Annotated in this window: 22 protein-coding genes (1 of these 22 only partly in view); 9 read left to right on the forward strand and 13 right to left on the reverse strand. The window is 70.2% G+C overall.

What is annotated here, in order from left to right; translation table 11 throughout:
• Positions 1-104: 104 nt before the first annotated feature.
• A complete protein-coding gene (locus J7I98_RS30425; RefSeq protein ID WP_214928253.1) occupies positions 105-941 on the forward strand; it encodes a UbiA family prenyltransferase in 837 nt (278 codons plus the stop codon).
• A 167-nt stretch (positions 942-1,108) separates the two neighbouring features.
• Here the strand turns inward: J7I98_RS30425 and J7I98_RS30430 are convergent, their stop codons facing one another.
• The 3 genes from J7I98_RS30430 to J7I98_RS30440 are packed head-to-tail and all read right to left on the reverse strand — an operon-like array spanning position 1,109 to position 3,781.
• A complete protein-coding gene (locus tag J7I98_RS30430; RefSeq protein ID WP_214928254.1) occupies positions 1,109-2,281 on the reverse strand; it encodes a beta-ketoacyl synthase N-terminal-like domain-containing protein in 1,173 nt (390 codons plus the stop codon).
• Positions 2,278-3,504: a beta-ketoacyl synthase gene (locus tag J7I98_RS30435; protein WP_214928255.1), complete on the reverse strand. Its 1,227-nt coding sequence runs from the start codon at positions 3,502-3,504 to the stop codon at positions 2,278-2,280. The genes J7I98_RS30430 and J7I98_RS30435 overlap by 4 nt, the downstream gene beginning before the upstream one ends.
• Positions 3,497-3,781 (reverse strand): acyl carrier protein, encoded by a 285-nt coding sequence (locus J7I98_RS30440; protein ID WP_214928256.1) that lies wholly within the window; start codon positions 3,779-3,781, stop codon positions 3,497-3,499. The genes J7I98_RS30435 and J7I98_RS30440 overlap by 8 nt, the downstream gene beginning before the upstream one ends.
• Positions 3,782-4,082: 301 nt before the next feature.
• On the opposite strand from J7I98_RS30440, the gene J7I98_RS30445 reads away from it, so the two are divergent.
• Genes J7I98_RS30445 through J7I98_RS30460 form a run of 4 tightly spaced genes read left to right on the forward strand, consistent with a single transcriptional unit; the run spans position 4,083 to position 7,357 of the window.
• Positions 4,083-5,027, forward strand: a complete 945-nt coding sequence (locus J7I98_RS30445) for an AfsA-related hotdog domain-containing protein (protein ID WP_214928257.1) — start codon at positions 4,083-4,085, stop codon at positions 5,025-5,027.
• A complete protein-coding gene (locus J7I98_RS30450; protein WP_214928258.1) occupies positions 5,024-5,689 on the forward strand; it encodes an HAD-IA family hydrolase in 666 nt (221 codons plus the stop codon). Before J7I98_RS30445 ends, J7I98_RS30450 begins: the two co-directional genes overlap by 4 nt.
• Complete coding sequence (gene fabG, locus J7I98_RS30455; RefSeq protein ID WP_214928259.1) at positions 5,686-6,390, forward strand: 3-oxoacyl-ACP reductase FabG; 705 nt, start codon at positions 5,686-5,688, stop codon at positions 6,388-6,390. Before J7I98_RS30450 ends, fabG begins: the two co-directional genes overlap by 4 nt.
• Positions 6,391-6,418: 28 nt before the next feature.
• Positions 6,419-7,357, forward strand: coding sequence for an ACP S-malonyltransferase (locus tag J7I98_RS30460; RefSeq protein ID WP_214928260.1), 939 nt, complete (start codon positions 6,419-6,421; stop codon positions 7,355-7,357).
• 93 nt (positions 7,358-7,450) lie between these two features.
• Here the strand turns inward: J7I98_RS30460 and J7I98_RS30465 are convergent, their stop codons facing one another.
• From J7I98_RS30465 to J7I98_RS30480, 4 genes are read right to left on the reverse strand one after another with little or no spacing between them, the layout of a single operon-like run.
• Positions 7,451-8,104 (reverse strand): response regulator transcription factor, encoded by a 654-nt coding sequence (locus J7I98_RS30465; protein ID WP_214928261.1) that lies wholly within the window; start codon positions 8,102-8,104, stop codon positions 7,451-7,453.
• Positions 8,092-9,363 (reverse strand): histidine kinase, encoded by a 1,272-nt coding sequence (locus J7I98_RS30470; RefSeq protein WP_214928262.1) that lies wholly within the window; start codon positions 9,361-9,363, stop codon positions 8,092-8,094. The genes J7I98_RS30465 and J7I98_RS30470 overlap by 13 nt, the downstream gene beginning before the upstream one ends.
• Positions 9,364-9,404: 41 nt before the next feature.
• A complete protein-coding gene (locus tag J7I98_RS30475; protein ID WP_214928263.1) occupies positions 9,405-11,969 on the reverse strand; it encodes an FtsX-like permease family protein in 2,565 nt (854 codons plus the stop codon).
• An 8-nt stretch (positions 11,970-11,977) separates the two neighbouring features.
• Entirely contained in the window at positions 11,978-12,748 is a 771-nt protein-coding gene (locus J7I98_RS30480; protein ID WP_214928264.1) for an ABC transporter ATP-binding protein, read from the reverse strand.
• 244 nt (positions 12,749-12,992) lie between these two features.
• Here J7I98_RS30480 and J7I98_RS30485 point away from each other — a divergent pair, with 244 nt between their 5' ends.
• The 4 genes from J7I98_RS30485 to J7I98_RS30500 all read left to right on the forward strand — a co-directional run bounded on the left by J7I98_RS30485 (position 12,993) and on the right by J7I98_RS30500 (position 52,127).
• Complete coding sequence (locus tag J7I98_RS30485) at positions 12,993-14,423, forward strand: serine hydrolase (RefSeq protein WP_214928265.1); 1,431 nt, start codon at positions 12,993-12,995, stop codon at positions 14,421-14,423.
• An 87-nt stretch (positions 14,424-14,510) separates the two neighbouring features.
• Positions 14,511-33,359 carry a non-ribosomal peptide synthase/polyketide synthase gene (locus J7I98_RS30490; RefSeq protein ID WP_251021453.1) on the forward strand — a complete coding sequence of 6,283 codons (18,849 nt, stop codon included), beginning with the start codon at positions 14,511-14,513 and terminating at the stop codon, positions 33,357-33,359.
• Between the two features lie 270 nt (positions 33,360-33,629).
• Positions 33,630-51,152 carry a non-ribosomal peptide synthase/polyketide synthase gene (locus J7I98_RS30495; protein ID WP_251021454.1) on the forward strand — a complete coding sequence of 5,841 codons (17,523 nt, stop codon included), beginning with the start codon at positions 33,630-33,632 and terminating at the stop codon, positions 51,150-51,152.
• A 381-nt stretch (positions 51,153-51,533) separates the two neighbouring features.
• Entirely contained in the window at positions 51,534-52,127 is a 594-nt protein-coding gene (locus J7I98_RS30500) for an ATP-binding cassette domain-containing protein (RefSeq protein WP_214928268.1), read from the forward strand.
• Between the two features lie 67 nt (positions 52,128-52,194).
• Here J7I98_RS30500 and J7I98_RS30505 read toward each other — a convergent pair whose 3' ends face one another.
• The 6 genes from J7I98_RS30505 to trpD form a co-directional block, all read right to left on the reverse strand.
• Positions 52,195-53,085, reverse strand: coding sequence for a helix-turn-helix transcriptional regulator (locus J7I98_RS30505; protein WP_214928269.1), 891 nt, complete (start codon positions 53,083-53,085; stop codon positions 52,195-52,197).
• A gap of 160 nt (positions 53,086-53,245) precedes the next feature.
• Complete coding sequence (locus tag J7I98_RS30510; protein ID WP_251021437.1) at positions 53,246-54,052, reverse strand: ABC transporter permease; 807 nt, start codon at positions 54,050-54,052, stop codon at positions 53,246-53,248.
• A gap of 20 nt (positions 54,053-54,072) precedes the next feature.
• Positions 54,073-55,038, reverse strand: coding sequence for an ATP-binding cassette domain-containing protein (locus J7I98_RS30515; RefSeq protein WP_214928271.1), 966 nt, complete (start codon positions 55,036-55,038; stop codon positions 54,073-54,075).
• Between the two features lie 128 nt (positions 55,039-55,166).
• A complete protein-coding gene (locus tag J7I98_RS30520; RefSeq protein WP_214928296.1) occupies positions 55,167-56,567 on the reverse strand; it encodes a class II 3-deoxy-7-phosphoheptulonate synthase in 1,401 nt (466 codons plus the stop codon).
• 35 nt (positions 56,568-56,602) lie between these two features.
• Complete coding sequence (gene trpC / locus J7I98_RS30525; protein ID WP_214928272.1) at positions 56,603-57,379, reverse strand: indole-3-glycerol phosphate synthase TrpC; 777 nt, start codon at positions 57,377-57,379, stop codon at positions 56,603-56,605.
• Positions 57,376-57,671, reverse strand: partial view of an anthranilate phosphoribosyltransferase gene (gene trpD / locus J7I98_RS30530; protein WP_214928273.1) — the end only. The gene runs 730 nt beyond the window's last position; 296 of the gene's 1,026 nt are visible here — the last part of the coding sequence; the start codon falls outside the window, past its right edge — the gene reads right to left on this strand; the stop codon is at positions 57,376-57,378. Before trpD ends, trpC begins: the two co-directional genes overlap by 4 nt.

A 57,671-nucleotide genomic window follows, 5' to 3' on the forward strand; every position in this document is an offset into this window, starting at 1 on the left:
GATCTCGGTCCGTAATTCCGTCCACTGGTAATGTCCCCGCCGGTTCTCCCGAAAAGAGCGCACCTCGACTCCTCCTGCTGAGTCTCAAGGAATCGCGTCCAGCAGTGCAGGCAGCGTTTCAGCTGCGTTTTCTGGCGGGGGTCGGGCTTGCGGCTTCCACTGTTTCCTTCAGCGGTACGCAGCTTTTCGGGACGGTCGGTCTCGGCGCACTCGCATGGTTCTGCGCGATCTTCTACACGTATCTCTACAACGGCTGTACGGATTCCCGCGAGGACCGGCTCAACGGTTCGCTCCGGCCCATAGCCGTCGGAGCGCTCCCGGAGCGTACGGCGCTTTTCATCGCCCGTTGTTCATTCGCCGTCGCGCTGCTGGCGGGCGCACTGGTCGGCCAGGGCATGCTGCTGCTCGTCTCCGCGCTGCTGCTGCTCGGACATGCCTATTCCGCGCCGGGCCTCGCCCTGAAGAACCGCACGTCCGCGGCGATGGCCGTGGTGCTCGTCTCCGGCATCCTCACCTATTGCGCGGGCCCGGTGGCGCTCGGCGCCACGGGCCGCCTGACCGACCTGATCGTCCTCAGCGTGGCCATGTCGCTGTGGATGGCGCTCGTCGGCGCGGTCGCCAAGGACCTCTCGGACATCGCCGGCGACGCCGCGGTCGGCCGCCGCACCTGGGCCGTCACGCTGGGCGAGAAGCGCACCCGAGCGCTGATCGCAGCCGGAGCTCTCGCCGTCGGCTGCGGGTTCGCCGCGGCGACCGCGCTGTGGGCACCGGACCTGGCTCCGGCTGCCGTCGTGGTGCTGGTGGGCGGCGCGGGGGTTGCCGTGGTGACGCTCGGGCAGCGGCCGGGCGCCTCGCGTGCGGTACGCCGTCGCCCGTACCGGATGTTCATGGTCACCCAGCACCTCGCCCATGTCTCGCTGCTCGGCCAGACGGCGTTCTGAGCGTCGAGGTTCTGAGCGTCGGGCTTCTGAGTGTCGAGGTCTGAGCGTCGAAGGGAGCCAGTCGGCCGGCCGGTCGCGGGGGAGCTGACCGGCCGGCCTCCTGTTGTGCCCCGGCCCGCGGGGGATTCGGCCGGAGGCACGTCTGTGGGGGCGTCGGCCCGTAGGTCTCAGCCGCCCGCGACGTCGCGGAGCACCAGCGCGCCCGCGTTGCCGTCCTGGCCGACCGAGGTGATCAGAGCGGTACGTACGGATCCGGAAGGCGCCGGATCGCGCTGCCACTGGGCAAGCACCGCCGCGACCTGGAAGGCACCAGCCGCGCTGTACGTCTCCCCGAGCGCCTCGGCGATCCGTACCGCTCCCGGCAGCCCGCCGAGCGCCGATTCCACCGCCAGTTCCTCGACGCGGTCCAGGCCGACGTGATGGGTGGCGCCCAGAGCCACCGTGGTGATCTCCTCCACGGCCACCCGGCTGCGTACCAGCGCACGCTCCACGCACTCGGCGAGGCCGGTGGCGAGGCTGTGGCGCTCGGCCGTCGCACCGTAGAACCCGACCTCGCAGGCGAGCAGTTCGGCGAGCGCGGTGTGCCCGCGCCCCGCCGCACGCTCGGCGTCCTCGACCATGAAGACGGCGCTGCCTTCACCGACGGCGGCCTGCTCCCGCAGTACGCCCGTACGGTGCCAGGCCCAGGCGGCAGGGGCGCTCAGCTCCTCCGTACCGCCGACAAGAAGCCGCTCCGCGCGCCCCTGGGAGAGGGCGACCCTGGCGTGCCGGAAGGCGAAGAGCCCCGAGAGACGGCCGCCGGCGACGGTGGCGTTCAGGCCGCGCAGTCCGTTGCGGATGGCGATCTGGCCCGCGCAGCAGTTCATCACCGTATTGGGAAAGCGGCTGGGGTTGACCATGTACGGCGCATCCTGCACCAGGGTGTCCCTGGCCAGTTCGCTCAGGCTCTGGATCGAACCTGTGCTGGTCGCCATCACCACACCGGTACGCCTGCTGTCCGCATCGGTGACCGCGGCGCCGGATGCGCCTAGGCCGTCCAGTGCCTCCTTGCAGGCCACCAGGCCGAGGCCGGTGAGCCGGTCGAGATGGCGGGTGCCCTTGCGCCCGAGATGGTCTGCGGCCTTGAAACCGGGCACCGTACGCACCGCGCGCGGAGGGTAGTCCGCCGCGTCGTCGCCCTGCGGTCCCGTGTGGCCAGGTCCGCCGGCGGCCAGCAGCTCGCCGAGCGGGCCCAGGCCGAGTCCGGCCGCCGACACCACACCATGGCCGGTGATCACCAGCGGCCGTACGGCGGTGGCCGCCCGCGCGAGTGGTTGCGCCGGTGCCTGCGCTGTCGTCACGAGACCCTCCCCAGGATGGTGATGACGTTGTTGCCGCCGAACGCGAACCCGTGGTTCTGCACGATGTCCACGCGCGCCGGACGGGCCTTCCCCGGTACGGGGTCCAGGCCGGGCCCGAGTGCGGGATCCACCTCGACCACATTGGCGGTCGGCGGCAGGAAGCCCTCCTCGATGGCCTTGCAGCAGATGACCGCGCCGAAGCCGCTGGCCGCGCCCATGGTGTGGCCGATCATCGACTTGATGGAGCTGACGGGCGGCAGCCGGTCCCCGAAGACCTCGCGCACGGCCTGTACCTCGGTCGCGTCGTTGGTCGGGGTGCCGGTGCCGTGCGCGCAGACGTAGTCGATCTGCCCGGGCGTCACACCCGCCGCCTCGTGAGCTGCCCTGATGCACTCGGCGATCGATCCCGAGTCGGGGTGAACCATGTGGTGCGCATCGCAGTTGGCCCACGAACCGAGCACCTCGGCATAGATACGGGCCCCCCGGTCCAGAGCGTCGTCCAGCGGTTCGAGCAGCAGCGCCGCGCCGCCCTCGCCCGCGAGGATGCCCTCCCGGTTGGTGTCGAACGGCCGCGGAGTCTCCTCGGCCATCGCGCCCAGCTGGTAGAAGCCGGCGTGTGTCAGCCGGTTCACGGCGTCGGCGCCGCCCGCGAGCATGACGTCCGCCTCGCCGCTGCGCACCAGGTCGAAGGCGTGGCCCAGCGCGTAGTTGCTCGCCGAACAGGCCGTCGGAATGGTCAACGCGTCACCGGTCAGCAGCAGTTCGCTGTTGACGGCGGCCGCGATGCGGCTCGCGGGCAGCTGCGCCACCAGCGAAGGGTCGAGGCTCTTCAGCCCGTCACCGACCCACTGCTCGCTGAGCTCCTGCAGTACGACGGACTCACCGCTGGTGGTGCCCATGACCGATCCGGCCCGGCTGCGGGCCAGCACGGCCGGGTCGATCCCGGCGTCCTGTACAGCCAGCCGGGACGCGGCGGCGGCCAGCAGACTGCTGCGCCCCCACTGCCCCGGGTCGAGGTTGAGCAGGATGTCCCGGGGCTCGAAGTCGTGGACCTCACCCGCCCGTACGTACGGGAAGCCGGTGGTGTCGAAGGACTGGATGGGACTGATGCCACTCGCGCCGGCCCGGATGGCGGCGGTGAACGCCTCCACCCCGATGCCGACACTGCTCACGGCGCCCAGGCCGGTGATGACGACTCGGCGCCCAGGGCTTCGCTCAGGCATCCTGCAGTGCCTCCGTGAGCTTGGTGTGCACCGCGGCGAGGAGGTCGCCGAGGGTCTTCAGCTCCTCCAGGCCCTCCTTGGGCAGGGCAACGCCCAGCTCCTTCTCGATCCGGGAAACGACGGTGATGAGGGCGAGCGAGTCGCTGTCGTAGTCCTCTATGAAGTCCCCGGAGACGGTCAGGTCGCCGGGCTCCAGCTCCAGCTCCTCGGTGACGATCTCGGAGATCTTCTCCTCGTAGTACGAAGCGTCGTAACCGGCGTTCTGCTGCTGCGTCATTTCCTGAATCCCCTTCTGGTCGCGCCACGTTCGGTGGCCCGGCGTAAACGTAGGCAGGGCTCGCGCCGGGCAACAAGGGGGAATGCACGAAAGGGGTACGCCCCCTTTCCAAAGGCGTATCGGAGCACCACTGACGTGCAATGTTCCTGCTCTTTCCGGCACTTCTGGTGTTTTCATCGCTGGCAGGGTCCGGATCGAAACCCGATTCCGGAAATCAGAACGGGGAGGATGGCTTATGCGGGCAGACGTGGAAGATGTCGCCCTTGAAGAACCCGTAGAACCAGTAGAACTCGCAGACCACGTGGCAAGCACAGAACTCGATTTCGGGCGCACGGTGGAGCGTTCCCTCGTGCACCGCGACGCCGTCTCCGAGGTGTTCCTCACGGACGTACGCCCCCTGGGGCTGAAGCGGGTGCTCGCCGCGGCCCAGTTGCCGCTCTCGCACGCCTACTACAACGACCACACCCACACGCCCGCCCGGCACGACCCGCTTCTGCTGCTCGAAGCGGCACGGCAGGCCGCGATCCACGGCTCCCACACCCATCTGGGCGTGCGGTCCGACACCGCGATGATCGTGGACAACTTCCGTCTGGAGCTGACCGATTCGGCGGCCCTGCTGATCGGGGACCGCCCTGGCGAGCTGGTGATCGACAGCCGCTTCGAGGGGCGTCCCACCCGCACCGGCGTCTGGCGCCGCGGCAGTGTCACCCAGGACTTCCACCTCGGCGGTGAGCACGTCGGCACACACACCATGTACGCGGCCTTCCTCACCCACCACTCCCACGAGGCGCTCCGGCACGCCCAGCGCGGCACCCCCGCGCCGTCCAGCGCCGACTGCGCCGCCACTCCCGACAGCCAGCAGGTCGAACCCGGATCGGTGGGCCGCGTGCACCCGTTGAACGTACTGCTCTCCCAGCCGGTACGAGCCGAGGGCAGCGTCTCCGCCCAGGTCACTCCGCGCTTCGGCAACCGCTCGCTCTTCGACCACGCCTACGACCATCTGCCGGCCATGCTGCTCACCGAGGCCGCGCACCAACTGGCCCTGCTCACCCTGGCGAAGCGCCCCGGGACGACCCGGCTCGTCGGCATCGACGCTTCCTTCCAGCGGTACGCCGAGCTCGACGAGCCACTGACCGCCACCGCGACACTGGTCGACGCACAGATGGTGGACGTCGCCTTCTCGCAGGGCGGTTCACCTGTCGCGCAGATCGCCACCACCCTGCACGCAGCGGAGGAGACCCGATGACCGTACGAGCCGTCTGGACAGACTTCGGCGGCGTGCTCACACCGCCGATCAGCCACACCCTCAGCTCCTTCTGCGCACGCAAGGGCATCGCCGTCGACCGGCTGAGCCACGCCATCGGAAAGGTCACCGCGTCCTTCGGCACCGACGACGTCATGGAGCCCATCGACACCCCGCTGATCACCGAGGCGGAGTGGCTGCGCCGGATCGACGCCGTCCTCACGCAGGAGTACGGCATCGCACTCGGCCTGACCACGCTCGCCGACGACTGGTTCGACGGCCGCGAGACCAACCACGACTGGGTACGGGCCCTTCGCGGCGCACGCCGCCGGGGCGCCTTCGTCGGCCTGATCTCCAACATGGTGCCCACCTGGGACACCCACTGGCGCCGGATGACCGACCCGGACGAACTCTTCGACGACGTACTGCTCTCCTTCGAAGTCGGCCACCGCAAGCCGTCGGCCGCCATGTTCGAACTGGCCGCGGCCCGTGCGGGAGTCCCCGCCGAGCACTGCCTGCTCGTCGACGACATCGAGGTCAACTGCGCCGGTGCCCGGGCCGCCGGCTGGCAGACCATCCACTTCACCGACACGGCCGAGGCGAGCGCACGCCTGGACGCCCTGACCGCACCCCTCTCCACAAGCCCTACAAGGGAGTTCGCATGAGTCGCTCCGTACTGGTCACCGGTGGCAACCGCGGGATCGGCCTCGCCGTCGCCCGCGCCCTCGCCGAGGCCGGCGACAAGGTCGCCGTCACCTACCGCTCCGGCGAGCCGCCCGCAGATCTCTTCGGCGTACGCTGCGACGTCACCGACTCGGCCGCGGTCGCCGCCGCCGTCGAGGAGGTCGCCGTACAGCAGGGCCCGGTCGAGGTGCTGGTGTCCAACGCCGGCATCACCCGGGACGGTCTGCTGCTCTCCATGGCGGAGGAGGACTTCAGCTCCGTCATCGACACCAATCTGCTCGGCGCCGTACGCGTCGCCCAGCAGGTGATCCCCGGGATGCTGAAGGCCCGCTGGGGCCGGCTGATCTTCATTTCCTCCACCACCGGCACTGCGGGAGCGCCGGGCCAGACCAACTACGCGGCCTCCAAGGCCGCTCTGATCGGCCTGGCCCGTTCGCTCGCCAAGGAGCTCGGCCCCCGCAACATCACCGCGAACGCCGTCTCACCCGGAATCATCGCCACCGACATGGCCGAGGGCGTCACCGGCAACCGGATGGACCAGCTCCTCAGCGAGACCTCCCTCAAGCGGGTCGGCACCCCGGAGGAGGTCGCCGCGGTGGTGCGCTTCCTGGCGAGCGACGGGTCGAGCTACGTCACCGGCGCCAACGTCCCGGTGACCGGCGGCGGCGGCGTCGGCTGCTGAGAACAGCGAAGAAAGGAGAAGAGACCAGATGACAAGTCCCCGATTGGCCCTGATGTTCCCGGGACAGGGGAGTCAGCGCCCGGGAATGGGACTGCCCTGGGTGCGCCGCCCGGGGTGGGCGGTCGTGGAACAGACCTCGGAGGCGGCAGGCCGCGACATCGCCACCCTGCTCCTCGACGCCGACGCGGCGACGCTGCGGCGCACCGACAACGCGCAGCTCGCCACGTTCGCCCTCGCGCTGGTGGCGCTCACGGAACTGCGTACCGCATACCCGCTGGCCACGTTCCCCGGCGCTTGCGCCGGACACAGCCTGGGCGAGTACACCGCGCTCGTGGCCGCCGGAATCCTCGACACGGAGGACGCCGTACGCCTGATCGTGGCGCGCGGCGAGGCCATGCAGGCCGCCTGCGTCCGGTCACCGGGAGCCATGGCCGCCGTGCTCGGCCTCGATGCCGGACGCCTGGAGGAACTGGCCGTCGGGCTCCGCGCCGCGGGCGCCCGCGTCTGGGTCGCCAATGCCAACTCGCCGCAGCAGACCGTGATCGCCGGAGAGGAGCAGGGCCTGGAGCGCTGCGCCGAGGCGGCGGAGCGGGCGGGTGCGGCAAGGGTGGTGCGGCTGCCGGTCGGCGGGGCCTTCCACACCCCGCTGATGATCCCGGCGGCCGAACGCTTCGAGGAGGCGCTCGCCTCGGTCCGCTTCATGCCCGGACGTACCCCGGTGGTCTCCAATGTGGATGCCACGGCGCACCGGGGCGGCCCGGAGTGGGCGTCGTTGCTGCGTCGGCAGATCACGGCCCCGGTCCGCTGGTCGGACAGCCTCCGGACGCTCACCGCCGACCTGGCCTGTGATCACCTGCTGGAGATCGGCCCGGGCAAGACCCTGACCGGCCTGGCCAAGGCGACGGTCCCTTCGGTGACGCGTACGACGTTCTCCGACCCGCTGACGGAGATGGCCGCAGCGGCCTGACAGTGCAGCACGCACACAAGAACAGCGCCTGGCCGCTCCCGCGTCATCACGGGGGCGGCCAGGCGCTGTCACCTTCCGGGAAGGTGCGGCGCGTCAGGACTCGTGTTTGCGCAGGTGCGCGAGTACGGCGAGGACCCGTCGGTGTCCGGTGTCGGCGGGCGGCAGATCCAGCTTGTTGAAGATGTTGCGGATGTGCTTGCTGACCGCCGTTTCGGTGATGAAGCACAGCTCCGCGATCGTCCCGTTGCTGTGGCCCTCCGCCATCAGCCCCAGCACTTCCTTCTCCCGGGCGGTGAGGGTCCGCAGTGGGTCGTTCGCCTTGCGCCGTACCAGCAGCTGCGCGATGACCTCCGGGTCCATCGCCGTCCCGCCGTCGGCCACCCGGCGCAGCGCGTCCATGAAGTCCTCGACCTTCCCGACGCGCTCCTTCAGGAGGTAACCGATCGCCCCGCTGCCGTCGGACAGCAGCTCCGACGCGTAACTGTCCTCGACGTACGACGAGATGACGAGGATCGGCAGGTTCTCGTACAGCCTGCGTGCCTCGACCGCCGCGCGCAGCCCCTCGTGCCGGAAGGTGGGGGGCAGCCGGACGTCCATCACCGCAACGTCGGGGCGTACGTCACTGATGGCCGCGAGGAAGTCGTCCGCGTTGTCGACCGCGGCCAGCACCTCGATGCCCTCGGTCTCCAGCAGGAGTACGAGTCCCTGGCGCAGGAGGGCATCGTCCTCGACGATTACGACTCGCATGGCAGCTCCGTGGTGATCGTGGTCGGTCCGCCGACCGGGCTGGACAGGTGGACGCGCCCGTCGAACGCTTCGGCGCGACGCCGGATCCCCATGAGCCCCGTGCCCGCGCCCTCCTCCGCACCGCCCTTGCCGTCGTCGCTGATCTCGATCAGCAGCGAGCCGTTCTCGGTGCGCAGGCGTACGTGGACCTCGTTGGCGGAGCTGTGCTTCGCCGCGTTGGTCAGGGATTCCGCGATGACGAAGTACGCCGCAGCCTCGACCGCGGCCGGGGCCCGCCGGATGTCGTCGACCTGCACGGTGCACGGGATGGGGCAGCGGGCGGCCAGGGCGGACACCGCGCCGTCCAGGCCGCGGTCGTCCAGGATGGGCGGATAGATGCTGCGTACGACCTCACGCAGTTCGGAGATCGAGCTGGTCGCGGAGTCCCTGGCCTGCCGGATCAGCTCCAGGGCACGGGTGGGGTCGCTGTGCATGGAGCGTTCGGCGATGCCCAGCTGCATCACCACGGCGACCATCCGTGCCTGCGTACCGTCGTGCAAGTCCCGCTCAATACGCCGCAGTTCCGCGCCGTGCGCCTCCAGCGCGGCGGCCCTGGTCGCGGTGAGTTCGACGACGCGCTGAGCCAGCCGGGGCGAGGAGAGCGGGGACAGCAGGACCTTTGTCAGCCGGGCCTGCAGACGGGCGAACCACGGCACCGCCGCCACGATGACGGCGGTGACCGCGAGCGTCAGCACGATCGTGGTGATCGCCAGCGGCGCCGAGTCGACCGTGTAGAAGAACGACGAGCTGTAGGGCTCGCCGCCGTCCGTGAACAGCCACTTGACCGACAGGACCACCGACCACAGGGTGCTCCACGGATGACCCGCCGTCAGCATCAGGGTGATGGGCGCGGCGAAGCCGTGAGCGGGGAGCCACGCTATGGTGCGCCGGAATCCCGGGCTGGTGAAGTTCAGCCGGAACCGGTACATCCGTCCGCCGTCGGTGACCGGGTCGAACGCGCCCTGGACCGGCTCACCGAGCAGGTCACCGGCCCGCTCGCGTTCGTGGGTGGTGAGCCGCTGGGTCCAGTCGGCCAGCGGCTTCCACGCCGCCAGGCCCAGCTTGGGCACGGTCGCGACGCACACCAGGAGCCAGGCAAGACCGGTCAGCAGGGACGCGATGCCGGTGGCGCCGCCGATGAACAGATACCGGTACCCGTCGAACAAGTTCCTGATCCACGGGTACCGGTCGTCTTCCGGGGCGACGTTGGGCGTGCTCATGTCGGCCCCAGCCTTCCCGCCCGGCGCGAGGTTATGCATCGTCATTCACCCGTGTACACCGCTTCGATCGGGCGGGTACGCAGTGCCGAACGGGTGGGGATGCTGATGGACAGCCACCCCAGGACCGCGGTGAAGGCGGCGATGCCGGCCCAGTGCAGCGTGGTGAGGGCGGGCACGGGCTGGCCCGTCATCGCCAGGCTGCTGCCGATCGTGGGCGGAATGGCGATGATGGCGCCCACGACGATCGCCGTGACCACCACGACCCAGGACTCCATGAACATCATCCGCCGGGTCTGCCGCTTGCTCGTTCCGATCAGCCGCAGCATGGCGAACTCCCTGCTGCGCGCCGTCGTCGCCATCACCAGCGTGTTCACGACGGCGATCAGCACGTACAGGAGCAGCAGCGCGTTGGCGATCAGGTTCGTCCACGACTGCTTGGCGAACTGGCCCTGCTGTACGGCGGCGAAGTCGGACGGGCTCTGTACCTGGAGCGTCGGTGTGTCCTTGGCCAGCTTGTCCAGCGCCGACTGCACCTGTGCCCGCGCGCCCGGGTTCTTGGCGGTCACCAGGAGCGCGGTGTCGAGCTGGTTGGTGGTGTGCCGGGACAGGACGTCGTGGGGCAGTGTGACGTCGCCGAAGCCCAGGCCGTTTCCGTAGATCGCCACCACCGTGAACTTCTTCAGCGTCCCGTCACCGAGGTTGATCTCCGTACTGTCGCCGACGCCGAGTCCCGCCGTACCGGCGGCCATCCAGCTGAGCGCCACGGTGTCGCCGCGCAGCTCGTTCAGGCTGCCTTCCTGTACGTCGAGATCGAGCGTCCGGCCGAGATTTTTCGTCTCGATGCCCTGCGCGGCGAAGGGGGCGGCAGCGGGCTTGTCGACCTCGATGTGGTTGATCAGCACCTGCGAGCGCACCACCGGAGTGGCCGTCCCGACCTCGGGCACCTCCCGCACCGCAGCGGTGAGCTGCGGGGAGAGCCCCGTCGCATCGCTGGTCAGCACGTAGTCCGAGACCACTCCGGTCGCCGCCTGCTGCTTCGCGGTGGCCTCGACGGTGGACAAGGTGGACAGCTGCATCAGCGCCATGGCGGCGCCGAGGGCCAGCGGGATGACCGCGCTGCTGAGCCGGCGCGAGTTCGCGTTGGTATTGGCGGCGGCCAGGTAGCCGCTCACCCGCGACCATCTGAGGAACGGGCTCATGACGGCCGTGGCGAGCTGCACCAGCTTCGGCCCGAGCAGTGCCATGCCGACCATCAGGATCAGCAGCGAACCGGCGGCGCCCGCGATCGCCAGCTGACCGGGGATGGTCATCGGCGTCACGATGGCCGCGCACAGGCCGAGAAGGATCAGGCCCCGGCCGATGTTCATCCGTACGCGGCCGAGCGCCGGAGGCTCGACCTGGGACTCGCTCAGTGCCTCCACCGGCTTGATCCTGGCCGTACGGTACGCCGCGATGAACCCGGCCAGACGAGCACCGAACACGCACAGAATCACCGAAGCGATGGCCGGATACGGCTTGAGCGACAGCTCGAAGTCCGGAGGCAGCACACCGATTGTGGCGAACGCGTCGCGGAGCTCGCCGGCCACCAGGAAGCCGGGCGCGGCACCGAGAACGGCGCCGACCGTGGCGACCAGCAGGATCTCGCTGCCGATGAGGGAGTGGATCTGCCGCGGGGTGGCCGCGATGGCGCGCAGCATCGCGAGCTCGCGCCGGCGCTGGTGGATCGCGAGGCCGAGCGTGGACGACACCACGAAGATCACGACGGCGAGCGCGGTACCGCCGAAGGACGCGGAAAGGCCGATGAGGAAGCCGCGCGACTGCCCCATGTCGAGAAACTCCACGTCACCGATCTGCGTACCGGTGTAGACGGCGACCTCGGTGCCGTCCTTGGCGCCGGACAGCGCCTCGTTGATACGCCCGGCCAGGTCACCGGCGCTCGTGCCGGGCTCCCCGATGACGCCGATCGTCGTGAGCCGGTCGGGGCGCTGGGAGAGCTCCCCGGCCCGCTGGTCGGTGAAGAACGCGGCCGACTGCCGGTCCAGGCCCGACGGCGGGGGCGAGGCGATGCCGACGACCTTGTACGAGGCGGGAGTTGTGCCAGTCGCGATGCGCGCCGTGTCTCCGAGCCCGACGCCTGCCCGGCGTGCCAACTCGCCGTCCAGGACGGCCTCTTGGGAGCTTCGCGGCTCATGCCCCTCCGCCAGCCGGAACGGCGCCAGCGGAGCCGACGACCACCCGTGCCCGTACAGCGGATTGTCCAGGGCGACCGTGCGGCCCTTGGTGCCCTCGATGCTCATCTCGACAGAGCGGTCGGCGACCACCGTCTTGACGCCAGGGACTTTGGCGACCGTGCCGGTCAGCCCGGCGGGCAGGGTGACCCGCTCCGCGTAGTGCGGGTCGAAGTTCTCCCGCACGTCCTTGGACTGCTTGCCGCCGACCATCACGGTCGCGGCCGCATAACGCTCGGGCGATACGCCGGACTCCAGCCCGGACACGAACAGGACACCGCAGGCCGTGACGACCGCGGATCCGCAGAACAGCGCGATGAACGCTGCGATGAAGCCGCCCTTGCGGTTCTTGATGGTGCTCCACGCGATGTCGAACATGGCTCACCTCACCAGTTACCGAGGTGCGTCATACGGTCGGCCACCTGCTCGGGCGTCGGCTGGTCCAGCCGGCCCGCCAGTTCACCGTCCGCCAGGAACACCACCGAGTCCGCGTACGACGCGGCCACCGGGTCGTGCGTCACCATCAGCACGGTCTGGCCCGTCTCGTCGACGATCTGCCGGAACAGCTTCAGGACTTCCTGGCTCGTACGGGTGTCCAGGGCGCCGGTCGGTTCGTCCGCAAGCAGCGCGTCGGGGCGGGTCACCAGCGCGCGGGCGATGGCCACCCGCTGCTGCTGGCCGCCGGACAGCTGGTTCGGGCGGCGGTTGACGTGCTCGCTCATCCCCACGCGTTCGAGGACCTCCCGCAACCACGCCTTGTCGACAGGGGTGTTGGCAAGCCGGGGCACCAGTGTCACGTTCTGCTCGACGGTCAGCGCCGACATGAGGTTGTACGCCTGGAAGACATAGCCGATCCGTTCGCGGCGTACCGCGGTCAGCGGGGCTTCCTTGAGGCCGGACAGCTCGGTGTCACCGAGGAAGACCTGGCCGGACGTCGGGCGGTCGAGACCCGCGATGCAGTGCAGGAACGTGCTCTTGCCGGAGCCCGACGGCCCCATGACAGCGGTGAAAGTACCGCGCGGCACGCTGATGGAGACGCCTCTCAGAGCGGTGACGGCGTTGTCGCCCTTGCCGTACGTCTTGGTCACCGACTCCAACCGCATAGCAGGCGACACCGTGCCGGTGGTGGCCGCGGACCGGTCCCATACCGATGTCATTCTTCTTGCCCCTTCCCGTCGTTAGCGGAACCACAGTATGGGAAGCATCGGCGTACGGCGAACCCCCTGTGTGCCGCATTCAAGGTATGGCTGGCTATACCTTCGTTCACCAGGCGATTTAATCTGGGGCTTTAGTTCGTTGTGGGTGTCAACGGGTGCTGGATAGCCTTGCAGTTCGATCGTCCTGGTCGTCGGTTCAGTGGCCGTATTGGATCGGGCGGGTTCATAGACTTGGGTGGACTTGATGACGGAATCCGTTTCCTTTCACGGAGAACTGCCTGCACCGGGTGATGTGGCCGGTCTGTTGCAGAAGCTCGCGCGCGAATACCTGATTCCCGGGGTGCAGTTCGCTGTGTACGACCGGGGCGAGGTGACGTCGTACACGCACGGCGAAGAGGTCCACGGATCGGGGACGCGGGTCGGACCGTCCACGCTCTTCCCGCTCGGGTCCGTGACGAAGTTCGTCACCGCGACGCTGCTGATGCAGCTCGTCAGCGACGGTGACGTGGAGCTCGACGCGCCCGTCGGCCCGTTGCTGCCGGAGCTGGCGGGCACGCCGTCGAGCCCCCTGTACACGGCGTCGGTACGCGGCCTGCTGAGTCACACCGCCGGTCTGCCCGACATGCCCGACGTCGAGGGTGACCTGCCCCTGCGCGAATGCGTGGCCGCGTCGGCGGGCGCCCGGCCGCTGTGCGAGCCGGGCAAGGTCTTCTCGTACTCGAACCTGGGTTACGTCCTTGCGGGCCGGGTGCTCGAGGCCGTCACCGGCATGACGTGGTGGGAAGCGGCACGCTCGTTCGTACTGAATCCGCTCGGGGTCGAGCCGGGATTCCTCGGCAGCGCCGCGCCCGGCCTCGCGGTCGCCGGCCAGCACGCGGTGCACCTGCCGACGGCCACCGTGCATGTCGTGGAAGAGCCGGGGCTGCCGCGTGCGCTGGTTCCCGCGGGGGCGCTGATGGCCAGCGCGTCGGATCTGCTGCGCGTCGCGGCGCTGCATGTGGGGACGGGCGGGCCCGGCGTACTGGAGCGCGAGCAGCTGGAGGAGATGCGCCGCCCGGTGAAGGGCTCGCACGCCTTCGGCCTGGCCGACGGCTGGGGGCTCGGGCTTGCCGCCTATGCGGACAGCGCCGGCCGGATGTGGCTGGGGCACGAGGGCAACACGGGTGGCGCGACGTGCGCGATGCGCATGGACCCCGAGCGCGGCATTGCCATGGTGCTGATGACGAACGCCACCTCGGGCCGTCAGATGGGAAACCAGTTCTTCGAGGAACTTTCCTCGCTGGGCTGGGACGTGGGCCGCAATCAGGAGCCGGACCTGGGAAAGCCGCTTTCGGGGGAAGAGCTGCGGATTGCCGCCGACGAGGTGTGCGGGGTGTATCGCGCCGGTCCGGACACCGTCACCGTGCGATGGGCGGCCGATGAAGGTGTGCTGATGGAACGGGCCCAATTGGTTCCGGTTCGTCTGGAACTCTATTCCGACCTCGCCTTCCGCTTGAAGAGCCTTTCCGCACCGGAAGGCGGATATGTCAGTGACGAATCCAAGGACCTCTACTGTTTCGTCCGCACGGGAGCCGGAGGCTTCGCTGGCGGGGGTGCCGGGTCGGGCCGGGTCGGCGGTATGTATTTGAGTGGGGGTCGTTTGCAGGTGAGGGAGGGCATCGGCCTGCTGGGCTGATGCATTTAGGCGGGTTCTCTTTCCGTCCTCTCGGCGATCTTGATGGGTTCGAATTCTCAGTATGGGGGAGTGAATTAGGTGTCTGGGATGTATGAGGCTGCTGTCGTGGCGTACTGGGAAGAGATCCTGTCCGGGTACGAGAGCGAGGGGACGGCGCCGTCGGGCCGGGGGGCCGGGCGCGAGCTGAATTGCGATGTGCGGGCGCTTGCCGAGGTTGCGGAGCGGGCGGGGGTTTCGTTCGAGGCCGCGGTCACCGGGGTGTGGTCGCTGGCGCTCTCGCACGCGCGCGGGCGCCGCGATGTGCTCGTCGGGGTGACCGGTGGCGATGGGGCGCTGCGTCCGGTACGGGCGCTGCTGCTTCCCGGCGAGCCGGTGGGCGTGTGGCTGCGGGGACTTGAGGAGCAGATGGCCGCCTCCGGGGCTCGGGAGGCGCTGACTGCTGAGGCGCTGCGGGAGCTGGCGGGGGTGCCTGCGGACGCGGCGTTGTTCGACGGAACGATTTCTTTTGCGGCGGTTGACGGAGCGCGGCCCACTGCGCGGCTTACTGCCTTTGCTGACGAGTCCGGCGAAGCGCTGACGGCGGAGATGAGCCGACTCGCGGAGGCGGTGGCGGCCGATGTGGAACTGCCGTTGGCCGGTTTGCCCTCCCTGTCCGACGCCGAGCGCGCCCTGATTCTGGACGAGTGGGCTTTTGCCGAGCGCGGCTTCGGTGGCGTGACGCTGCCGGGGGTTTTCGCGGAGCAGGTGGTGCGGGCGCCGGAGGCGGTGGCCCTGGTCTGTGGCGAAGAGAGCCTTACGTACGGGGAGTTGGACGTACAGGCGAACCAGTTGGCGCATGTGCTGCGGGACCGTGGGGTCGGCCCGGGGGTTCCGGTCGGGGTGTGCCTGCCGCGCGGTATGGAGCCGGTCGTCGCGCTGCTGGCGGTCCTGAAGTCGGGTGGCGTGGCGGTACCGCTGGACCCGGCGTACCCGGCAGAACGGCTGGAATTCATGGTCGCAGACTCGGGCCTGGCCGTGGTGCTGGCTGCGGCTTCGACCGTTTCGGCGCTGCCCGACACTCATGTGCTGCTCGTGGACGAGGCGGCCGAGGAGATGTCCGGGCGGCCGGAGTTCGCCCCCGCGCTGGAGGTGCCGCTGCTGCCGCAGAGCGCGGCGTACATCTTCTACACCTCGGGCTCGACGGGCCGCCCCAAGGGCGCGGTGCTGCCGCACGAGGGCTTCCTGCGCGTGGCGCGCGACCCCAGCTTCGCTCTCACCTCTGCCGACGTGGTGTCGCAGTTGAGCACGCTGTCGTTCGACGCGGGTGCGCTGGAGATGTGGAGTGCGCTGGTCAATGGCGGCACGCTGGCGATTTCGCCGGAGCGGATGCTGTCGGTGGAGGAGCTGGGTGCGTTGCTGCGTACCCACGGTGTGACGGCGCTGTGGCTGACGGCCGGACTGTTCCACGAGGTCGTCGACGCCGACGTACGGCTGCTTTCCGGACTGCGCATGGTGATGTCGGGCGGTGATGCACTGTCACCGAGGCATTGCCAGAAGGTACTTGAGGAAGTGCCCGGTGTGCGTTTGGTCAATGCCTATGGACCGACGGAAGTATCGATTACCGCTTCCACCCACGTACTGAATGGCTCCCCTGCCGGAGAAAATCCGGTACGACTGGGCGGGCCCGCGCCGGACACCGGGGTGATGGTCCTGGACGCGTGGCTGCGGCCCGTTCCGGTGGGTACTCCGGGAGAGCTCTATGTCGCGGGTATCGGGCTGGCGCATGGCTATGCGGGGCGTTCCGGGCTTACTGCGGGGCGTTTTGTGGCGTGCCCGTTCGGTGGCGCCGGGAAGCGGATGTATCGCACCGGGGATGTGGTGCGCTGGCTTCCGGACGGTGTACTGGACTTTGTCGGCCGTGCGGACAACCAGGTCAAGGTGCGTGGTTTCCGCATTGAGTTGGGTGAGGTCGAGGCGGCCCTGACAGGCCACCCGGCGGTCGCGCAGGCGGTGGCGGTGGTACGGGCGGACCGGCGCGGTGTGAAGCAGCTGGTTGCGTACGTCGTGGCTGATGCGGATGCCGGTACGGATGCGGATGCCGGTACGGATGTGGACCCGGCGGGGCTGCGGGAGTTTGTGGCGGCGGGGCTGCCGGAGTACATGGTTCCGGCGGTGTGTGTGGTGCTTGATTCTCTTCCGTTGACGGCGAATGGGAAGGTGGATCGTAAGGCGCTTCCGGAGCCGGATCTTTCGGTTCTGGGGGAGGAGTACGTCGCTCCGCGCACTGCGCGGGAGCAGGCCATTGCTGAGGTGTTCGCCGAGGTTCTGGGTGCGGACCGGATCGGCGTGCACGACGGTTTCTTCCGGCTGGGTGGTGACTCGATCCTGGCCATTCAGGCGGTGTCCCGGCTGCGCCGGGCGGGCCTGGAGATCCCGGTACGGACGCTCTTCGATCACCCGACGGTCGAAAGCCTGGCGGCTGCCGAGCTGGGCAGTGCGGCCGTCGAGGCGCCGCTGGCGCCGGTGCGCAGGGGTGGGACCTCGCCCCTGTCGTACGCCCAGCAGCGCGTGTGGTTCGCGGCGCAGATCGACCCGAGCGGTACGGAGTACAACACGGGTGGTGCGGTGTGGCTGCGCGGCCCGTTGCAGGTCCAGGCGTTGCAGGACGCCTTGAACACCCTGGTGGCGCGGCACGAGTCGCTGCGTACGACCTTCGACACCGTCGACGGCCAGGGCGTACAGATCGTCCACCCGGCCGCCCCGGTCGAACTCCCGGTGACCGACTGCCCGTCCGGCGACGTCGCCCGGACCGTGCGTGCGCACCAGGGTCAGGCTTTCGACCTGAGCACCGGTCCGCTGATGCGGCCCCTCCTCCTGCGGGTCTCCGACGAGGAACACCTGCTCGTCCTGTCGATGCACCACATCGTCACCGACGGCTGGTCCATGGGCGTACTTCTCGGTGAACTGGGAGAGCTGTACGAGGGGAGAAAACTCGCCGATCTGCCGGTCCAGTACGCGGACTACGCGGTCTGGCAGCGGGAGACGATGACGCCCCAGGCCCTCTCGGAGGGACTGAGGTACTGGCGTGACCAGCTCGCGGGTGCCCCCGCTCTCGATCTGCCCACCGACCGTCCCCGCCCCGCCGTACGCACCTCCGCCGGCGGCACACGGCGGTTCGAGATCCCGGCAGCCGTGCAGTCGCGTTTCGCGGAGATGCGCGAGGCGCAGGGCGTGACGCTGTTCATGGGCCTGGTGGCCGCCGTACAGCTGGTGCTGTCCCGCTACAGCGGCCAGAAAGACGTGGTGGTCGGCACCGCCGATTCCGGTCGCGGGCGGCTGGAGCTGGAAAGCCAGGTCGGTTTCTTCGTCAATACGCTGGCCCTGCGGACCCGCATCGACGAGAGCGGGACCGGGGCCGAGCTGCTCGCCTCGGTGCGGGAAACCGTGCTCGACGCCTTCGCGCACGCCCAGGTGCCGTTCGACCAGGTCGTCGACGCGGTCGTCACCGAGCGGGACCCCAGCCGCAGCCCGTTGGTGCAGGCCATGACGGTGCTGCAGAGCATGCCGGGCGGCATCAGCGACCGGGGCGACCTCCAGTGGCGCGAGTACCCGCTGGACGTGGAGTCGGCCCAGTTCGATCTGCTGGTGGCCTTCGAAGAGGGTCACGGCGAACTCGCCGGAATGATCAACTACAACTCGGACCTGTTCGACCCGGACACGATGGACCGCCTCGCGAGCCATCTCGTCGTCGTGCTCGCGGAGTTGGGCGAAGCCGCCGAGCGGCCGCTCACCGCTGTGCCGATGCTGACGGCCGACGACCGCGACCGCGTCCTGCGGGACTGGAACGACACCGGCGAGGACCTGCCGGAGCTGACCATGGCGGGACTGTTCGAGGCCCAGGCGGACCGCCGCCCGGACATGCCGGCCGTGGTCAGTGGCGACGTAACGCTGACGTACGCCGAACTGGACGCGCGAGCCGAGCAGCTGGCGCACCGCCTGACGCGGCACGGCGTCGGCACGGACGTCGTGGTGGGGGTCTGCCTGCCTCGCGGCGTGGAGTGGCTGACGTCTCTGCTGGCGGTGGCGAAGGCGGGCGGCGTGTACGTGCCGCTGGACCCGCAGTACCCGTCGGAGCGCCTGAACTTCATGGTCGCGGACGCCGGAATGGCTCTGGTCCTGACCGACGCGGCTTCCGTCGAGCGCATCCCGGGCGTGGACGTACCCCTGATGAGGGTGGACGCGGATGCGGCACAGGCCGGGGCGGACGAGCCCGTACGGCGCCGCACCGAGTCCCTGGACGCCGGTGCGTATGTGATCTACACCTCCGGATCGACCGGCCGCCCCAAGGGCGTCATGGTCTCCCACCGGGGCATCGTCGGCATGGCCGCCGCGCACCAGCGCGCCCTCGGCCTCACGGCGGGCTCCCGGATGCTGCAGGGCGTGTCGCCCAACTTCGACGTGGCGATGGCCGACGTGATGGTCTCCTGGTACGCCGGTGCCACCCTGGTACTGCCCGAGCCCGGCCCGCTCGCGGGCGAGGCGCTGGGACACGTCCTGCGCGAGCAGCGGATCACGCACCTTGAGATTCCGCCGGCGGCCCTGATGACCACGCCGGACATGGAACTCCCAGACCTCCAGGGCCTGTTGAGCGGCGGCGAGGCGATGACCGCCGAGTTCATCTCCCGCTGGGCGCCCGGCCGTCAGCTGCGTAACGTCTACGGGCCCACCGAGACGACCGTGACGGTGACCGTGAGCGACCCGGTGACGGACCCGGACGTCGAGAGCATGCCCATCGGCAAGCCCGTCGTGAACGCCAGGGTGTACGTGCTGGACGCGTGGCTGCGCCCGGTCCCGGAGGGGGTCGCGGGCGAGCTCTATGTCACCGGTGCCGGTGTGGCCCGTGGCTATGTGAACCGGGCGGGGCTTACGGCCGAGCGGTTCGTGGCTTCTCCGTTCGGAGGTGCCGGGGAGCGGATGTACCGCACCGGCGATGTGGTGCGGTGGCTGGCCGACGGCCAGCTGGAGTTCGTGGGGCGTGCGGACAACCAGGTGAAGGTCCGTGGCTTCCGTATCGAGGTCGGTGAGATCGAGTCGGCTCTGGCGGCCCACCCGGACGTCACGCAGGCAGTGGTCTCGGTGCGCGAGGTACGTCCCGGGGTGAAGCGGCTTGTGGGTTACGTCGTGGGGTCGGGTGTGGACCATGCCGGGCTGCGCGAATTCGTGGGCAAGTCCCTGCCGGACTACATGATTCCGGCGGCCTTCGTGGTGCTGGGCACTCTGCCGCTGACCGCGAACGGCAAGGTCGACCGGCGAGCACTTCCGGAGCCGGACCTGTCCCAGCGCGACGGCGGCTTTGTGACCCCGAGGACGCGGGTCGAGCGGCTGGTCGCCGACGCCTGGGGTGCGGCGCTGGGCGTGGACCGGGTCGGTGTACACGACAACTTCTTCGAGCTGGGCGGCGACTCGATCCTGAGCATTCAGGTCGTGTCGCGGCTGAGGCGGGCCGGGCTGGTGGTGTCGCCGCAGGACGTGCTGGTGCGGCAGACGGTGGCGGGCGTGGCGGCGGTCGCGCGTGAGGCGGACGTGGACGCGGCCGACGACATGAGCGTGGTCGAGGGGCCGGTGGTGTTGTCGCCGGTGCAGGAGTGGTTCCTGGAGACGCATCCGGTGGCTCCGGATCACTTCGGTATGTCGATGTGCGTCGAGATGGCGCCGGACGTGGACGTGGACGTACTCGCGGCGGCGGTGTCGGCGGTGGTTCGGCATCACGAGGGTCTGTGGGTGCGGTTCGAGCGGGGCGCGGATGGGTGGGCGCAGTTCGCGGGTGCGGTGGGTGATGTGGTCGTCGAGCGTGTGACGGGCGACTTTGATCCTGCGGTGCAGGAGGGCTTCCGTCTGGTGGGCGGGCCGCTGGTGCGGTGCGTGATCTCCGAGGACGAGGCCGGGACCGGCGGCCGAGTACGGCTCCTGATGGCGGTGCACCACATGGTGGTGGACGGCGTGTCCTGGCGGATTCTGCTGGAGGACCTTGCTGTCGCCTACCGGCAGTTGAGGGCCGGTGAGCAGGTGACTCTCGACCCGGTCTCGATGTCGTTCCCCGCGTGGACGGCCAAGCTGGCGGAGTACGTGCAAAAGGGCGGCTTCGCCGACCAGGCCGCGTACTGGGCCTCGGTCGTCGAGAACGCCGAGCCGCTGTGCGAGGTGGAGGCCGGGCTGAACACCGTGGGCTCCGCCGACGTGGTGTCCGTGGCCCTGTCCCGCGAGGACACGGAAGCTCTGCTCCAGCGTGTCCCGGGCGTGTTCCGGACCCAGGTGAACGACGTACTGCTGGCCGTCCTCGGCAGGGTCCTGGGCGAGTGGTCCGGCCGCGACCGGGTGTGGGTCGACGTCGAGGGGCACGGCCGCGAAGAGGCCGTACTGGGCGCGGACGTGTCCCGTACGGTCGGCTGGTTCACCTCGATCTATCCCGTGGCACTCGAATCGAGCGGCAGCTGGCGCCGGTTGATCCGCTCGACGAAGGAAGTTCTGCGGGCGATTCCCGACCGGGGCATCGGCTTCGGGGCGCTGCGCTACCTGGGCGGCGTGGATCTTCCCGATCCCGCGCAGGTCAGCTTCAACTACCTCGGCCGCTACGACGCCGACGGCTACCCGGACGTATTCGCCGGAATGCTGCCCGTGGCCGGGGATCACGGCCCCGCCGAGGAGCGCCCGTACGTCTGGGACGTGGTCAGCCGCGTCCAGGACGGCCGCCTGCACGTGGACGTGCACTACTCGACCGCTGTGCACGCCGCCGAGGAAGCCCGGCAGCTCGCTGAGCAGTACCGGGACCTCCTGCAGGAGGCGGTGGCGTACTGCCTGGCGCCCGGTGTGGGCGGCCGTACGCCCTCCGACTTCTCGTTGGTGGACTGGGACCAGGCGACGGTCGACCGGGTGGTCGGCACAGGTGAGGGCATCGCGGATGTGTATCCGCTGTCGCCGATGCAGCAGGGGATGCTGTTCCACTCGCTGGAGGATCCGGAAGGTGGGGCGTATGTGGAGCAGATGTCGTTCGTGCTGGAAGGCGCGGACGACATGGAGCGGCTGGCGGACGCCTGGCGTGAGGCGATCAACGCCTCGGACGCCCTGCGCGTTTCGATCGTCTGGGAGCAGGTGGACGAGCCCGTCGCCCTGGTGCACCAGCGCGTCGACACTCCGCTGACCTGCGAGGACTGGTCCGCGCTCACCGACGCGCAGCGCGCCGAGCGCCTGGAAGAGCGCCGACGGGCGGACACCGCGGGCGTACAGCTCGACACCGCGCCTCTGCTGCGGGTGTCCCTGGCCGACCTGGGCGCAGGCCGAATACAGGTCGTATGGACCTTCCACCACCTCCTCATGGACGGCTGGAGCACGCCGCAGCTGCTGGAGGACGTCTTCACCCGGTACGCCGGTGGGCGGACGGAGGTACGCCGCCCGTACCGCGACTACCTGGAATGGCTGGCCTCCCGGGACAGCGAGGCGGGGCTCGCATACTGGCGTACCGCACTCGCCGGCTTCGACACCCCGCTCGCCCTCCCCACCGACCACCTGCCCGCACAGGACCACCAGCGCTGGGCGACCCGGCACCTCGAAGTGGACCTTCCGGGGTCGCTGTCGACCGACGTGGGCGAGTTCGCGCGACGCCACCGGCTGACGGTGAACGCGGTGATCCAGGGTGCGTGGGCGCTGCTGCTGTCCGCGTACTCCGGCCAGACCGACGTGGTGTTCGGCGCGACGACCTCGGGCCGCCCGGCGGACCTGCCGGAGGCGGAGTCGGTGCTGGGCCTGTTCATCAACACGGTTCCGGTCAGGACCCGTCTCGACCCGTCCACGCCCGTCGTGCAGTGGCTGCAGAACCTCCAGTCCGAGCAGTGGGAGTCCCGCGCCCACGAGTACCTGTCACTCACCCAGATCAACTCGGTCAGTGAAGTCCCCTCCGGCACCGGCCTGTTCGAGAGCCTTCTGGTCTTTGAGAACTACCCCGTCGACGACGAGATGGGCACGCGCCACGGGCTGAGCGTCAAGGAAACGTACGGCGAGGGCGGCAGCAACTACCCGCTGTCTCTCACCGCGTACACCGGTGGGCGGCTGGTGGGAGACAACGACCCCGGTGTGTCACTGCGGATGTCGTACGACCCGGTGATGTTCGAGGACGGCACCGCGCGGAGTATCGGCGGCCGGTTGGCGGAACTGCTCCAGTGGATGCTCAGCCAGGAGCTCCTTGCCCAGATCCCGCTCCTCACTGACGACGAGCACACACGGATCACGCAGGAGTGGAACGACACCGACCAGGTCTGCCCGCCCCGCCTGCTGCCCGGTCTGTTCGCCGAGCAGGCCGCCAGGACCCCGGACGGGTTCGCGGTCGTCTCCGAGGGCGAGTCCCTGACGTACCGCGAACTCGACGAGCGCGCCAACCAGTTCGCCCACGTGCTCCAGCGGCGCGGTGTCGGTCCCGACGTCGTGGTGGCCGTGAGCCTGCCGCGCTGCGTCGAACTAGTCGTCAGCCTGCTCGCCGTCGTCAAGGCGGGCGGCGCGTACGTTCCGGTCGACCCGGAGTACCCGGCCGACCGCATCACCTACATGCTCAACGACTCAGGAGCCGCGCTGCTCATCGCGGCCGACGAGGCTGCGTACGCGACGTACACGGACATTGAGGTGATCCCGGCCGGTCCCGGCAACGGGGCCGCGACGCAGCCCGTCTCCGCCCCGCGCATCGACACCCGGGTCGACCACGCGGCGTACATGATCTACACCTCCGGGTCGACCGGCCGCCCCAAGGGCGTGCTCGTCTCGCACGCGGCGATCTCCAACCGGCTGCTCTGGATGCAGTCCGAGTACCCGCTGACGCCCGAGGACCGGGTGCTCCAGAAGACCTCGTCGAGCTTCGACGTCGCCGTATGGGAGTTCTTCGGTCCTCTCGTCGCGGGCGCCGGGCTCGTCCTGCCCCGCCCGGACGGGCACCGCGACCCGCAGTACCTGGCCGAGACGATCCGCGAGTACGGCGTCACGACCGTGCACTTCGTCCCCTCCATGCTGCGCGCGCTGGTCGCCGAACCGGCGACGCGTGACTGCGTCGGGCTGCGGACCCTCTTCAGCGGCGGCGAAATGCTGCAGGGCGCCCTGCGCGACCAGATCGCTGAGGTGCTGCCCCAGGCCACGCTGTCCAACCTGTACGGCCCGGCGGAAGCCGCCGTCGACGTCACGTCCTTCCACGCCGAGCCGGACACCGCGACCGTGCCGATCGGCCGGCCGGTGTGGAACACCCGGCTGTACGTGCTGGACGCGTGGCTGCGCCCGGTGCCGGTGGGTGTCGCGGGCGAGCTGTACGTCACCGGTGTGCAGCTCGCGCGGGGATACGCGGGACGCCAGGACCTGACGGCGGCGCGGTTCGTGGCCTCGCCGTTCGGGGGCGCCGGGGAGCGGATGTACCGCACCGGAGACGTGGTGCGCTGGCTGCCGGGCGGCGTGCTGGAGTTCGCCGGACGCGCCGACGACCAGGTGAAGGTCCGCGGCTTCCGTATCGAGCTCGGCGAGGTCGAGGCGGCGCTCGCGAGCCATCCCGCGGTCGAGCAGGCGGTGGTCGTCGTACGGGAGGACCAGCCCGGCGTGAAGCGGCTGGTCGGCTATGTCGTCGGTACGGGTGTGGACCAGGCCGCGCTGCGCGAGTTCGTGGGCGAGTCCCTGCCGGAGTACATGGTTCCGGCGATGTGCGTGGTGCTCGACAGCCTGCCGGTGACGTCGAACGGCAAGGTCGACCGGCGGGCACTGCCCGAGCCGGACATGGCCGCCCTGCTGAAGGACTACGTCGCGCCGCGCAATGACGCCGAGCGGCTGATGGCCGAGGTGTGGAGTGATGTCCTCGGCGTGGAGCGTGTGGGCCTGTCCGACAACTTCTTCGAGCTGGGCGGCGACTCGATCCTGAGCATTCAGGTCGTGTCGCGGCTGAGGCGTGCGGGGTTGGTGGTGTCGCCGCAGGACGTGCTGGTGCGGCAGACGGTGGCGGGCGTGGCGGCGGTCGCGCGCGACGCCGACGTCGGTGCTGCGGCGGCTGTGGGCGTGGTGGAGGGGCCTGTGGTCCTTTCACCGGTGCAGGAGTGGTTCGTACGGACGCACCCGGTCGCGCCTGATCACTTCGGTATGTCGATGTGCGTCGAGATGGCGCCGGACGTGGACGTGGACGTACTCGCGGCGGCGGTGTCGGCGGTGGTTCGGCATCACGAGGGTCTGTGGGTGCGGTTCGAGCGGGGCGCGGATGGGTGGGCGCAGTTTGCCGGTGCGGTGGGTGATGTGGTCGTCGAGCGTGTGACGGGCGACTTTGATCCTGTGGTGCAGGAGGGGTTCCGTCTGGTGGGCGGGCCGCTGGTGCGGTGCGTGATCTCCGAGGACGAGGCCGGGACCGGCGGCCGAGTACGGCTCCTGATGGCGGTGCACCACATGGTGGTGGACGGCGTGTCCTGGCGGATTCTGTTGGAGGACCTTGCTGTCGCCTACCGGCAGTTGAGGGCCGGTGAGCAGGTGACTCTTGACCCGGTCTCGATGTCGTTCCCCGCGTGGACGGCCAAGCTGGCGGAGTACGTGCAAAAGGGCGGCTTCGCCGACCAGGCCGCGTACTGGGCCTCGGTCGTCGAGAACGCCGAGCCGCGGTGCGAGGTGGGCGCAGGGCAGAACACCGTGGGATCGGCGGATCTCGTGTCCGTCGTGCTGCCCCGCGAGGACACGGAAGCTCTGCTCCAGCAGGTGCCCGGCGTGTTCCGGACCCAGGTCAATGACGTGCTTCTCGCCGTACTGGGCCGGGTCCTGGGCGAGTGGTCCGGACGCGACCGGGTGTGGGTCGACGTCGAGGGGCACGGCCGCGAAGAGGCCGTACTGGACGCGGACGTGTCCCGGACCGTGGGCTGGTTCACCTCCATCTACCCCGTGGCGCTGGAATCGGGCGGCTCCGACTGGGGCGAGCTGATCCGCGCCACGAAGGAAGGCCTGCGGGCGATTCCCGACCGGGGCATCGGCTTCGGGGCGCTGCGCTACCTGGGCGGCGCCGATCTGGCGGATCCCGCGCAGGTCAGCTTCAACTACCTCGGCCGCTATGACGCGGACGGCGCCCCGGACGTATTCGCCGGAATGCTCCCGGTGGAGAACGACCGCAGCCCGGAAGAGGACCGGCCCCACGTCCTGGACGTCCTGAGCCGGGTGGTGGACGGCCGGCTGGAAATCCAGTGGCAGTACTCGAAGGAGCTGCACGACACGGAGGAAGTACGGGGCCTTGCCGAGCGGTACCGGGACGCCCTGCGGGAAGCGGTGGCGTACTGCCTGACACCTGGGGTGGGCGGCCGCACTCCCTCAGACTTCCCGCTGGTCTCCTGGGACCGGGCGACGGTCGACCGGGTCGTCGGCACGGGTGAGGGCATCGCGGATGTGTATCCGCTGTCGCCGATGCAGCAGGGCATGCTCTTCCACTCCCTGGAGGACCCGGGGGCATATGTGGAGCAGATGTCGTTCGTGCTGGAAGGCGCGGACGACACGGAGCGGCTGGCCAAGGCCTGGCGCGAAGCCATCAACGCCTCGGACGCCCTGCGCGTATCCGTCGTCTGGGAGCAGGTCGACGAGCCGGTCGCCCTCGTGCACCAGCACGTCGACGTCCCCGTCTCCCGCGAGGACTGGGCCGCGCTCACCGACGCGCAGCGCGCCGAGCGCCTCGAAGACCGCCGGCGCGAAGACCGGGCCGGCATCCGACTCGACACGGCGCCCCTCCTGCGGCTGTCCCTGGCCGGCCTGGGCGGCGGCCGGATACAGGTCGTCTGGACCTTCCACCACCTCCTCATGGACGGCTGGAGCACGCCCAGGCTCCTGGAGGACGTGTTCACCCGGTACGCGGGCGGCGCGCCCGAGATACGTCGCCCCTACCGCGACTACCTCGAATGGCTGGCCTCCCGGGACAGCGAGGCCGGGCTCGCGTACTGGCGCTCCTCACTCGCCGGTTTCGACACCCCCGTAGCCCTCCCCACGACCCCCTCCGCGACCCGCCGGACAGGGGCCGCGCAGGACATCGAGGTGCCGCTCGACGCCGGAGTCTCCGCACGAGTCGGGGAGTTCGCGCGGCGGCACCGGCTCACGGTGAACGCGGTGATCCAGGGTGCGTGGGCGCTGCTGCTGTCCGCGTACTCCGGCCAGACCGACGTGGTGTTCGGCGCGACGACCTCGGGCCGCCCGGCGGACCTGCCGGAAGCCGAGGCGGTACTGGGCCTGTTCATCAATACCGTCCCCGTACGCTCCCGCCTCCGGCCGTCGACCCCCGTCGTCCAGTGGCTCCAGCAGCTCCAGTCCGAGCAGTGGGAATCCCGCCCGCACGAATACCTGTCACTCACCCAGATCAACCAGGTCACCGAAGTGCCGTCCGGCACCGGCCTGTTCGACAGCCTCCTCGTCTTCGAGAACTACCCCGTCGACGACGACCTCGCCGCTCGCCACGGGCTCACCATCACCGACACCCAGGGCGCTCTCGCGACCAACTACCCGCTCACCCTGAGCGCGTACACGGGACGCCAGTTGGTCGCGCTGGGCGGCACGGCGGCAGACATCGCGCTGCGGCTCACGTACAGCCCCGAGCTCTTCACCCGTACGACGATCGAGCGGCTCGGCGCATACCTGGCCACCACCCTGGCCGCGATGGCCGACGCCCCGGAGCGTCCGCTGTCGCAGCTGCCTCGGCTCTCGGAATCCGAGCTCGCGCAGGTCATGGGCGAGTGGTCCGAGGGGGGCGCAGCACCTGCAGGCGTGTCCGTCACGGAGCTGTTCGAGGCACGCGTCGCCGAGCAGCCCGACGCGCTCGCCGTGGTGCGCGGCCACGAGACGCTCTCGTACGCCGAGCTCGGCTCCCGGGTCGATTCGCTCGCCCGCGTGCTGGCGGCAAGCGGCGTCGGAGTGGAGTCGCGGGTAGGCGTGTGCCTGCCCCGGTCGGTGGACCTGGTCGTGGCCGTACTGGCGGTGCTGAAGGCAGGCGGCGCCTATGTGCCGCTCGACCCGGAGTACCCGTCGGACCGGCTGGAGTTCATGGTCGCGGACTCGGGCATCGAAGTCGTGCTGACGCACGGCTCGCTCTCCGGGCGCGTGCCGTACGCCGACGGCGTGCGGAAGCTGCTCCTGGACGAGATGCCGGTGCAGGCCGAAGCGCCCGCCGGCCCGTCCTTCCCGCAGCCCTCCCCGGAGGCCGCGGCGTACGTCATCTACACGTCCGGGTCGACAGGGCGCCCGAAGGGCGTCGTGGTCTCGCGCCGGGCGATGGCCTCACTGGTGCAGTGGGCCGTGTCGCTGGGCGAGGAGACGTTCTCCCGGGTGTGGTTCTCCACGTCGCTGAACTTCGACGTGTCGGTCTTCGAGCTGTTCGGCGCGCTGGCGGCGGGCGGCACCCTCGACATTGCGCGGGACGTCCTGGAACTGGCGGAGCGTACGCAGGGCTGGTCCGGCAGTCTCATCTCTGCGGTGCCTTCCGCGCTGGGCGCGGTCCTCGCGGAGGACGGTCTCGGAGTCTCGGCCGGGCATGTGGTGCTGGCCGGTGAGGCGTTCCCGACCGCGCTGTACGACCGCATCGGCGAGGTCATGCCGGACGCGGTCGTGGCGAACATCTACGGTCCGACCGAGGCGACCGTGTACGCGACAGGCTGGTTCTCCGACCAGGAGCAGACGCCCGCCGCGGGCTCGGTGCCGATCGGGCGTCCGGTCGCGGGCAAGGCGCTGCGCGTGCTCGACGCGTGGCTGCGGCCCGTTCCGGCGGGTGTGTGGGGCGAGTTGTACATCGGCGGCCAGGGCGTGGCCCGCGGCTACCACAACCGGCCCGGGCTCACGTCCGAGCGGTTCGTCGCCGATCCGTTCACCCCGGGTCAGCGGCTCTACCGCAGCGGAGACGTCGTGCGGTGGCGGCCCGACGGCGTACTGGAGTACGCGGGCCGCAGCGACGACCAGGTCAAGATCCGGGGCTTCCGGATCGAACTTGCCGAGATCGAAGCCGCGTTGACGCGCTGTGCGGGCGTGGTACAGGCGGCCGTGGTCGCGCGCGAGGACCAGCCCGGGGTGAAGCGGCTCGCCGCCTACATCGTCCCGGCCGCCGGAGCCTCCCCGGCGGTGGACGCGGTCCGCTCGGAGATCGCCGAGGTGCTGCCGGAGTACATGGTGCCCGCGGCCCTGACGGCGCTCGACGCGCTGCCGCTCAACGCCAACGGCAAGCTGGACCGGCGGGCGCTTCCGGCCCCGGACCTGTCGGCCCTGAGCGAGACGTACGTCGCTCCTCGCACCCCGCAGGAGCAGATGATCGCCGACGCGTTCGGCGCGGTGCTCGGCCTGGAACGCGTCGGCGTACACGACAACTTCTTCCAGCTGGGCGGCGACTCGATCGTCAGCATCCAGGTCGTGTCCCGGCTGCGCCGGGCAGGTCTTGAGGTGTCCGTGCGGGAGATCTTCGACCACCCGACCGTCGCCGGCCTGAGCCCGCGAGTTCTCGGCGGAGGCGGAAGCAGCGGAGGCAGCGGCGCGGGCATTCCGCTCGCGCCGCGCGAGGCCGCCATGCCGCTCTCCTCCGCCCAGCGGCGCATGTGGTTCGCCGCCGAGCACGCGCCGGAGAGCACCGAGTACAACTCGGGCCGTGTGGTGTGGCTGCGCGGCGAGCTGCGGACCGACGCGCTCCGCAGCGCGCTCGACGCGCTGGTGGCCCGGCACGAGTCGCTGCGTACCACCTTCGACACGGTCGACGGCCAGGGCGTGCAGGTCATCCACCCGCCCGCCCCGGTCGACCTGCCGGTGGTCGACTGCGACCCCGCCGGTCTGGATGACGCCGTGCACACCCTCCTCATGGACGTGTACGACCTGCGCACCGGACCGCTGCTGCGGCCGACCCTGCTCCGGGTGGCCCCCGACGAGCACGTCCTCGTGCTGGCGATGCACCACATCATCACCGACGGCTGGTCGCTCGGTGTGATCCAGCGCGAGCTGAGCGCGCTGTATGAGGGTGAGGCCCTGGCCGGACTCCCCGTCCAGTACGCCGACTACGCCGCATGGCAGCGCGACCGCCTGACGCCCGGCGTACTGGAGAGCGGACTCGGCTACTGGCGCGAGCAGCTGGCGGACGCCCCCGTACTGGAGCTGCCCACCGACCGTCCGCGTCCCGCCGAGCGGACCACGGCCGGTGCCAGTGAGCATGTGGTGATCCCGGCCGACGTGCTGGAGCGGCTGGCCGACATGTGCCGGGCGCAGGGCGCGACGCTGTTCATGGGGCTCACCGCAGCGGTGCAGCTGCTGCTGTCGCGCTACAGCGGCCAGTCGGACGTCGTCGTCGCCACCGTCACCTCGGGCCGTGAGCGCGACGAGCTGGAGGACGTCGTCGGGTTCTTCGTCAACACGCTGGCGCTGCACACCCGGATCGACGAGGCCGCCACCGGCGCCGAACTGCTGGGCGCGGTGCGGGGCACCGTCCTCGACGCCTTCGCCCACGCGGACGTGCCCTTCGACCGGGTCGTGGACGCGGTCGTCACCGAGCGTGACCCGAGCCGCAGCCCGCTGGTCCAGGCAGCGGTCAGCTACGAGAATCTCTCGGGCGCCCCGGAGACGGCGCGGGCCGGTCTGCGCTGGCAGGACTACGCCATGCGGTCCACGACGGCGCAGTTCGACCTCACGATGGACTTCGGTGAGGTCGAGGGCGAGATGCGCGGCTACATCGTCTACAACACCGACCTGTTCGACGCGAGCACCATCCGGCGGATGGCCGGCCACCTGCTGATCGTGCTGGAGGCCCTCGCCGACGGCGCCGAGCGGCCGCTGTCGCAGATGCCGCGGCTTTCGGCGCCGGAGCGCGACCGGGTGCTGGGCGAGTGGGCCGAGGGTGACGCCGGGCCCGCCGGTGCGGTGCTCACCGAGGTGTTCGCCGAGCAGGTGGCGCGCGCCCCGGAGTCTGTCGCGCTGGCGTGCGGCGAGGACCGTCTGACGTACGCCGGTCTGGACGCACGGGCGAACCGCCTCGCGCACAGCCTGCGGGACCACGGTGTGGGTTCGGAGGTACGGGTCGGGGTGTGTCTGCCGCGCGGCGTCGAGCCGATCGTGGTGCTGCTCGCGGTGTTCAAGGCCGGTGGTGTGTATGTGCCGCTCGACCCCGAATACCCGGCCGAGCGCCTGTCGTTCATGGCGGCCGACTCGGGCATCGAGCTGCTGCTCACCACGGCCTCGGCGGTGGATGCCGTGCCGGACGCCGGCGTGCCGGTCGTCCTCATCGAGGACCTCGTGAGCGAGGCAGACGACACCTCCGGCCGTCAGGGCCCGCCCGCGGTGTCACTGGTGCCCCAGAACGCGGCGTACGTCTTCTACACCTCGGGGTCGACGGGCCGCCCGAAGGGCATCGTCGTGCCGCACGCCGGTGTGCTGCGAGTGGCGAGGGACGCGCGGCTCGCGTTCACCTCGGACGATGTGATCAGCCAGACCGCCACGCTGTCGTTCGACGCCAGCGCCCTGGAGATCTGGAGCGCCTTCGCCAACGGCGCCACGCTCGCGGTGTCCACCGCGCGCGTGCTGTCCGTGGAGGAGATGGGTGCGCTGGTACGGGCCCACGGCGTGACCGTGCTGTGGGTGACCACCGGCCTCTTCCACGAGGTGGTCGACGCCGACGTACGGATGCTCTCGGGCCTGCGCATGGTGATGACCGGCGGTGACGTGCTGTCGCCCCGGCACTTCCAGAAGGTGGTGGAGCAGGCCCCCGACGTGCAGTTGGTCGCGGCGTACGGTCCGACGGAGACCAGCATCTTCGCGACGGTGCACCTCGTCGAGGGCGACACCGTGGGGCCGACCATGCCGATCGGCCGTCCCATCGGGCGGACCCGCGCCTATGTGCTGGACTCCTGGCTGCGCCCGGTGCCGGTGGGCGTCGCGGGCGAGCTGTATCTGGCCGGTGAGGGCGTGACCCGAGGCTATGCGGGACACCCCGGACTGACCGCGAGCCGGTACGTGGCCTGCCCCTTCACGGGGGAGCGGATGTACCGCTCGGGCGACGTGGTCCGATGGCTGCCCGACGGGCAGCTGGACTTCGTGGGCCGCGCGGACAACCAGGTCAAGATCCGCGGTTTCCGTATCGAGCTGGGCGAGATCGAGATCGCCCTGGCGAGCCATCCGGACGTCGCGCAGGCCGTGGTCGCCGTACGGGAGATACGCCCCGGGGTGAAGCGGCTGGTCGCCTACGCGGCCGGCACCGGTGTGGACCAGGCCGGGCTGCGGGAGTACGTCCGCGCGTCGCTGCCGGACTACATGATGCCGACCGCCTTCGTGGTGCTGGACGCTCTCCCGCTGAACGCGAACGGGAAGGTGGACCGCAAGGCACTGCCCGAACCGGACATGGAGGCGGCGGCCGGCCAGGAGTACGTGGCACCGGGCACGCCGCGCGAGCGGGCGCTCGCCGGGGTGTGGGCCGAGGTGCTGGGCCTGGAACGGGTCGGCGTACACGACAACTTCTTCGAGCTGGGCGGGGATTCGATCCTCAGCATCCAGGTGGTGTCACGGGCCAGGGAGGCGGGCCTTCGGATCTCTCCGAAGAACCTGTTCAAGGCCCCGACCATCGCCGGGCTGGCCGAGCTGGTCACCGAGGAGGAGTCCGGGACCGAGGTGCAGCAGCCGGTGACGGGCGACGTACCGCTCACCCCAATCCAGCGCTGGTTCTTCGACAGCTTCACCGCGCCCGAGAACCTCATCATGGCGACGTTCGTCGAGCTGGGCTTCGCGGACGTCGACCGGGCGGCACTCGAAGCGGCGGTCGCGGCGCTGCTGCGGCAGCACGACGCCCTGCGGATGCGGTACGTACCGGAGGAGGGCGGCTGGCGGCAGTACATCCGGGGCGAGGAGTCCTTGGACGTGCTCACCTGGCACGACCTGTCGGGTGCGGCGGACCGCGAAGCCGTGGTCGCGCGGGCCGTGGCCGAGGCGCAGACGGGGCTCAGTCCGGTGGACGGTCCGATGATCAAGGTCGTCCTGTTCGAGTCCGACGACCGGGCACCTCAACTCTTCGTCGCCATCCATCACTTGGTGGTCGACGGCGTGTCCTGGCGCATCCTGCTCTCCGACCTCGCGACCGCCTACGAACAGGCGCGGCGCGGCAGGACCGTCGACCTCGGCGCCAAGACGACGTCCTTCCAGTCCTGGTCCCGGGCGCTGGCCGCCCACACGGAAGCGGGCGCGCTGGACGAGGAGATCGCGTACTGGAACGAGGTCACCTCGGGCGCCCCGGCGGAAGGGTCCGCCCTGCCCGTCGACCTCGACGGCGCCAACCTGGACCGGTTCCGTGCGGTCGCCAGTGCCGAACTCGACGAAGCCGCCACCAGATTGCTCCTCCAGGAGGTACCCGGTCGCTACCGGACACAGATCAACGACGTACTGCTCTCCGCCCTCGGCCGGACGCTCACCGACTGGTCCGGACAGCCCGAAGTCCTGGTGAACCTGGAAGGCCACGGACGGGAGGAAATCATCGACGGAGTCGACGTGTCACGCACGGTCGGCTGGTTCACCACGCAGTTCCCGGTGCGGCTCGCGGCGCCGGCCACGTGGGAATGGCGCCCGCAGATCAATACGGTGAAGCGACAGCTGCGGGCCGTCCCGCAGCGCGGTATCGGATACGGCCTTTTGCGCTACGTCAAGGGTGCGATTGCGGAAGGGCCCGAACCGCAGGTCAGCTTCAACTACCTGGGCCAGTACGACGCGGCGGACAGCACCCAGGGCTTCTACGGCCCGCCGGTCCCGTACGCCGCGTCGGCGGCCCCGGCCACCGAGGAGCGTCACCACCTGCTGGACATCGTGGCGATCGTCTCCTCGGGCAGGCTCGTGGTCCAGTTCATGTACGCGACGGACACGTACCGCCCCGAGACGGTCACCGCGCTCGCCGAGGACTTCGTCTCCGCACTGAGCGAGATCATCGACGGAAGCTGAGCCGGAATGAGGTTCGCCTTTTCACCTGGCGATTTTATCTGGGGCTTTAGTTCGTTGTGGGCGCCATCGGCCGCTGGCTAGCCTTGAGGGGCGATCGTCCTGGTCCCTGGGCGGAATTGGTGACGGAATCCATCCGATTCCCGATGAGTCCACGGGTCTATTTCGTCAATTCCTTTTGCGCCCTCTCGGTGATCTGTCATAGGTGATCTGTGATCCGCGATCTGCATGGGTTCGAATTCTCAGTATGGGGGAGTGACTTACGTGTCTGGGATGTATGAGGCTGCTGTGGTGGCGTACTGGGAAGAGATCCTGTCCGGATTCGAGGGCGCGGGGGCGGTACGGGAGGACCGGGCGGACGGGCCGGTCGTGGATGGTGAGGTGCCCGCGCTTGCCGAGGTCGCGGAGCGGGCCGGGGTTCCGTTCGAGGTGGCCGCTGCCGGGCTGTGGTGCCTGACGCTTTCGCATGTGCGGGGGCGGCGCGATCTGCTGGTCGGCGTGGCCGATGGTGCGGGAGTGGTGCGTCCGGTGCGGGCGCTGCTGCTTCCCGGCGAGCCGGTGGGCGCGTGGCTGCGGCGGCTCGGGGAGCAGATGGCTGCCTCCGAGCGGCAGGAGGCGCTGCCGGTCGATGCACTGCGGGAGCTGGCGGGGGTGCCTGCCGAGGCGTCGTTGTTCGACGGGCAGGTTGTCTTCGGGGCGGTTGACGGCGCGGCGCCGGAGGGCCTGGAGCCTACGGCGTTCGACCTTCTGGTGGACGGGCGGCAGGTGCGGCTGGCGTGCGGATCCGACGCGTTCGGCCCACTGCCGGAGGCGATGGCGGGCGAGTTGCGGAGGACGGCCGACCTGGTCGCGCGGGATACGGAACTGCCGCTGGCCGAGCTGCCGTCGGTGTCCGCCGCCGAGCGGGGGCTGATGCTGGGGGAGTGGGCTTCGGGGATCGGCGGCTTCGGCGGTGTGACGCTTCCGGGGGTTTTCGCGGAGCAGGTGGTGCGGGCGCCGGAGGCGGTGGCCCTGGTCTGTGGCGAAGAGAGCCTTACGTACGGGGAGTTGGACGTACGGGCGAACCAGTTGGCGCATGTGCTGCGGGACCGTGGGGTCGGCCCGGGGGTTCCGGTCGGGGTGTGCCTGCCGCGCGGTATTGAGCCGGTTGTCGCGCTGCTGGCGGTTCTGAAGTCGGGCGGTACGGCGGTACCGCTGGATCCGGAATACCCCGCGGACCGGCTGGAATTCATGGTCGCCGACTCGCGTGTAGCGGTGGTACTGGCCGACTCCTCCACGGTGTCCGCGCTCCCGGACACCCCTGTGCTGCTGCTGGACGAAGTCGCCGAGGAGATGTCCGGCCGGCCGGAGTCTGCGCCCGAGGCCGGGGTGCTGCCGAAGAGCGCGGCGTACATCTTCTACACCTCGGGTTCGACGGGCCGTCCCAAGGGGACGGTGCTGCCGCACGAAGGCTTCCTGCGCGTCGTCCGCGACCCTCGCTTCGCTCTCACCTCTGCCGACGTGGTGTCGCAGTTGAGCACGCTGTCGTTCGACGCGGGTGCGCTGGAGATGTGGAGCGCGCTGCTCAACGGCGGCACGCTGGCGATTTCGCCGGAGCGGATGCTGTCGGTGGAGGAGCTGGGTGCGTTGCTGCGTACCCACGGTGTGACGGCGCTGTGGCTGACGGCCGGACTGTTCCACGAGGTCGTCGACGCCGACGTGCAGATACTCGCGGGCGTACGGATGCTGATGTCGGGTGGCGACGTACTGTCGCCGCGCCACTGCCAGAAGGTGCTGGACGAAGTCCCCGGCGTGCGTCTGGTGAACGCGTACGGGCCGACGGAAACGTCGATCACCGCCTCCACCCATGTCCTCAACGGTTCGCACTCGGCCGAGAGCCCGGTGCGGCTGGGCGGCCCGGCACCGGACACGCGGCTGTACGTACTGGACGCCTGGCTGCGGCCCGTGCCCGTCGGCACTCCTGGCGAGCTCTACATCTCGGGCACCGGCCTCGCCCACGGATACGCCTGGCGGCCGGAACTCACGGCGGAGCGCTTCGTCGCGTCTCCGTTCGGCGGCGCGGGCGAGCGGATGTACCGCACCGGGGACGTGGTGCGGTGGCTGCCCGAGGGAGTGCTCGACTTTGTCGGCCGTGCGGACAACCAGGTCAAGGTGCGTGGTTTCCGCATTGAGTTGGGTGAGGTCGAGGCGGCCCTGACGGGCCACCCGGCGGTCGCGCAGGCGGTGGCGGTGGTACGGGCGGACCGGCGCGGTGTGAAGCAGCTGGTTGCGTACGTCGTGGCTGATGCGGATGCCGGTACGGATGCGGATGCCGGTACGGATGTGGACCCGGCGGGGCTGCGGGAGTTTGTGGCGGCGGGGCTGCCGGAGTACATGGTTCCGGCGGTGTGTGTGGTGCTTGATTCTCTTCCGTTGACGGCGAATGGGAAGGTGGATCGTAAGGCGCTTCCGGAGCCGGATCTTTCGGTTCTGGGGGAGGAGTACGTCGCGCCGCGCACTGCGCGGGAGCAGGCCATTGCTGAGGTGTTCGCCGAGGTTCTGGGTGCGGAGCGGATCGGCGTGCACGACGGTTTCTTCCGGCTGGGTGGTGACTCGATCCTGGCCATTCAGGCGGTGTCCCGGCTGCGCCGGGCGGGCCTGGAGATCCCGGTACGGACGCTCTTCGATCACCCGACGGTCGAAAGCCTGGCGGCTGCCGAGCTGGGCAGTGCGGCCGTCGAGGCGCCGCTGGTGCCGGTGGCCCGGGGCGAGGTGCTGCCCCTGTCGTATGCCCAGCAGCGGATGTGGTTCGCGGCGCAGATCGACCCGAGCGGTACGGAGTACAACACGGGTGGTGCGGTGTGGCTGCGCGGCCCGTTGCAGGTCCAGGCGTTGCAGGACGCCTTGAACACCCTGGTGGCGCGGCACGAGTCGCTGCGTACGACCTTCGACACCGTCGACGGCCAGGGCGTACAGATCGTCCACCCGGCCGCCCCGGTCGAACTCCCGCTGATCGACTGCCCGTCCGGCCAAGTGGCCGACTTCATGCGGGCCGAGCTCGAAACAGTCTTCGACCTGCGCACCGGCCCGCTGATGCGCCCCACCCTGCTCCGGATGGCTCCCGACGAGCACGTGCTCGTCCTGTCGATGCACCACATCGTCACCGACGGCTGGTCGGTGAACGTCGTCGCGCGCGAACTGGAAGCGCTGTACGCGGGCGAGACGTTGCCCGCCCTTCCGGTCCAGTACGCGGACTACGCGGTCTGGCAGCGGGAAACGATGACCCCCCAGGCGCTCGACGACGCCCTGGGGTACTGGCGCGACCAGCTGGCGGGCGCCCCCGTCCTGGACCTGCCCACCGACCGGCCGCGTCCCGCCGTGCGCACCCGGGCCGGCAGCACCTGCGACTTCGACATCTCCCCGGACCTGCTCGACCGGCTGACCGAGGTCTGCAAGGCCCACGGCGCGACCCTGTTCATGGGGCTGACGGCCGCCGTGCAGCTGATGCTGTCCCGGTACAGCGGCCAGACCGACGTGGTCCTGGGCACCGCCACCACCGGTCGTGACCGGGCAGAACTCGAAGATGTGCTGGGCTTCTTCGTCAATACGCTGGCGCTGCGGACCCGGATCGACGAGGCAGCGACCGGCGCCGAACTGCTGGGCTCGGTGCGCGAGACCGTGCTGGACGCCTTCGCGCACGCCGAGGTGCCCTTCGACCGGGTGGTCGACGCGGTGGTCACCGAGCGGGACCCCGCTCGTACGCCGCTGGTCCAGGCCATGATGGTGCTGCAGACGATGCCGTGGCAGAACGACGCCGACGCCACGGGCCTGCGGGTCGCGGCCTCGGACCTGCCGCGCCAGGACGCGCAGTTCGAGCTGACGCTGGAGTTCTGGGAGAACCCCCAGGGCATGCGGATGTCGCTGAACTACAACACCGACCTGTTCGACGCCGCCACGATCCGGCGGATGGCCGACCATCTGCTGACCGTCCTCGCAGTCATGGCCGAACGCCCGGACCGGCCGCTGTCACAGATGCCGAGGCTCTCGGAGCCCGAGCGCGCCCTGGTGCTGGGCGACTGGTCCGAGGGCAACTCCGGGCCCGCCGGTGCGGTGCTCACCGACGTGTTCGCCGAGCAGGTGGCGCGTACACCGGACGCTGTCGCGCTGGTGTGCGGCGAAGAGCGGGTGACGTACGGCGAGCTGGACGTACGGGCGAACCGCCTCGCACACGCGCTGCGCGATCGGGGAGTGGGGCCCGAGGTCCGGGTCGGGGTGTGCCTGCCCCGGGGCATGGACCCGATCGTGTCGCTGCTCGCCGTGTTCAAGGCGGGTGGCGTGTATGTGCCGCTGGACACCAACTACCCGCCCGAACGGCTGTCGTTCATGATGAACGACTCCGGCATCGAGCTGCTGCTGGCCTCGCCGTCGACGGTCGGGACGGTGCCGGACGCGGGCGTACCGGTCGTACTCCTCGAAGACCTTGAGAACCCCGAGAGCCTTGCAAACACTGAGGGTGCGGACAGCGCGCCCCCGGTGTCCCTTCTGCCGCAGAGCGCCGCGTACGTCTTCTACACCTCGGGTTCCACAGGCCGCCCCAAGGGCATCGTGCTGCCCCACGCCGGGGTGCTGCGGGTGGCGCGGGACGCGCGGCTCGGGTGCACGGCGGACGATGTGGTCGGGCAGTTCGCGACGCTGTCGTTCGACGCCAGCGCGCTGGAGATCTGGAGCGCCTTCGCCAACGGGGCGACGCTGGTGGTCTCGACGGCCCGAGTGCTGTCGGTCGAGGAGCTCGGCTCCCTCCTGCGCGCGCACGGCGTGACGGTGGTGTGGCTGACAGCGGGACTGTTCCACGAGATCGTCGACACCGACGTGCAGATGCTTTCCGGGCTGCGGCTGCTCATGGCGGGCGGCGACGCACTGGCGCCGCAGCACTGCCGGACCGTGGTCGAGCAGCTGCCCGGTGTCTGGCTGGTCAACGGCTACGGGCCGACGGAGACGACGATCTTCGCCGCCGTGCACACCGTCGACGCCGAGTCGCTCGGGGCGACGGTGCCGATCGGTTCACCGATCGGGCGGACCCGCGCCTACGTGCTGGACTCCTGGCTGCGCCCGGTGCCGGTCGGCGTCGCGGGTGAGCTGTACGTCGCCGGTGAAGGCGTGACGCGTGGGTACGCCGGGCACCCCGGGATGACCGCGAGCCGGTTCGTGGCCGGCCCCTTCTCCGGCGAGCGGATGTACCGCACCGGGGACGTGGTGCGCTGGCTGCCGGGCGGGCGGCTGGAGTTCGTGGGGCGTGCGGACAACCAGGTGAAGGTCCGTGGCTTCCGTATCGAGGTCGGTGAGATCGAGTCGGCTCTGGCGGCCCACCCGGACGTCACGCAGGCAGTGGTCTCGGTGCGCGAGGTACGTCCCGGGGTGAAGCGGCTTGTGGGTTACGTCGTGGGGTCGGGTGTGGACCATGCCGGGCTGCGCGAATTCGTGGGCAAGTCTCTGCCGGACTACATGATTCCGGCGGCCTTCGTGGTGCTGGGCACTCTGCCGCTGACCGCGAACGGCAAGGTCGACCGGCGAGCACTTCCGGAGCCGGACCTGTCCCAGCGCGACACCGAGATGGTGGCGCCCAGGACACGGGTCGAGCGGCTCGTGGCCGAGGTGTGGGCCGATGTGCTCGCCGTGGAACAGGTCGGCGTGCACGACAACTTCTTCGAGCTGGGCGGCGACTCGATCCTGAGCATTCAGGTCGTGTCGCGGCTGAGGCGGGCCGGGCTGGTCGTGTCGCCGCAGGATGTGCTGGTGCGGCAGACGGTCGCCGGCGTGGCAGCGGTCGCCCGTGAAGAGGCCGCGGACACTGCGGGCGCCGATGCGGGAACGGTGGAAGGCCCGGTCGTCCTGTCACCGGTGCAGGAGTGGTTCGTACAGACGCACACGGTCGAGCCCGATCACTTCGGCATGTCGATGTGCGTCGAGATGGCGCCGGACGTGGACGCGGACGTACTCGCGGCCGCGGTGTCGGCGGTGTTCGCGCACCACGAGGGTCCGTGGGTGCGGTTCGAGCGCGGCGCCGACGGATGGCGGCAGTTCGCCGGTGCGCCGGGCGAAGTGAGCGTCGAGCGGGTGACGGGCCGGTTCGAGGGCGTACAGGAAGGGTTCCGTCTGGAGGGCGGGCCGCTGGTGCGGTGCGTGATCTCCGAGGACGAGACCGACGGCCGCGTGCGGCTCCTGATGGCCGTCCACCACATGGTGGTGGACGGGGTGTCCTGGCGGATCCTGCTCGAAGACCTCGCCGTGGCCTACCGGCAGTTGACGGCCGGTGGTGAGGTGTCGCTCGACCCCGTGTCCCTGCCGTTCCCCGCGTGGACGGCGCGGCTGGCGGAGTTCGTCGAGGGCGGCGGCTTCGCCGATCAGGCCCCGTACTGGGCATCGGTCGTCCAGGACGCCGAGCCGCTGTGCGAGGTGCCGGACGGGCTGAACACCGTGGGCTCCGCCGATGTGGTGTCGGTGATGCTGCCGCGCGAGGACACGGAAGCGCTGCTCCAGCAGGTGCCGGGCGTATTCCGGACGCAGGTCAATGACGTGCTGCTCGCGGTACTGGGCCGGGTGCTCGGCGAGTGGTCCGGCCGCGACCGGGTGTGGGTGGACGTCGAGGGGCACGGCCGCGAAGAGGCCGTACTGGGCGCGGACGTGTCCCGGACCGTGGGCTGGTTCACCTCCATCTATCCGGTTGCCCTCGAATCGGGCGGCGGCGCCGGCTGGGGCGAATTGATCAGCACGACGAAGGAGAATCTGCGGTCAATTCCCGACCGGGGTATTGGTTTCGGGGCGCTGCGTTATCTCGGCCGTGCGGATCTGGTCGATCCGGCGCAGGTGAGCTTCAACTATCTCGGCCGCTACGACGCGGGCGGCTATCCGGACGTATTCACCGGAATGCTTCCGGTGACCGGAGATCACGGCCCCGCCGAAGAACGCCCCCACGTACTGGATGTGGTGAGCCGCGTTCAGGACGGCCAACTGCACGTCGATGTGCACTATTCGACGGCGGTGCACGCGACCGCGGAAATCCGCGGAATTGCCACCCGCTACCGCGACGCCCTGAAGGAGGCCGTGCGGTACTGCCTCATGCCCGGTGTGGGCGGCCGTACGCCCTCCGACTTCCCGCTGGTCGACTGGGACCGGGCGACCGTCGACCGTGTGGTCGGTACGGGCGAGGGTGTCGCGGACGTGTATCCGCTCTCGCCGATGCAGCAGGGCATGCTGTTCCACTCCCTGGAGGACTCCTCCGGCGAGGCGTACGTACAGCAGATGTCGTTCGTTCTGGAAGGCGCGGACGACCTGGAGCGGCTGGCCGATGCCTGGCGCGAGGCGGTGAACGCATCCGACGCCCTGCGCATGTCGGTGGTGTGGGAGCAGGTCGACGAGCCGGTCGCGCTGGTGCACCAGCAGGTCGACGTGCCCTTGCACATCGAGGACTGGACCGCCCTGACCGACGCCCGGCGCGCGGAGCGCCTGGAGGATCTGCGGCGCGCGGACCACGGCGGAATCCGGCTCGACACGGCGCCTCTGCTGAGGGTGTCGCTGGCCGGCCTGGGCGGCGGTCGCGTTCAGGTCGTGTGGACCTTCCACCACCTGCTGCTCGACGGCTGGAGCACGCCGCAGCTGCTGGAGGACGTCTTCACCCGGTACGCCGGTGGCCGTCCGGGCGTACGCCGCCCTTACCGCGACTACCTCGAATGGCTGGCCTCCCAGGACACCGAAGCGGGCCTGGCGTACTGGCGTTCCGTACTCTCCGGTTTCGACACGCCCGTCGCCCTCCCCGTCGACGCATCGCCCCGTCGCGAACCCCGGCCGATGCGGCACCTGGACGTGGAGCTCCCCGGGTCACTGCCGACCGACGTGGGCGACTTCGCGCGACGCCACCGGCTCACGGTGAACGCGGTCGTGCAGGGCGCGTGGGCGCTGCTGCTGTCGGCGTACTCGGGGCAGAGCGACGTCGTCTTCGGCGCCACCACCTCCGGCCGCCCGGCGGACCTGCTGGACGCCGAATCGGTGCTCGGCCTGTTCATCAACACCGTGCCGGTGCGCACCCGTCTCCAGCCGTCGACGCCCGTCGTGCAGTGGCTCCAGGACCTCCAGTCCGAGCAGTGGGAGTCGCGCGCGTACGAGTACCTGTCGCTGCCGCAGCTCACCGCGCTCGCCGACCTCCCGGCCGGAACCGCCCTGTTCGAGAGCCTGCTGGTCTTCGAGAACTACCCCGTCGACGACGACCTCGCCGCCCGCCACGGGCTCACCATCACCGACACCCGGGCGAAGGAGGAGGGCGGCAACTACCCGCTGTCGCTGACCGCCTTCACCGGCCGCCAGCTCGTCGGAGGCAACGACCCCGGCGTCTCCCTGCGCATGGCCTACGACCCGGCGCTCTTCGAGGACAGCACCGCGCGCGACATCGCCGGCCGCCTCGCGGAGCTGCTGCGGTCGATGCTCACGCAGGACCTCCTGGCACAGATCCCGCTTCTGACCGACGACGAGCGCACCGGGATCACCCGGGACTGGAGCGGGAACGACACGGCTTCGACGCTGAGCATGCCCGGCTTGTTCGAGGCCCAGGTGGTACGCCGCCCCGGCGCGATCGCGGTCGTGTCGGAAGGCGTCGAGCTCTCGTACGGAGAAGTGGACCGGCGGGCCAACGGCCTGGCGCACCGGCTCGTCGAGCACGGCGTGGGCCCCGAGGTCGTGGTGGGCGTATGCCTGCCGCGCGGGGTGGACTGGCTGGTCACGCTGCTCGCGGTCATGAAGGCGCAGGGCGTGTACCTGCCGCTCGACCCGAGCCACCCCGTCGACCGGCTGACCTTCATGATCGACAACTCGGGCGCGAGCCTCGTCCTGGCGAACACCGAGACCGCACAGGGCCTGCCCGCGCAGGACATCAGCGACCTGAGCCTGCGGGCCGACGCTCCGCCCAGCCGGACCGCGTCCCCCGACGCAGCCGCGTACATGATCTACACCTCCGGCTCGACCGGCACCCCCAAGGGCGTCCTCGTGCCCCACCGCGGCCTGGAAGCCCTGGGATCGGCCCACCAGCGGGCGCTGGGACTCGACGAGAACTCCCGCGTCCTCCAGAGCGTGTCCGTCGGCTTCGACGTGGCGGTCGGCGACCTCGTCAACGCCTGGTACTCCGGCGCCACCCTGGTCCTCGCAGGCCCCGAGCAGACCGTCGGCGACCAGCTGGCCCAGGTACTGAAGGCGCAGCACATCACCCACGCCATGCTGCCGCTCGCGGCCCTGTCGACGCTGCCCGAAGTGGAGCTGCCCGAGCTGCGCGCCCTGGTCTCCGGCGGCGAGGCGATGCCCGCCGAGGTACCCGCCAGGTGGGCGGGCGGCCGTACGCTCGTCAACGCCTACGGGCCGACCGAGACCACCGTGGCGGCCACGATCAGCGAGCCGCTCGCGGTGACCGCGACCGCGCCCCCCATCGGCCGGGCCATCGAGAGCACGCAGACCTTCGTCCTGGACGGCTGGCTGCGTCCGGTGCCGCCCGGCGTCGCCGGTGAGCTGTACATCGCCGGTTCCGGCGTCGCCCGTGGCTACGCGGGACGCCCCGGTCTCACGGCCGAGCGGTTCGTGGCGAACCCCTTCACCCGGGACCGGATGTACCGGACCGGAGACATGGTGCGCCGCCTGCCCGACGGCCAGCTGGAGTTCCTCGGCCGCGTGGACGACCAGGTCAAGCTGCGCGGTTTCCGCATCGAACTCGGGGAGGTCGAGGCCGCGTTGGCCCGCCACCCCGAGGTGACGCAGGCCATCGCCGTCGTACGTGAGGACCAGCCGGGACTCAAGCGGCTCGTCGGCTACGTCGTCGCCGGCGACGTGACCCCCGCCGCACTGCGGGAATTCGTGGCCGCCTCGCTGCCGGAGTACATGGTCCCGGCGGTGTGCGTCCGCCTCGACGCGTTCCCCCTGACCGCGAACGGCAAGGTGGACCGCAGGGCGCTGCGCGCACCGGACATGTCGGCGCTGGTCCAGGAGTACGTCGCCCCCGCGACGGCCGCCGAGCGGACCGTCGCCGAAGTCTTCGCCGAGGTACTCGCGGTGGAGCGGGTCGGCGCGTACGACAACTTCTTCGAGCTGGGCGGCGAGTCGCTGCTGAGCATCCAGGCCGTGTCCCGGCTGCGCCGCGCGGGATACGAGCTGTCGGTACGTACCGTCTTCGACCACCCGACCGTCGCGCGTCTCGCCGGGCGGATCGAGGCCACCGTCGACCGCACGGCCCCGGTGGTGCCCGTCGGCCGCGACGGGGACCTGCCGCTGTCGTTCGCGCAACGGCGGCTGTGGTTCGCGGCGGAGCTCGAACCGGAGAGCAACGAATACAACTCCGGCGGCGCCCTGCTGCTCCGGGGCGAGCTGCGCGTCGACGCGCTCCGGAGCGCACTGGACACGCTGGTGGCGCGGCACGAGTCGCTGCGTACGACCTTTGAATCCGTCGACGGCGAAGCCGCCCAGGTCATCCACCCCGCGTCACCGGTCGCGCTGCCGGTCGTCGACTGCGACGCCGCCGGGCTCCCCGGGCGAGTACGCGCCGAACTGGGCCGCGTGTTCGATCTGAGCGAGGGGCCGCTGCTGCGCCCCACGCTGCTCCGCGTCACGGACGACGAGCACGTGCTCGTCCTGTCGATGCACCACATTGTCACCGACGGGTGGTCGATGGGCGTCATCATGCGCGAACTCTCCTCGCTGTACAGGGGAGCCGATCTGCCCGAGCTGTCGGTCCAGTACGCCGACTACGCAGTGTGGCAGCGGGACCGGCTGTCGCCGGAGGCGATGGAGGACGGCCTGGCGTACTGGCGCGACCGGCTGGCCGGCGCCCCCGTGCTCGAACTGCCGACCGACCGGCCCCGTCCCGCCGAGCGGACCTGGGCCGGTGACACCGAGGAGCTGCTGATACCCGCGGACGTGCTGGCGCGCTTCGCGGACACCTGCAAGGCGCAGGGCGCCACGCTGTTCATGGGCCTGGTCGCCGCCGTGCAGCTGGTGCTTTCGCGCTACAGCGGCCAGCCGGACGTCGTCGTCGGCACGGTCACCTCGGGCCGCGACCGCACGGAGCTGGAAGACCTGGTCGGATTCTTCGTCAATACGGTGGCGCTGCGTACCCGCATCGACGAGCGGAGCAGTGTCGCCGAGCTGCTCGGCGACGTACGGGAGACGGTCCTGGGCGCCTTCGCCCACGACGAGATCCCCTTCGACCGGGTCGTGGACGCGGTCGTCACCGAGCGGGACCCGAGCCGCAGCCCGCTGGTGCAGGCCCTGGTCAGCATGGAGAACACGCCCGAAGCCGCCGACGGTGAGGGACTGACGTGGCAGGACTACCCGTTCGAGGTCGACACCGCGCAGTTCGAGCTGGCGGTCGACTTCAGCGAGCGGGGCGGTGAGCTGTCGGGGCTGATCAACTACAACACCGACCTCTTCGACGCGGTCACCATCCAGCAGCTCGCCACCCACCTGCGGACCGTCCTGGCCGAGATGGCCGGGATCTCCGACCCGGACACCGCCCTGTCGGCGGTCCGGATGCTCACCGCCGAGGAAGAACACCGGCTCACGCACGGCTGGAACGACACCGCCCGTGACGTCCCGGCCGACCTCCTCACCGACCTTTTCGCCGCCCAGGCGGCGAGCACCCCGGACGCGATCGCGCTCGTACACGGCGACGAGCGGCTGACCTTCGCCCGCCTGGACATGGAGGCCAACCAGCTGGCCCACAGCCTCCGCTCCCAAGGAGTCGGGCAGGACAGCATCGTCGGGATCTGCGCCGACCGGGGCCTGGACGTGATGGTCGCCATCCTGGGCATCCTCAAGGCCGGCGGCGCCTGCATGCCGATCGACCCCGCACATCCCGCCGAGCGCGTACAACACATGCTGGACGACTCGCGCACGGCGATCGTGCTGACGCAGGGGCACCTGGCCGACCGGTTCGACTCGTACGACGGCACACTGCTGTACGTCGACCGGGCGCCGACGTCCCAGTGGCCGGTGACCGCCCCGGACACCGGACTCGGCCCCGACAGCCTCGCCTACGTCATCTACACCTCCGGGTCGACAGGGCGCCCCAAGGGCACGCTGATCAGGCACGGAGCCTTCTCCAACCTGTTCGCCCACCACCAGGCGGCGATGTTCGGGCCGACGTCGCGCGGGCGTCAGATGCGGGTGGCGCAGACCGCGTCCATCTCCTTCGACGCGTCCTGTGTCGCCACCATGTGGATGGTCGCGGGACACCAGCTGCACGCCATCGACCACGAGACCCACATCGACCTGGGCGCCTTCCGCGACTACCTGACACAGCACCGCATCAACGTCATCGACGAACCCCCCACCTACCTGCGGGAGATGATCGCCGACGGCCTGCTGGACAACGACGTCCACGTACCCGATGTGGTCGTGTTCGGCGGCGAGGCCGTCGACGGCCAGATCTGGGAGACCCTGCGCGCACACACCGACGTCGCCTCCTACAACCTGTACGGGCCGACGGAGTGCACCTGCGACTCCCTGACCTGGACGGCCGACGGCAGCAAGCAGCCGCGCATCGGCCGGCCCGTCACGAACGCGCGGGCCTTCGTGCTCGACCAGTGGCTGCGGCCGGTCCCGGTGGGGGTGGCGGGTGAGCTGTACATCGAGGGCGCGGGTCTGGCGCGCGGCTATGTGGACAAGCCCGCGCTGACAGCCGGCCGCTTCGTCGCCTGCCCCTTCACCGGTACGCGGATGTACCGGACCGGTGACCTGGTGCGGTGGCAGCGCGACGGCACGGTCGAATTCCTCGGGCGCCGGGACGACCAGGTGAAGGTGCGCGGCTTCCGCATCGAGCTCGGCGAGATCGAGAACGTACTGTCCAGGCACCCGGAGGTCACCCAGGCCGTGGTGCTGGCCCGCGAGGACCAGCCGGGCGTGAAGCGGCTGGTGGCGTACATCCAGGGCAGCGGCGCGGACAGCGGCATCGAGACCGCCGAGCTGCGCGCCTTCGCCGCCGACGCCCTGCCGGACTACATGGTTCCGGCCGCATGGGTCGTGATGGCCGGCTTCCCGCTGAATTCGAGCGGCAAGGTCGACCGGCGAGCCCTTCCTGTGCCGGACATGACCGGGCTGGTGACCGCCTACACCGCACCGCGCAGCACGGCGGAGGAGACCGTCGCCGCCGCGTGGGCCGAGGTGCTCGGTGTCGAGCGTGTCGGGGCGTACGACAACTTCTTCGACATCGGCGGCGACTCGATCCTCAGCATCCGCGCCGTGTCCCGGATGCGGGCGGCGGGCTTCGAGACGTCCGTGCGCGAGCTGTTCAACGAGCCGACGGTCGCCGGTCTCGCCGCACTGGTGAAGGCCACGTCGGACACCGACCTGCCGGTGGTTCCGGTCGGGCGCGGAGGCGACCTGGCGCTGTCCTACGCACAGCAACGGCTATGGTTCGCCACGCAGTTCGAGCCGGACAGTACGGAGTACAACTCGGGCGCGGCACTCCTGCTGCGCGGCGAGCTCCGGACCGACGCCCTGCGCGGCGCGCTGGACGCGCTGGTGGCCCGGCACGAGTCGCTGCGTACCACCTTCGACACGGTCGACGGCCAGGGCGTCCAGGTCATCCACCCGCCGGCCCCCGTCGAACTGCCGGTGATCGACCCGGCCGGGCGGCCCGTCGCCGATGTGGTGGCCGGGCTGATGGGCCAGGTCTTTGACCTCCGCACCGGTCCGCTGCTGCGTCCGAGCCTGGTGCGGGTCGCCCCGGACGCGCACGTTCTGGCGCTGTCGATGCACCACATCGTGACCGACGGCTGGTCGATGAACCTGATCACCCGCGAGCTGGCCGCCCTGTATGAGGGCGGGACCCTGGCCGAACTCCCCATCCAGTACGCCGACTACGCCGCATGGCAGCGCGACCGGCTGACGTCCGAGGCACTGGACGAAGGTCTCGGCTACTGGCGCGAACAGCTGGCGGAGGCGCCCGTCCTGGAGCTGCCCACCGACCGTCCGCGCCCGGCGGAGCGGACCACGGCGGGCGCCACCGAGGACGTGGTGATCCCGGCCGAGGTGCTTGACCGGCTCGCGGACGCCTGCAAGGCACAGGGCGCGACGCTGTTCATGGGGCTCACAGCAGCGGTGCAGCTGCTGCTGTCGCGCTACAGCGGACAGTCCGACGCGGTGGTCGGCACGGTCACCTCCGGCCGCGAGCGTCCGGAACTCGAAGACGTGGTCGGGTTCTTCGTCAATACGCTGGCCCTGCGGACCCGGATCGACGAGCGGGCCTCCGCCGCCGAGCTGCTGGCTTCTGTACGGGCGACCGTGCTGGACGCCTTCGCCCACGCGGACGTTCCCTTCGACCGGGTCGTGGACGCGGTCGTCACCGAGCGGGACCCCAGCCGCAGCCCGCTGGTCCAGGCAGTGATCAGTTACGAGAACCTCTCGGACGCACCGCAGACACCGGGCGGCCTGCGGTGGCAGGACTACGCGATGCGGTCCGCGACCGCGCAGTTCGACCTCACGATGGACTTCGGTGAGGTCGAGGGCGAGATGCACGGCCAGATCGTCTACAACACCGACCTGTTCGACGCGGCGACGATCCGCCGGATGGCGTCGCACCTGGTCACGGTGATGGAGGCCATCGCCACCGAGGGCCGGCGCCCTCTCCGGGACATGGAACTGCTGTCCGCGGCCGAGCGGCGCCAGGTGCTCGAAGACTGGAACGAAACGGACGGCGAAGTCGGCCAGGGCGATCCTTCGTCGCTCTCGATGTCCGCGATCTTCGAGAAGCAAGTCGCTCTCCGGCCCGGGGCACCCGCCATCGTATCCGCCGATTCCACCTGGTCGTACGCCGAGTTGGACGACCGCGCCAACGCCCTGGCCCGGCGGCTCGTCGCGCACGGCGTGGGGCCCGATGTCGTCGTCGGCGTCTGCCTGCCCCGAGGAGTGGAGTGGCTCACCGGGCTGCTCGCGATCCTGAAGGCGGGCGGAGTGTACCTGCCGCTCGACCCCGACTACCCGGCCGACCGGAGGGCGTTCATGCTCGCCGACTCGGGAGCGCGGCTCGTGGTGACGGACGCCGAGCACGCCGATGTGCTGGAAGGCACCCCCGTACGCACGGTGCTGGTGGACGGCGCTCCCGGGACCGGGCCGACGCCGTCCGGCGCACTCCCGGGGCCGCTGTCCCGGGACGCGGGCGCGTACCTGATCTATACCTCCGGTTCGACCGGTACGCCCAAGGGCGTGTGGGTGACCCACCGAGGTGTGGCGGCCTTCGCGGCCACCCAGGTGGACCGGTTCACGCTGCGGCCGGATTCGCGGGTGCTCCAGGCGGCGTCGTCCAACTTCGACGCCTCCGTCATGGAGATCCTCATGGCCTGGGGCTCCGGCGCAGCTCTCGTACTGCCGCCCGCGGGCCGCGTCGTGGGAGACGAACTGGTCGAGGTCATGTCCCGGCAGGGCGTCACGCACACGATCATCCCCCCGGCGACCCTGGCCAGCGCCGGCGAGGCCGAACTGTCCGCACTGCGCACGCTGGTCGTCGGCGGCGAGGCGTGCTCGGCGGAGCTGGTGAGCCGGTGGGCGCCGGGCCGCGAGATGTTCAACGCGTACGGCCCCACCGAGATCACCGTGTCCGCGACGATCAGCGAGCGCCTCGCGCCGGGGGCGGTCCCGCCGATCGGCAGGCCGAACTACGGCACGCGGGTGTTCGTACTGGACGCGTGGCTGCGTCCGGTGCCCGTCGGTGTCCCCGGTGAGCTGTACGTGACCGGGGAAGGCGTGGCCCGCGGCTACCTGGGCCGTCCCGGGCTCACCGCGAGCAGGTTCGTGGCCGCCCCGTTCTCCGGGGAGCGGATGTACCGCACCGGGGACGTCGTCCGGTGGGCGCCCGACGGGCAGCTGGACTTCGTGGGCCGTGCGGACGACCAGGTCAAGCTCCGTGGCCTGCGCATCGAACCGGGCGAGATCGAGGGCGTACTGGAGAGCCACCCCGAGGTCGGCCAGGCCGTCGTCGTGGTGCGCGAGGACCAGCCCGGCGTGAAGCGCCTGGTGGCGTACGTCACCGGGGACGGCCCCGGGGACGACCTCGGGGACGGACTCGGCATCGACGCGCTGCGGGAGTTCGCCGGGCGGTCGCTGCCCGACTACATGGTCCCGGCGGCCTGGGTCACGCTCGACGCGATCCCCCTGACCGCGAACGGCAAGGTGGACCGCAGGGCACTGCCCGCGCCGGACATGGAAGCGGCGACCGGCCAGGAGTACGTCGCACCGCGCACCCCGCGCGAGGAGACGCTCGCCGGGGTCTGGGCCGAGGTACTGGGCCTGGAGCGGATCGGCGTACACCACAACTTCTTCGAGCTCGGCGGCGATTCGATCCTCAGCATCCAGGTGGTGTCCCGGGCCAGGGAAGCGGGTCTCGGCATCTCGTCGAAGGACCTCTTCAAGGCGCCGACGGTCGCGGGCCTGGCCGAGCTGGGCACGGAGGTGGCCGAGGACGAGGTGGCCGAGGGGCCGGTGACGGGCGAGGTTCTGCTCACCCCGATCCAGCGGTGGTTCTTCGAGACCCGCAAGGCCGCCTCGGTGAACCGCTTCACCATGTCCGCCTACGTGGAGCTGACCGACCGGCCCGACCCCGACAGCCTGAACCGGGCCGTGGAAGCCCTGCTCGAACACCACGACGGGCTGCGCTCCAGGTACACCCTCGCGGGAGGCCGGTGGAGCCAGCACGTCGTGGAGCGGGAGACGGGGAACTGGTTCACCTGGCACAACCTCTTCCAGTCCGAAGCCGAGGCGCGGGAAGCCGAGATGGACCGCCGCCTCGCCGAGGCGCACGCCGGACTGGACATCGGCACCGGGCCGCTGATCAAGGTCCTGGTGTTCGACATGGGGGCGGATGCTCCGGTCCGACTCGCCCTGGTGGCCCACCACTTGGTGACCGACGTCGTCTCGTGGAGCATCCTGCTGCCGGACCTGGCCCGTGCGTACCGGCAGATCGAAGCGGGTGAGAAGCCGGACCTGGGCGCCAGGACCACCTCGTTCCAGGAGTGGGCCGCGCAGTTGACCACCCTGGTGCGCTCGGGGCGGTTCGACGACGAGATCGACTACTGGCGGGCCGCGGAGACCGTGCCCCGGCTGCCCGGCTCCGGGTCGCCCGCCAACACCGTGGCGTCGGAGGAGACGGTCTCGCTCCAACTGGACCGCGACGACACCCAGGTGCTCCTCCAGACCGTCCCCGGTGTCTACCGGGCACGGCCCAACGAGGTCGTGCTCGCCGCACTCGGCGACGCGCTGGCGCAGTGGAGCGGCCAGGACAGGGTGGCGGTAGCGATGGAGGGCCACGGCCGGGAGGAGCTGGTCGACGGCGTCGACCTGTCCCGTACGGTCGGCTGGTTCACCACGATGTTCCCCGTCGCCTGGGACGTACAGCGGGCCACCGACACGGACTGGCGGAGCCGCATCACGAGCGTGAAGCGGACACTGCGGGCCGTTCCCAACAAGGGCCTGGGCTATGGCGTTCTGCGCTACCTGCACGAGGACGCCCCGCTCGACCAGAAGGCACCCGACGTCAGCTTCAACTACGTGGGGAAGTCCGACGGTTTCGACCAGGGCTTCTACCGGAGCTGGCTCGACGACCGCTCGCGCACCCACGGTGAGAGCGGCGGGCGTGCCCATCTCCTGGACGTCGTCTGCGGCGTTCAGGACGAGCGGCTGACGGTCGGGCTGTCCTTCTCGACGGCTCTCCACGACCGCACAGACATGGAGCGGCTGGCGGACACGCTTCGCGGCCGGCTCCAGGAGATCGTCGGAATCAGCGCCACCCGCAGCTGATTGCGACCCCTGACGCCGTCCATACCCGGGCCATCACCTCGGGTGTGGGCGGTGTCTTCTTTGCATTGCCGCGCACGGAAGGGTACGGAAAAACAACGGCCCCGGCCCGCGGGCGCATCGGGGGATTCTGCGCACCACGGGCCGGGGGGAATGGGGAAGCCGGACCAACAGGCCCGGCTACTCGGGGTTTTCCGTTTCGCCTGATGACAGGCTACCCATCCGGGGCGGTGGGCCGCATTCCGGTGTACTCCCCAATTCCTGGTGCAGTGGGCCATACCCCGAAAGTGACCTTGGGGTACTTCCCGAAGCTCTGGCGTGTCGGTAGCTTCTGTGTATCGGCGAGCCATGGAGGTCACGGAAATGCGGACTGAAGAAGCTGTGATGGATAATCGTGTCGAGGCGCCGGCTCCGGCCCTGCCCGACACCACATCGCCGGAGATGTCCTGGATGAACGCCACGACGAACGGCAGCTCTTCGGCCGAGCCAGTCTCTCCGTACGCCCTGGAAATGGACGCCGTGACGAAGTGGTACGGCGCGGGCCACGAAGCCGTCAATGCGCTCCGTGAGGTGACGGTCGGGCTTGTACGGGGCAGCGTGACCGCCGTGATCGGCCTCCCCGGCTCGGGGAAGAGCACCCTGATCGCGTGCGCCACCGGCCGCGAAACGCCGACGACCGGCACCGTCTGCACACATGACCGGGTCACCATGCCGGATCCACGGACGTGGGGCACCCTGGCGCCCGCATCCGCGACGCATCCCGAACTGCTCGTCGCCGACGACCTGGAATCCGCCGAGGACCTGTGCGCGGCGATCGGCTATCAGGACAGCAGGACGATGCTCGTGACCACCTCGGACCCGGCCGTCGCGGCCGCCGCCGACGTGACGCTGTTCCTGGTGGGCGGGCGGCTGGTCGACGCGATGTGCGGCATGCCGGCCGAGCACATCGCGGACCACCTGGCCCGGCTGACGTCCTGACCGCGCAACTCCGGGCCTATTGAGGAGCCGGGCCTTCCCGGGAGCCGGGCCTGCGTGGGAGTCGGGCCTACTCGGGAGCCAGCCGCAGACTCGCGGCGGCGCCTCGCGCCAGGTCCTGGTGCTGGTGGCCGTTCAGCAGTGCCACACCGAGCGGGGTCAGCGAGTGCAGCGCGGTGTTGAGCCGGCGCTGAGTCGTGATGAGCCCGGCGGAGCGGAGCACCGAGGTGTGCTGGCTGGCCGACGCCGCCGAAATGCCGATCCGCTGGCCGAGTTCGCTCGTATTGCAGCTGACGGTGAGGCTCTTCATGATGGCCGCCCTGGTACGTCCGACCAGTGCGCCGAGCGCGTCGGCGGCGTCCTGATTGCTCGGCGCCGACCACAGCGTGGCCGCCGCGGCGCGGTCCAGCGACACCGGATACGCCAGGACGGGCGGCCGGGCCCTGCTGGCGCTGTCGATCAGGATGGGCTTGTCGAACAGGAACAGCGACGGGGTCAGCAGCAGACCACGGCTGGCCGGGTCGATGTCCTGGGAGCGGTGGCTCGGGATCTCCAGTACGCCCGAACTCCACCGGATCGACGGGTGCAGCGTGGACAGCAGCCGCTCGATGCCCCCGTTGAGGATCAGGCGGCCGCGGGCCGAGCAGTCCGCCTCCAGGCGCGCGGAGACGCGCTCCCAGTAGGGCGCGAGCGCCACCTTGTGGAACTCCTCGATCATGCCTGCCACGTTCTGCCGCCGGGAGCCGACGAGGCTCAGACCGGCCTCTCCGTGGGAGTCGAGCTCGGCCGGGCTCTCGACCATGCTGAGAAGGTCGGGGATGGGCCGGATCGTGCGCGCCAGAGTGAGCAGCGAACGGGCACGCCGGCCCAGCCGGTTCTTGGTCCGGCTGCGCCAGGTGGCGAATTGGTCACCGCCACCCTGACGAGCGAGCAATTCCAGTGCGAAAAGAGTCTCCGCCACCGGCCTCGCAGTGACCCCCACCATCGTGCGGGCTAAATCCTGGCCATTTAAGTGCACGCGTTGCATGAAGAACTCAACACCCCGTATGAAGTTTCCGGCCGGAAATGCGGAATCGGCCCCTTTACTGGGCGTCCGGGCGTCTCTGTTCACCCGGGCGTATCTATTTCCCCAGCCGGCGGCGGTAGGCCACCATGGCGAGCGGGAAAAAGACCGCGACGAATCCGACCATCCAGGCCACTCCGCCCATCAGTGGAGTGCCGATGGAGCCCTGGTCCAGCAGCAGGCTGCGGTTGACGTCCGTCATCAGCGTCACGGGGTTGATATTCACCCAGGTCTGCAGCCAGCCCGGCATCGTCTCCGCCGGGGCGAAAATGTTGCTGCCGAAACTGAGTGGCATGACCGCGCCGATGAGCATTCCCGGTACGGCGGCGGGAGTACGCACGATGATGCCGGCGAGGATCGCCATCCAGCACAGGCACAGCCCGAACGCGATCATCAGCCCCATCGAGAGCAGCACCGAGAGCGGATCGGTGTGGACGCGGAAGCCCATCAGCATGCCGACACCGAGCACCACGGACACCGAGATGAGATAGCGCACCACATCGCCGATGACGGTCCCGGCGAGCGGGGCCGAGCGTGCGATCGGGAGGCTGCGGAAGCGGTCGAACACCCCTTTCTGGATGTCCGAGCACAGCGCGACGCCGGTTCCGATGGTGACGAACAGGGGGCTGAAGACCATGAGTCCCGGTACCAGTTGCTGGAGGTAGCTGTCGCTGTCCCCGTCGGCGATGGCGCCGCTGAAGAGGAACGTGAACATGAACAGCATCAGCAGCGGCTGGAGTGTCACGTCGATCAGGGCGTCGGGGTTCTTCTTGATCTTCGTGATGTTCCGGGACGCCAGTGACAGCGCCTGCCCGATGGCCTCGATCGGGCCGATCTTCTGGCTCGCCCGCGCAGGAGTCGTCATCCCCGTCATCCCCGTCCCCGTCATCCCAGAGCCTCTTCCGTGAGTCGTTCCTGTCCCTCTGGCCTGGTGATCGCGAGGAACGCCTCGTCCATCGTGGGGAGCCGCAGACCCAGTTCGTCGAACGGCACGGCCGCCTCGTCGAGCTTGTGGACCAGGGCGGACAGCATCATCGGGTCGTGCACCGGCACAGTGAGCCGGCCGGTGTCCTCGTCGCGCACGGGCGTCTGGCCGGTCAGCGCCTGCATGATCTGCGCGACCGTGTCCACCTGGTGCCCGAGCGCCGCGCGTACTTCCAGGGTCTGACCTCCCGCACGGCGCTTGAGCTCGTCCGGTTTGCCCTCGGCCACCACCGTGCCGTGGTTGAACACCGTGATCCCGTCGGCGAGTTGGTCGGCCTCCTCCAGGTACTGCGTGGTGAGCAGCACGGTGACGCCGTCCGCGACGAGCTTGCGGACCGTTTCCCAGACCTCGTTGCGACTGTGGGGGTCGAGGCCGGTGGTCGGCTCGTCCAGGTACAGCACGGAGGGCCGGCCCACCAGGCTCGCCGCCAGGTCGGCCCGCCGCCTCATGCCGCCCGAGTACGTCTTCACCGGGCGGTTCTCCGCGTCGGTGAGGCCGAAGTTCGCCAGCAACTCCTTGCCGCGCGCCCGCGCTTCGGACGACGACATCTTCAGCAGGCGGCCGATCAGCGCCAGGTTCTCCAGGGCGCTGAGCTCCTCGTCGAGCGCCGCGTACTGGCCGGTGAGCCCGATCACGCGTCGTACCGACACCGGATCGCGGACCAGGTCGAAGCCGCCGACCGTCGCACGGCCCGCGTCCGGGGTCAGCAGCGTGGCGAGAATGCGCACCGCCGTGGTTTTACCGGCCCCGTTCGGCCCGAGTACGCCATGCACGGTACCGGCGGGCACGGCCAGGTCGACATCCCGCAGAGCGGTCGTCTCCCGGTACCGTTTGACCAGTCCCTCGGCCTCGATCGCTAGCGACATGGGAGCGGTCCCTTCCGGTCGTACCAACGTCCCTCGGGCTGAATTTTTTCACTCGCGGAATTACGTCACCAGGTCATTAAGGCCGCGCCGAATAGTGCTGTTCACCGCGCGGCACCCCAGATCGGGCGTCATCGGGCACTGTGGTGCTCGCGCAGCAACTCCGCTATGCGGAAGGCGAGTTCGATGGACTGGCTGGCGTTGAGGCGCGGGTCGCAGGCCGTCTCGTAACGCGTTCCCAGATGGGTGTCGAGAATCTCGTCCATGCCTCCGCCCAGGCATTCCGTGACGTCGTCCCCGGTGAGCTCAAGATGAATTCCGCCGGGATGCACGCCCTCCTCTTTGTGTACGGCGAAGAACTCGGCCACTTCGGCGGTGATGTCGGACAGCCGGCGCGTCTTGTAGCCGCTTGTCGACACAAAGGTGTTCCCGTGCATGGGGTCGCACGCCCACACCACGTGGTGACCGGTCGACTTCACCGCCCGCAGCAGTGGCGGCAGCAGCTCCGCGGCCTTCCCCGCGCCGAGCCGGCTGATGAGCACCAGCCTTCCCGGCGCGTGCTCCGGATCGAGGCGCTCACACAGCGCGCGGAGCTGAGCCGGGGTGGTGGAGGGGCCGACCTTGATGCCGATCGGGTTGGTGATTCCGGACAGCAGTTCCACATGCGCGCCGTCGAGCTGCCGGGTCCGGTCTCCGATCCACACCATGTGCGCACTGGTGTCGAACCAGGCGCCTAGCTTCTCGTCGTACCGGGTCAGCGCCTGCTCGTAGTGCGGCAGCAGCGCCTCGTGCGAGGTGAAGAGCTCGATCTGATGCAGCGCCGACTGCGACCCGGTGTCCACACCGCAGGCGGACATGAACCGCAGCGCCCATGTGATGTCGTCGGCGGCCTTCTCGTACTGCCGCCCGGCGTCGCTGCGCCGGACGAACTCCTGGTTCCAGGCGTGCGCCTGGTCGAGGTCGGCGAAGCCGCCCCGGCTCAGCGCCCGCAGCACGTTCAGCGAGGCCGACGAGTGCTGGTAGGCGCGCAGCAGGCGCTCGGGGTCCGCACGCCGGGCCTCGGCGGTGAACTCCGGGCTGTTGACGATGTCGCCCCGGTACGCCGGCAGTTCGACGCCGTCGACCACCTCGGTGGGTCTGCTGCGCGGCTTGGCGAACTGGCCGCCGATCCTGCCGACCTTGACCACCGGCATGCCCGAGCCGTACGTGAGCAGGATGGCCACCTGGAGGATCACCCTGAGCTTGCTCCGTACGCCGTCCTCCGTGCAGGAGCTGAACCGCTCGGCGCAGTCGCCCGCCTGCAGCAGGAACCCCTCACCCGCCGCGACACCGGCCAGGGAACGCCGCAGGCCGAGAATCTCGTCGGGCAGCACCAGCGGGGGCTGCAGCGCGATGGTGTTCTCCACATGCTCCAGGGCCTGGAGGTCGGGCCAGTCCGGCTGCTGCTCGGCGCGGTGGCCGCGCCACGAGTCGGGACGCCAGGACGACGGCGCCCGGTGCACCGCGGAGCCGGCGGGGGTCTTGAGTTCCATCGTGTGCACGGCGCTCACCGTTTCCTTCGTCCTGATCATCCGGTCAGTTCCTTGACGGTGGCGCCCGGGTTCGCGGAGCGCATGAGCAGCTCGCCCACGAGGATCGCGTCCACCCCGGCCTGCGCCAGTTCACGCGCGTCCTGCGCCCCTCGGATGCCGCTCTCGCCGACCATCAGCCGCTCCCTGCCGACGCGGCCGCGCAGCTGGGCGGACAGCGTCCGGTCGATCGTGAAGTCCCGCAGATTCCGGTGGTTCACGCCGATGACCCTGGCGTCCGCCGCCATCGCGATGTCCGTCTCGTCCGCGTCGTGCACCTCGACGAGCGCCTCCATCCCCAGCTCGCGGGTGTACGCGAGAAGCTCGGCCAGCCGCTGCGGGGAGAGGGCCGCCACGATGAGCAGCAGCGCGTCGGCGCCGAGCGCCCGGGCCTCCAGGACCTGGTACTCGTCGACGATGAAGTCCTTGCGCAGGACGGGGATCTCCGACTCGGCGCGGGCGACGGCCAGGTGCTCGGGAGTGCCGCCGAAGCCCTCCTCGTGGGTGAGTACGGAGATCGCGCTCGCCCCGCCGCTGTTGTACGCGCGGGCCAGTGCGGCGGGCCGGTAGTCGTCGGTGAGCGGGCCCTTGGAGGGGCTGCGCGGCTTCATTTCCGCGATGACGGCGAGGCCCGGTTCGCCCAGCGCGGCCGCGAAGTCGCGGGGCGGGGGAGCGGTGGCGGCGAGGTGGGACAGTACGGACTCCGGCTGTTCCCGCCGCCGTCGGGCCGTCTGCCGCTCCGCGTCCGCCACGAGGGTGGCCAGTACGTCGCTCATGCCGATGCCTCCAGTTCCGCGTGCTGCCAGGAGACCTTGGCCCACCGCTCCAACAGGGCCGAGCCCTCACCGTTGTCGATCGCCGATTCCGCGAGAAGCAGGCCGTCCTGCCACGTGTCGGCCGCGCCCGCGACCCGCAGTGCGGCGGCCGCGTTGAGCACCACGACGTCGCGCGCCGCTCCGGGCTCGCCGTCCAGAACCCGGCGGATGATCGCGGCGTTGACGGTGCGGTCGCCGCCGGTCAGGTCGGCGGGGCCGGCCGGCCGCAGCCCGAGCTTCGAGGGATCGAACC

Origin of the sequence: Streptomyces sp. ISL-98 (assembly GCF_018614055.1) — a bacterium.
Lineage (GTDB): Bacteria > Actinomycetota > Actinomycetes > Streptomycetales > Streptomycetaceae > Streptomyces > Streptomyces spiramyceticus.

Excerpts from the sequence above, each read along its gene's own strand:
- J7I98_RS30485 (WP_214928265.1), top strand. The coding sequence starts at position 12,993 with ATGACGGAATCCGTTTCCTTTCACGGAGAACTGCCTGCACCGGGTGAT.
- J7I98_RS30510 (WP_251021437.1), bottom strand. The coding sequence starts at position 54,052 with ATGACGACTCCTGCGCGGGCGAGCCAGAAGATCGGCCCGATCGAGGCC.
- J7I98_RS30460 (WP_214928260.1), top strand. The coding sequence starts at position 6,419 with ATGACAAGTCCCCGATTGGCCCTGATGTTCCCGGGACAGGGGAGTCAG.
- J7I98_RS30515 (WP_214928271.1), bottom strand. The coding sequence starts at position 55,038 with ATGTCGCTAGCGATCGAGGCCGAGGGACTGGTCAAACGGTACCGGGAG.
- fabG (WP_214928259.1), top strand. The coding sequence starts at position 5,686 with ATGAGTCGCTCCGTACTGGTCACCGGTGGCAACCGCGGGATCGGCCTC.
- J7I98_RS30480 (WP_214928264.1), bottom strand. The coding sequence starts at position 12,748 with ATGACATCGGTATGGGACCGGTCCGCGGCCACCACCGGCACGGTGTCG.
- trpC (WP_214928272.1), bottom strand. The coding sequence starts at position 57,379 with ATGAGCGACGTACTGGCCACCCTCGTGGCGGACGCGGAGCGGCAGACG.
- J7I98_RS30465 (WP_214928261.1), bottom strand. The coding sequence starts at position 8,104 with ATGCGAGTCGTAATCGTCGAGGACGATGCCCTCCTGCGCCAGGGACTC.
- J7I98_RS30500 (WP_214928268.1), top strand. The coding sequence starts at position 51,534 with ATGGATAATCGTGTCGAGGCGCCGGCTCCGGCCCTGCCCGACACCACA.
- J7I98_RS30490 (WP_251021453.1), top strand. The coding sequence starts at position 14,511 with ATGTATGAGGCTGCTGTCGTGGCGTACTGGGAAGAGATCCTGTCCGGG.
- J7I98_RS30470 (WP_214928262.1), bottom strand. The coding sequence starts at position 9,363 with ATGAGCACGCCCAACGTCGCCCCGGAAGACGACCGGTACCCGTGGATC.
- J7I98_RS30440 (WP_214928256.1), bottom strand. The coding sequence starts at position 3,781 with ATGACGCAGCAGCAGAACGCCGGTTACGACGCTTCGTACTACGAGGAG.
- J7I98_RS30435 (WP_214928255.1), bottom strand. The coding sequence starts at position 3,504 with ATGCCTGAGCGAAGCCCTGGGCGCCGAGTCGTCATCACCGGCCTGGGC.
- J7I98_RS30495 (WP_251021454.1), top strand. The coding sequence starts at position 33,630 with ATGTATGAGGCTGCTGTGGTGGCGTACTGGGAAGAGATCCTGTCCGGA.
- J7I98_RS30520 (WP_214928296.1), bottom strand. The coding sequence starts at position 56,567 with ATGGAACTCAAGACCCCCGCCGGCTCCGCGGTGCACCGGGCGCCGTCG.
- J7I98_RS30450 (WP_214928258.1), top strand. The coding sequence starts at position 5,024 with ATGACCGTACGAGCCGTCTGGACAGACTTCGGCGGCGTGCTCACACCG.
- J7I98_RS30475 (WP_214928263.1), bottom strand. The coding sequence starts at position 11,969 with ATGTTCGACATCGCGTGGAGCACCATCAAGAACCGCAAGGGCGGCTTC.